This is a genomic window from Nocardia sp. NPDC057663, assembly GCF_042799895.1.
Classification (GTDB): domain Bacteria; phylum Actinomycetota; class Actinomycetes; order Mycobacteriales; family Mycobacteriaceae; genus Nocardia.
The window spans coordinates 1-57453 of sequence record NZ_JBHVHX010000012.1; the positions used below are offsets into that span (position 1 = coordinate 1).

At 67.7% G+C, this 57453-nt stretch carries 48 protein-coding genes, 1 tRNA gene, 1 pseudogene and 1 riboswitch; of the genes and pseudogenes, 25 read left to right on the plus strand and 25 right to left on the minus strand.

From position 1 onward, the window contains the following. Window positions 1-76 precede the first annotated feature (76 nt). A complete protein-coding gene (locus tag ACFVAV_RS23130) occupies window positions 77-919 on the minus strand; it encodes a DUF1266 domain-containing protein (RefSeq protein WP_379037207.1) in 843 nt (280 codons plus the stop codon). 97 nt (window positions 920-1016) lie between these two features. On the opposite strand from ACFVAV_RS23130, the gene ACFVAV_RS23135 reads away from it, so the two are divergent. After that, the gene (locus ACFVAV_RS23135) at window positions 1017-1289 is read left to right on the plus strand and encodes a DUF2277 domain-containing protein (protein ID WP_379037209.1); all 273 of its coding nucleotides are present in this window, start codon (window positions 1017-1019) and stop codon (window positions 1287-1289) included. Here ACFVAV_RS23135 and ACFVAV_RS23140 read toward each other — a convergent pair. Next, a complete protein-coding gene (locus tag ACFVAV_RS23140; RefSeq protein WP_379037210.1) occupies window positions 1274-2497 on the minus strand; it encodes a PucR family transcriptional regulator in 1224 nt (407 codons plus the stop codon). The genes ACFVAV_RS23135 and ACFVAV_RS23140 overlap by 16 nt on opposite strands. A gap of 106 nt (window positions 2498-2603) precedes the next feature. Here ACFVAV_RS23140 and ACFVAV_RS23145 point away from each other — a divergent pair, with 106 nt between their 5' ends. The 3 genes from ACFVAV_RS23145 (at window position 2604) to ACFVAV_RS23155 (ending at window position 6271) form a co-directional block, all read left to right on the plus strand. Then, window positions 2604-4166 (plus strand): aldehyde dehydrogenase family protein, encoded by a 1563-nt coding sequence (locus ACFVAV_RS23145; protein ID WP_379037211.1) that lies wholly within the window; start codon window positions 2604-2606, stop codon window positions 4164-4166. Then, window positions 4163-4981, plus strand: a complete 819-nt coding sequence (locus ACFVAV_RS23150; RefSeq protein ID WP_379037212.1) for an SDR family oxidoreductase — start codon at window positions 4163-4165, stop codon at window positions 4979-4981. The genes ACFVAV_RS23145 and ACFVAV_RS23150 overlap by 4 nt, the downstream gene beginning before the upstream one ends. A 393-nt stretch (window positions 4982-5374) precedes the next feature. After that, window positions 5375-6271 (plus strand): LysR family transcriptional regulator, encoded by an 897-nt coding sequence (locus ACFVAV_RS23155; RefSeq protein ID WP_379037214.1) that lies wholly within the window; start codon window positions 5375-5377, stop codon window positions 6269-6271. Here ACFVAV_RS23155 and ACFVAV_RS23160 read toward each other — a convergent pair. After that, window positions 6268-7617: an amidase gene (locus tag ACFVAV_RS23160; protein WP_379037215.1), complete on the minus strand. Its 1350-nt coding sequence runs from the start codon at window positions 7615-7617 to the stop codon at window positions 6268-6270. The two genes, ACFVAV_RS23155 and ACFVAV_RS23160, sit on opposite strands and share 4 nt — an antisense overlap. A 221-nt stretch (window positions 7618-7838) precedes the next feature. Here ACFVAV_RS23160 and ACFVAV_RS23165 point away from each other — a divergent pair, with 221 nt between their 5' ends. Together ACFVAV_RS23165 and ACFVAV_RS23170 are read left to right on the plus strand one after the other, a co-directional pair. Then, the gene (locus tag ACFVAV_RS23165) at window positions 7839-10253 is read left to right on the plus strand and encodes a serine/threonine-protein kinase (RefSeq protein ID WP_379037217.1); all 2415 of its coding nucleotides are present in this window, start codon (window positions 7839-7841) and stop codon (window positions 10251-10253) included. 4 nt (window positions 10254-10257) lie between these two features. Next, window positions 10258-12189: a serine/threonine-protein kinase gene (locus ACFVAV_RS23170; protein ID WP_379037218.1), complete on the plus strand. Its 1932-nt coding sequence runs from the start codon at window positions 10258-10260 to the stop codon at window positions 12187-12189. Here ACFVAV_RS23170 and hpt read toward each other — a convergent pair. The 4 genes from hpt to ACFVAV_RS23190 form a co-directional block, all read right to left on the minus strand. Next, entirely contained in the window at window positions 12180-12731 is a 552-nt protein-coding gene (hpt, locus tag ACFVAV_RS23175; RefSeq protein WP_110041409.1) for a hypoxanthine phosphoribosyltransferase, read from the minus strand. The two genes, ACFVAV_RS23170 and hpt, sit on opposite strands and share 10 nt — an antisense overlap. Before the next feature lie 23 nt (window positions 12732-12754). Further along, window positions 12755-13762 carry a tRNA lysidine(34) synthetase TilS gene (gene tilS / locus ACFVAV_RS23180; protein ID WP_379037374.1) on the minus strand — a complete coding sequence of 336 codons (1008 nt, stop codon included), beginning with the start codon at window positions 13760-13762 and terminating at the stop codon, window positions 12755-12757. Between the two features lie 159 nt (window positions 13763-13921). Further along, window positions 13922-14983: a zinc-dependent metalloprotease gene (locus ACFVAV_RS23185; RefSeq protein ID WP_379037220.1), complete on the minus strand. Its 1062-nt coding sequence runs from the start codon at window positions 14981-14983 to the stop codon at window positions 13922-13924. Between the two features lie 12 nt (window positions 14984-14995). Further along, on the minus strand, window positions 14996-16363 hold the full coding sequence (locus tag ACFVAV_RS23190; protein ID WP_379037375.1) for a D-alanyl-D-alanine carboxypeptidase/D-alanyl-D-alanine-endopeptidase: 1368 nt from the start codon (window positions 16361-16363) through the stop codon (window positions 14996-14998). 342 nt (window positions 16364-16705) lie between these two features. Here ACFVAV_RS23190 and ACFVAV_RS23195 point away from each other — a divergent pair, with 342 nt between their 5' ends. Continuing rightward, entirely contained in the window at window positions 16706-17194 is a 489-nt protein-coding gene (locus ACFVAV_RS23195; RefSeq protein WP_379037222.1) for an inorganic diphosphatase, read from the plus strand. Window positions 17195-17275: 81 nt separating this feature from the next. Here ACFVAV_RS23195 and ACFVAV_RS23200 read toward each other — a convergent pair whose 3' ends face one another. From ACFVAV_RS23200 to ACFVAV_RS23215, 4 genes are all read right to left on the minus strand, one after another. Continuing rightward, window positions 17276-17503: a hypothetical protein gene (locus ACFVAV_RS23200; RefSeq protein WP_379037223.1), complete on the minus strand. Its 228-nt coding sequence runs from the start codon at window positions 17501-17503 to the stop codon at window positions 17276-17278. 199 nt (window positions 17504-17702) lie between these two features. After that, window positions 17703-19391 carry an MDR family MFS transporter gene (locus ACFVAV_RS23205; protein ID WP_379037224.1) on the minus strand — a complete coding sequence of 563 codons (1689 nt, stop codon included), beginning with the start codon at window positions 19389-19391 and terminating at the stop codon, window positions 17703-17705. Beyond that, a complete protein-coding gene (locus tag ACFVAV_RS23210; protein ID WP_379037225.1) occupies window positions 19388-19885 on the minus strand; it encodes a MarR family winged helix-turn-helix transcriptional regulator in 498 nt (165 codons plus the stop codon). The genes ACFVAV_RS23205 and ACFVAV_RS23210 overlap by 4 nt, the downstream gene beginning before the upstream one ends. 91 nt (window positions 19886-19976) lie before the next feature. Further along, window positions 19977-20798 carry a crotonase/enoyl-CoA hydratase family protein gene (locus ACFVAV_RS23215; protein ID WP_379037226.1) on the minus strand — a complete coding sequence of 274 codons (822 nt, stop codon included), beginning with the start codon at window positions 20796-20798 and terminating at the stop codon, window positions 19977-19979. A gap of 107 nt (window positions 20799-20905) precedes the next feature. On the opposite strand from ACFVAV_RS23215, the gene ACFVAV_RS23220 reads away from it, so the two are divergent. Both ACFVAV_RS23220 and ACFVAV_RS23225 read left to right on the plus strand, forming a co-directional pair. Continuing rightward, window positions 20906-21382: a YbaK/EbsC family protein gene (locus tag ACFVAV_RS23220; protein WP_379037227.1), complete on the plus strand. Its 477-nt coding sequence runs from the start codon at window positions 20906-20908 to the stop codon at window positions 21380-21382. A gap of 162 nt (window positions 21383-21544) precedes the next feature. Beyond that, window positions 21545-22012 carry a flavin reductase family protein gene (locus ACFVAV_RS23225; protein WP_379037376.1) on the plus strand — a complete coding sequence of 156 codons (468 nt, stop codon included), beginning with the start codon at window positions 21545-21547 and terminating at the stop codon, window positions 22010-22012. A 43-nt stretch (window positions 22013-22055) separates the two neighbouring features. Here the strand turns inward: ACFVAV_RS23225 and ACFVAV_RS23230 are convergent, their stop codons facing one another. Further along, complete coding sequence (locus ACFVAV_RS23230) at window positions 22056-23372, minus strand: aminotransferase class V-fold PLP-dependent enzyme (RefSeq protein WP_379037228.1); 1317 nt, start codon at window positions 23370-23372, stop codon at window positions 22056-22058. A 48-nt stretch (window positions 23373-23420) separates the two neighbouring features. Then, window positions 23421-23535, minus strand: a riboswitch (SAM riboswitch). A gap of 229 nt (window positions 23536-23764) precedes the next feature. Between ACFVAV_RS23230 and ACFVAV_RS23235 the strand changes: the two genes are divergently transcribed. The 3 genes from ACFVAV_RS23235 to ACFVAV_RS23245 all read left to right on the plus strand — a co-directional run bounded on the left by ACFVAV_RS23235 (window position 23765) and on the right by ACFVAV_RS23245 (window position 29619). Continuing rightward, window positions 23765-24199 (plus strand): MarR family winged helix-turn-helix transcriptional regulator, encoded by a 435-nt coding sequence (locus ACFVAV_RS23235; protein WP_379037229.1) that lies wholly within the window; start codon window positions 23765-23767, stop codon window positions 24197-24199. A gap of 156 nt (window positions 24200-24355) precedes the next feature. After that, window positions 24356-28285 carry a Pls/PosA family non-ribosomal peptide synthetase gene (locus ACFVAV_RS23240; RefSeq protein ID WP_379037230.1) on the plus strand — a complete coding sequence of 1310 codons (3930 nt, stop codon included), beginning with the start codon at window positions 24356-24358 and terminating at the stop codon, window positions 28283-28285. Then, window positions 28285-29619 (plus strand): M1 family metallopeptidase, encoded by a 1335-nt coding sequence (locus tag ACFVAV_RS23245; protein WP_379037231.1) that lies wholly within the window; start codon window positions 28285-28287, stop codon window positions 29617-29619. The genes ACFVAV_RS23240 and ACFVAV_RS23245 overlap by 1 nt, the downstream gene beginning before the upstream one ends. Window positions 29620-29623: 4 nt before the next feature. On the opposite strand, the gene ACFVAV_RS23250 is transcribed toward ACFVAV_RS23245, so the two are convergent. Together ACFVAV_RS23250 and ACFVAV_RS23255 are read right to left on the minus strand one after the other, a co-directional pair. Beyond that, window positions 29624-29809, minus strand: a complete 186-nt coding sequence (locus ACFVAV_RS23250; RefSeq protein ID WP_379037232.1) for a hypothetical protein — start codon at window positions 29807-29809, stop codon at window positions 29624-29626. A 38-nt stretch (window positions 29810-29847) separates the two neighbouring features. Further along, window positions 29848-30309, minus strand: coding sequence for a DUF2752 domain-containing protein (locus ACFVAV_RS23255; RefSeq protein WP_379037233.1), 462 nt, complete (start codon window positions 30307-30309; stop codon window positions 29848-29850). Window positions 30310-30517: 208 nt separating this feature from the next. Here ACFVAV_RS23255 and ACFVAV_RS23260 point away from each other — a divergent pair, with 208 nt between their 5' ends. After that, entirely contained in the window at window positions 30518-31570 is a 1053-nt protein-coding gene (locus ACFVAV_RS23260; protein ID WP_379037234.1) for an alpha/beta fold hydrolase, read from the plus strand. 98 nt (window positions 31571-31668) lie between these two features. Here the strand turns inward: ACFVAV_RS23260 and ACFVAV_RS23265 are convergent, their stop codons facing one another. From ACFVAV_RS23265 to ACFVAV_RS23290, 6 genes are all read right to left on the minus strand, one after another. Next, window positions 31669-33033 carry an alpha/beta hydrolase family protein gene (locus tag ACFVAV_RS23265; protein WP_379037236.1) on the minus strand — a complete coding sequence of 455 codons (1365 nt, stop codon included), beginning with the start codon at window positions 33031-33033 and terminating at the stop codon, window positions 31669-31671. A gap of 3 nt (window positions 33034-33036) precedes the next feature. Beyond that, the gene (locus ACFVAV_RS23270) at window positions 33037-33621 is read right to left on the minus strand and encodes an ArsR/SmtB family transcription factor (protein ID WP_379037238.1); all 585 of its coding nucleotides are present in this window, start codon (window positions 33619-33621) and stop codon (window positions 33037-33039) included. 239 nt (window positions 33622-33860) lie between these two features. Continuing rightward, window positions 33861-33936, minus strand: a tRNA-Thr gene (locus tag ACFVAV_RS23275). Window positions 33937-33993: 57 nt separating this feature from the next. Beyond that, on the minus strand, window positions 33994-35193 hold the full coding sequence (locus tag ACFVAV_RS23280) for a DNA polymerase III subunit delta' (RefSeq protein WP_379037239.1): 1200 nt from the start codon (window positions 35191-35193) through the stop codon (window positions 33994-33996). Window positions 35194-35303: 110 nt separating this feature from the next. Beyond that, complete coding sequence (gene topA, locus ACFVAV_RS23285; protein WP_379037377.1) at window positions 35304-38180, minus strand: type I DNA topoisomerase; 2877 nt, start codon at window positions 38178-38180, stop codon at window positions 35304-35306. Between the two features lie 310 nt (window positions 38181-38490). Next, window positions 38491-38697: a cold-shock protein gene (locus ACFVAV_RS23290; protein ID WP_019044597.1), complete on the minus strand. Its 207-nt coding sequence runs from the start codon at window positions 38695-38697 to the stop codon at window positions 38491-38493. A gap of 433 nt (window positions 38698-39130) precedes the next feature. On the opposite strand from ACFVAV_RS23290, the gene ACFVAV_RS23295 reads away from it, so the two are divergent. Then, on the plus strand, window positions 39131-41521 hold the full coding sequence (locus tag ACFVAV_RS23295) for a DEAD/DEAH box helicase (RefSeq protein WP_379037378.1): 2391 nt from the start codon (window positions 39131-39133) through the stop codon (window positions 41519-41521). Window positions 41522-41819: 298 nt separating this feature from the next. On the opposite strand, the gene ACFVAV_RS23300 is transcribed toward ACFVAV_RS23295, so the two are convergent. The 3 genes and pseudogenes from ACFVAV_RS23300 to ACFVAV_RS23310 all read right to left on the minus strand — a co-directional run. Beyond that, complete coding sequence (locus tag ACFVAV_RS23300) at window positions 41820-42197, minus strand: Rv3654c family TadE-like protein (RefSeq protein ID WP_379037240.1); 378 nt, start codon at window positions 42195-42197, stop codon at window positions 41820-41822. Beyond that, window positions 42194-42508 (minus strand): TadE family type IV pilus minor pilin, encoded by a 315-nt coding sequence (locus ACFVAV_RS23305; protein WP_379037242.1) that lies wholly within the window; start codon window positions 42506-42508, stop codon window positions 42194-42196. The genes ACFVAV_RS23300 and ACFVAV_RS23305 overlap by 4 nt, the downstream gene beginning before the upstream one ends. Window positions 42509-42549: 41 nt before the next feature. Beyond that, a pseudogene (locus tag ACFVAV_RS23310) lies at window positions 42550-42684 on the minus strand (DUF4244 domain-containing protein); the annotation flags it as partial. Window positions 42685-42896: 212 nt separating this feature from the next. Between ACFVAV_RS23310 and ACFVAV_RS23315 the strand changes: the two are divergent. Then, window positions 42897-44573, plus strand: coding sequence for a recombinase family protein (locus ACFVAV_RS23315; protein ID WP_379037243.1), 1677 nt, complete (start codon window positions 42897-42899; stop codon window positions 44571-44573). 13 nt (window positions 44574-44586) lie between these two features. Here ACFVAV_RS23315 and ACFVAV_RS23320 read toward each other — a convergent pair whose 3' ends face one another. Next, complete coding sequence (locus ACFVAV_RS23320) at window positions 44587-45072, minus strand: hypothetical protein (RefSeq protein ID WP_379037245.1); 486 nt, start codon at window positions 45070-45072, stop codon at window positions 44587-44589. Between the two features lie 171 nt (window positions 45073-45243). Here ACFVAV_RS23320 and ACFVAV_RS23325 point away from each other — a divergent pair, with 171 nt between their 5' ends. From ACFVAV_RS23325 to ACFVAV_RS23345, 5 genes are all read left to right on the plus strand, one after another. Beyond that, window positions 45244-45399 carry a hypothetical protein gene (locus ACFVAV_RS23325; protein WP_379037246.1) on the plus strand — a complete coding sequence of 52 codons (156 nt, stop codon included), beginning with the start codon at window positions 45244-45246 and terminating at the stop codon, window positions 45397-45399. Then, the gene (locus ACFVAV_RS23330) at window positions 45396-45686 is read left to right on the plus strand and encodes a hypothetical protein (protein ID WP_379037247.1); all 291 of its coding nucleotides are present in this window, start codon (window positions 45396-45398) and stop codon (window positions 45684-45686) included. Before ACFVAV_RS23325 ends, ACFVAV_RS23330 begins: the two co-directional genes overlap by 4 nt. Window positions 45687-45798: 112 nt before the next feature. Next, on the plus strand, window positions 45799-46017 hold the full coding sequence (locus ACFVAV_RS23335) for a hypothetical protein (protein ID WP_379037248.1): 219 nt from the start codon (window positions 45799-45801) through the stop codon (window positions 46015-46017). Between the two features lie 74 nt (window positions 46018-46091). Then, window positions 46092-46262, plus strand: coding sequence for a hypothetical protein (locus ACFVAV_RS23340; protein ID WP_379037250.1), 171 nt, complete (start codon window positions 46092-46094; stop codon window positions 46260-46262). Beyond that, a complete protein-coding gene (locus ACFVAV_RS23345) occupies window positions 46243-47262 on the plus strand; it encodes a hypothetical protein (protein ID WP_379037251.1) in 1020 nt (339 codons plus the stop codon). Before ACFVAV_RS23340 ends, ACFVAV_RS23345 begins: the two co-directional genes overlap by 20 nt. Here the strand turns inward: ACFVAV_RS23345 and ACFVAV_RS23350 are convergent, their stop codons facing one another. After that, window positions 47263-48375 carry a helix-turn-helix domain-containing protein gene (locus tag ACFVAV_RS23350; protein ID WP_379037252.1) on the minus strand — a complete coding sequence of 371 codons (1113 nt, stop codon included), beginning with the start codon at window positions 48373-48375 and terminating at the stop codon, window positions 47263-47265. A gap of 1915 nt (window positions 48376-50290) precedes the next feature. On the opposite strand from ACFVAV_RS23350, the gene ACFVAV_RS23355 reads away from it, so the two are divergent. From ACFVAV_RS23355 to ACFVAV_RS23375, 5 genes are all read left to right on the plus strand, one after another. Then, the gene (locus tag ACFVAV_RS23355) at window positions 50291-50416 is read left to right on the plus strand and encodes a hypothetical protein (protein WP_379037254.1); all 126 of its coding nucleotides are present in this window, start codon (window positions 50291-50293) and stop codon (window positions 50414-50416) included. Between the two features lie 258 nt (window positions 50417-50674). Further along, window positions 50675-51601 (plus strand): hypothetical protein, encoded by a 927-nt coding sequence (locus tag ACFVAV_RS23360; protein ID WP_379037255.1) that lies wholly within the window; start codon window positions 50675-50677, stop codon window positions 51599-51601. Window positions 51602-51825: 224 nt separating this feature from the next. Continuing rightward, complete coding sequence (locus tag ACFVAV_RS23365) at window positions 51826-51975, plus strand: hypothetical protein (protein WP_379037256.1); 150 nt, start codon at window positions 51826-51828, stop codon at window positions 51973-51975. After that, entirely contained in the window at window positions 51976-56760 is a 4785-nt protein-coding gene (locus ACFVAV_RS23370) for a tape measure protein (protein ID WP_379037257.1), read from the plus strand. Between the two features lie 51 nt (window positions 56761-56811). Then, window positions 56812-57045, plus strand: coding sequence for a hypothetical protein (locus tag ACFVAV_RS23375; protein WP_379037259.1), 234 nt, complete (start codon window positions 56812-56814; stop codon window positions 57043-57045). Window positions 57046-57453 lie beyond the last annotated feature (408 nt).

Genomic DNA, 57453 nt, shown 5'->3' on the forward strand with positions numbered 1-57453 from the left:
GCGACGAAGGAGCAAGCAACGGTGCCTGACCGGCGGGACACAAGGGGCCGCGAACTCGAGCGCGCCAGCGCTCCAACTACTCGGCTTCGGTCTTCTGCTCGGGCTCGTTCAGCTCGATCCGGCGCCACGGGCTGGTCGGGCGGGTCCATAGCCGTAGCAGTTCCATCCGGCGGTCGACGCCGCCGTTCTTCAGTTCGGCGAGGTCCTCGGTGGCCTGCCAGTAGGTCCAGCCGGCGAGGTAGGCGTCGCCGAACTGGCGCCAGTTGCGGTAGCGGCGCTGCGCGGGAGCCAGCGCCCGCATCGCGTACTCCCACGCCACGTCGGCGTCGATGTAGCCGGCGGTGAACGCCATCCTGGCGACCGCGACGACGCGGGCCAGGTCCCAGGCGTGGATGTCGTTGGGCAGCGGTCGGGCCAGGTGGTCGGTGAAACCGATCTTGATGGCCTGGGCCCAGATGTCGTAGTCGCGGACCAGCGCCTCGGGGTTGTCCATGCCGCGGAAGGAACCGACCTGGCGGAGGAAGGCGCGGTGCCGGTCGGCGCGTTCACCGAAGCGGTCGCGTTCGCTGGCATTGATCGAGGCCATCACCAGCGGATGCACCAGGGCGTAAAGGGGGGCGTGCATGCCTTCGAGGAGCTGTTCCATCGATGCGCGCGCCTCGGTGCCGTCGGTGATGCCCCACGCGCCGGTGAGGGTGTCGATGGCGAGTTCGCGGCGATCACCGAGCGGGTGCTCGCGCTCGGGGCCGAGCAACATCGCGTCGTGGAAGGCGTCCCAGCGGGTGGAGTAGAAGGCGCCGAGCGCGAGCGCGCGAAGTTCATCGTCGCTCACACCGGCGCCGGACCAGTGGTCTTCCTCGCGCTCGTCCAGTTCCGGGTAGGGAAAGGTGGTCAGCGCTGGTACTCCCCTGGCAGGCATGCGGCCGAGTCTAGTGCGGCGGGTGCCTTCCGGGGCCGAGGAGCGAATCTGCTTTCTTGGCCTGCAGTGATCTGCCACACAGGTCTATTGTTCTGACATGTGTAGAAATATCACCGTCTTGCGTGGTCTGGAGCCTGCCGCCACCGAGCAGGAGATCTACGCTGCCGCCTTGCAATATGTGCGCAAAGTCGGCGGCATCTCCGGGCTGAGCAGCACCACCAAGCCCGCGGTCGACAAGGCCGTCGCCGCTATCGCCGCGGCGACGACGACGCTGCTCGCCGAGCTTCCCGACCGACGGGTTCCGCCGCCCACCGAACCCCCGCTGCGCCGGATCGCGGCCAGGGACGGCGCGGTTCAGGAAATGCCGTAGGCGGCGACGCAATCCAGCGCTATCTCCAGCGCCAGTGCTCGCTCGGACACCGGATGTCCGAGGATTTCCTCCACGCGGTGGATCCGGTACCGCACCGTGTTCTTGTGCACGCCCAGTATGCGCGCCGCTTCCTCCGGGCTGCGCTGCGCACGCAGATAGGCGTGCAGGGTCGCGCGTAGCCGGGTCGCGACGGGGTCGATGCCCGTCAGCCCACGCAGCTCGCGCGCGATCAGCCCGCGCATCGCGGCCGTGTCGACACCGGCCAGGTAAGCGATCTCGACCTCGCGATAGCTGGTGACGGCCCGGCTGCCGCGCTCGGCGACCCGCCGCGCGGCCACCGCCTCCCGGTGACTGGCCACGAACCCGTCGACGTGCGTGCCCGGCAGCCCGAACGCCACCCGCACCGGCGCCGCCACCTCGCAGCGCGCGATCCGCTCGACGATCTCGGCGTCGTCGTCGATGGCCGCCCAGGCCCACAGCCCGCTCGCGCTGGCGGCGACGGTGAGCAGACCGGTCGCCCCGAGCGTCGCCGCGATCCTGGCCGCGGCGCGGTCGAGCGGGCTGCCCGGTTCCTCGCCGCCCGCGTCACCGGTCCACAGCAGAAACGCCAGATGACGTTGCGAGAGCCGGTAACCGAGGCCGATCGAGGCCTGGTCCACGTCGACCGCTGTGCCCGCCAGCAGCGCGCGCACCAGTTCGGTACGGGTGTTGAGCGCGTCGCGCAGGACCCGTTCGCGTTCGGCCATGAAGGTGCCGGTGAGGGCTTCGACCGACAGTCCCATCCAGGTCGTCGACCGCTCGAACATCCGTAGCAGGACCGCCCGCTCGAGCTCCGGCGGCATCCGGCCTTCGCCGACGGTCTCGGTCATCACCGCGAGTGCCTCGGCCAGGCCCGTCCGGTAGGCGCGCAGCAGCACCCGCACGTCGAGGCCGCGGCGGGCGATGGTTCTGGCCAGGACGTGCGCTTCCTCGGGGAGCGCAAGATCGTCGGTGTCGGTGGCGAGTCCGCCGAGCACCACCCTGGCGTGCGCGCGGGTGCTGGCGGCCAGGTCTCGGCGCAGGTCGGGCTCGTCGAGTTCCGGTGAACCGGCGAGCACGGCCGCGTCGAGGCGCGCGACGACACGTTCCATCGTCTGCGTGCGCAGCAGTTCGAGCACGAACTCGGCGATCCAGCCGCGCACCTGCTCGCCGATTTGTTCTCCAGACACCAGAAAATCCGATTTCGTTGACGGGAACGGCCAAGAATCCGTGCCCTCATTGTGCCAGGCTGATAGTTGGTGAACTGAATCACACAACGCAGTGGGGAGCACGACAGTGACCGAACTCGACCAGACCGCCGCGGCCGAAGCCCAGGTGATCGCGGTGCACAATCCAGCGACCGGCGAACAGACCGGCTCGGTGCCGATCGTGGCGCCGGACGAGGTGGCGGCCGCGGTCCGGGAACTGCGCCTCTTCCAGCCCGAATGGGAGGCGATCGGCCCCGAGGGCCGCAAGAAGTGGCTGCTGACGATGCAGGACTGGCTGATCGACAACACCGAGCACCTGGCCGCGGTCCTGCAGTCGGAGACCGCCAAGCCGCGCGTCGACGCGCTCATCGACCCGGCCTTCGCCGTCGACCTCCTCGGCTACTACGCGCGCCGGGCGGGCAAGTTCCTCGCCGACGAGCATCCCTCCCCGCACAGCCCGCTCGCGCGGGTGAAGTCGCTGACCGTCGCCTACCGCCCGTACCCCGTGGTCGGCGTGATCACGCCGTGGAACTTCCCGCTCGCGATGCCCGCGATCGATGTGTTCCCCGCGCTGGCCGCCGGCGCGGCGGTGATTCTCAAGCCGTCGGAGGTGACGCCGCTGTCGGCGGTCGAGCTGGCCCGCGGCTGGGCCGAGATCGGCGCGCCGCCGGTGTTCAAGGTGGTCACCGGTGCGGGGGCGACCGGCGCCGCCGTCGTCGAGAACGCCGACTACATCCAGTTCACCGGCTCCACCGCGACCGGCCGCAAGATCGCCGCCGCCTGCGCGGAGCGGATGGTGCCCTACAGCCTCGAGCTCGGCGGCAAGGACCCGGCGATCGTGCTGGCCGACGCCGACATCGACCGCGCCGCGCACGGCATCGCCTTCGGCGGCATGTTCAATGCCGGGCAGGTCTGCATCTCGGTCGAACGGGTCTACGTCGAAGCGCCGGTCTACGACGAGTTCGTCACCAAGCTGACCGCTGCCGTCGCCGCCCTGCGCCAGGGCGAGGACGGTCGGGAATCGAAGAACGATGTGGGCGCGCTGGCCAACGAGAACCAGGTGCGAATCGTGCAGCGCCACGTCGACGAGGCGATCGCGGCGGGCGCGCGGGCGACCACCGGCGGCAAGCGCACCGGCGTCGGCACCTTCTTCGAGCCGACCGTGCTCGTCGACGTCGACCATTCGATGTCGTGCGTCGCCGAGGAGACCTTCGGGCCGACGCTGCCGGTGATGAAGGTGGCCGACGAGGCCGAGGCGATCCGGCTGGCCAACGATTCGATCTACGGCCTGTCGGCGTCGGTGTGGACCGGGGACAAGGCGCGCGGCGAACGCGTGGCCAGGCAGCTGGACGCGGGCGCGGTCAACATCAATGACGTGTTCGCCAACCTGTTCAACCCGGCGATGCCGATGGGCGGCTGGGGCCTGTCCGGTGTCGGCGCGCGCTGGGGCGGGGCGTCGGGCCTGCGGAAGTACTGCCGCGTGCAGGCGATGACCAAGCCGAAGATTCCGACCATGAGCAAAGAGCTGTTCTGGTACCCGTACGACATGAACAAGCTCGTCGTCGCGGTGGCCGCGATGCGGGCCGCCGGTGCGCGCGGCATCCGCCGCATCGACCTCCCGTCGGTGTGGCGGCTCAAGGGCGGCAAATGAGCACGGCGGTCCGCGACCTCGTCGTCGTGATCACCGGCGGCGCCCGCGGCATCGGACTCGCGACGGCCCTGCGGCTGCAGGAGCACGGCGCACGGGTGGCGATCGGCGACATCGACGAGGCAGCGGTGAAAGCGGCAGGCGATTTCGCGCTGTCGGGCGCGCTCGACGTCACCGACCCGGTCTCGTTCGAGGCCTTCCTCGACGAGGTCGAACGCACCGTCGGCCCGATCGATGTGCTGATCAACAACGCGGGCATCATGCCGACCGGCCTGGTGGTCGACGAGCCCGACCGGGTGACCCGCCGGATTCTCGAGATCAACGTCTACGGCGTGATTCTCGGTTCCAAGCTCGGTCTGGCCCGGATGCTGCCGCGCGGGCGCGGGCACGTCATCAACATCGCCTCACTGGCCGGCGAGACGCACATCCCCGGGCTGGCGACCTACAACGCCAGCAAGCACGCGGTGCTCGGCTTCACCGACACCCTGCGTGAGGAGTATCGCGGGTCGGGCGTGCGGTTCTCGGCGGTGTTGCCGACGCTGACGAAGACCGAGCTCGGCGCCGGGGTGAAGACCAACTGGTTGGTGCAGCCGGCCGAACCGGAGCAGATCGCCGCGGCGATCGAGGGGTTGATCGGATCGCCGCGCTCGAAGGTGCGGGTGTCGGCGTTCGCGGGCTATCTGTCCCGGTTCGTGAACCTGCTGCCCGAGGCCGTCGGTGACGGTCTCGGCCGGGCGCTGGGGTCGCGCACGGCCTTCCTCGGTGATGTCGACAGTTCGGCGCGGCGCGCCTACGAGCAACGCGCTCGCGAGAGCTGAACATCCGGAATCCGGCTGCGCGCGCATGGCTCGCCGCGGCCGGATTCCACACACCGAAACCTATTTGTGACGAAACTCACTGTGGCGCAGGGTTTCCGGCACGACCGTGGTCAACGGTCTGTTTCATTGCTCGTCCGCGTCGCCGGGACGCGCGCCACACCGCGCCTGATCGTGTGAAACCGGACGCATTTCCGCTGGTCAACCGCCCAGCAGCCACCTGTCCGCCGCTCAGCGCCCGGTGATCGCACACAAAGTGACGCCTCAATGGTGCAGCACACCATGTCAGGCCATATGCTGTGCATTACCAACCTGGTGACTGTTTTGATCCACCTCCGCGAACTTCCTTGCCCGTTTTGGCTGGATTTTCCCGACCGATTCTGATAGCAAGGTGCTATGGACCCGCATTTGCGCGATCTGCGGTATTTCGTCGCCGTCGCTGAGGAACTGCATTTCACCAACGCCGCCCAGCGGCTGCATATCGCTCAGCCGACGTTGTCACGCCAGATCCGCCAGCTCGAACGCCAGCTCGACGTGGTCCTGTTCGACCGCAACCAGCGCAGTGTCGCCCTCACCGTCGCCGGTAAGGAACTGCTCGAAGGCGCACGCAAGATCCTGGAGCTGTGGGAGGTGACCAACGTCTCCCTGCAGGAAGCCGGCGAAGTGCTGCGCGTCGGTATCCAGTCCGCGCTCGGCCGCGGCCTGCTCAACGACCTGGAGAGCGCCAGCGGCCACCGCCTCGCCCTGCACGCCGCCTCCTGGAACGACCCGTCCAGTGGCCTGGCAGGCCGTCAGGCCGACCTGGCCCTGGTGTGGCTGCCACTGCCCGACCCCAACCGCTACCGCTGGCAGGTGCTGCGTACCGAGCCGCGCTGGGTGCTGCTGCCCGAGACCCACCCGCTGGCCGAGCAGGAGACGATCGAATTCGCCGATCTGCTCGACGAGCCGTTCATCGCCCTGCCGACCGAAGCGGGCGCGGTCCGCGACTTCTGGCTCGGCAACGACGCCCGCGGCGGCCGGGCCGCCAAGATCGGCGCCGAAGCCGCCACCCCCGAAGACAAGCTCGAGGCCGTGAGCCTGGGCCTCGGCGTGTGCTTGCTCGCCGAGAACAACGTGCCGATGTACCGCTGGCCCGGCCTGACCGCGCGCCCGGTCGCCGGTCTCACCCCGTGTGAGCTGGCGGTGGCCTGGCGCGCCGACGACACCCGGCCGACCATCCTGGAATTCGCCGGTCGCGCCGTCGACGGCGGTTTCTCCGAGCCGCAGCAGGTGCAGACCCCGATCGCGGTCTAGTTCGTCAGCTCCAGTTGGGCGGCGAGGCCGAGCAAGGTGGCCTCGCTGCCCGGTGGACCGGCCAGCTGCGCCGCGAGGGGGGTGTGCGCCTCGGGATGGGTGCCCATCGGCACCGACGCGGCGGGCCAGCCGACCAGATTCCAGACACCGGTGAACGGCGCGTAGTGCGCCGAGACGAGCACATTCGCGGTCCAGCCGCGCCCGCTCCACTGTTTGGCCTTGGGCGGCGGTGCCGCGAGCGTGGGCGTGATCACCACGTCGAAGTTCTCGAAGAAGTCGACCAGTCCGGCCTCGATCCGGTCGACCTGGTTCGGCCGCACCAAGCGCAGCCGCCGGATCAGCCTGCCCACCGCGAGGTGCCGCTTGGTGCGGCGTTGCAGCAGGTCGGGGTGCGGTAGCACCGCGGCGTCGGCGAGGCCGGCGCTGGGCCAGCGCAGCGCCATCGCCAGCGCCGTGTCGCCGTAGGGCAGTTCGACCGGCTCCACCAGGTGCCCGGCCGCCGCCGCACGCGCACCCGCCGTGCGCGCTGCCGCCGTCCAGTGCCGATCCACCCGGACGAGTCGCGACGGCGGAGCCACGGCAAGTCCGATGCGTAGTCGCTGCGGTGCGCGTAGCTCGGCCAGATCGGAACGTCCCGCCAGCACCGACAACGCCAGCGCCGCGTCCGACACCGTCGTCGCGAGCACGCCGTTCTCGGCCATGCCTGCCCAGGAATCGACGCCGATGCCCGCGGGCACCACCTGGCGGCCCGGCTTGATCCCGAAGACGCCGCAGGCCGCGGCGGGCACCCGGATCGAGCCGAGCCCGTCGTTGCCGTGCGCGATCGGCACCAGCCCCGCGGCGACCGCGGCGGCCGCGCCACCCGAGGAGCCACCGCAGGTCCGGCCGACATCGCGCGGGTTGCGCGTGACGGTCCCGTCCTCGTCGGTCGTGGCCCACAGGCCGAGTTCGGGCATCGCCGTCACCCCGACGACGATCGCGCCCGCCGCGCGCAGCCTGGCCACCACCGGATGATCCTCGGGCTCCGGCTCGGTCGAACTGGCCGCCGACCCCGCCCGGATCGGCACACCGGCGACCGCGATGTTCTGCTTCACCGCCACCGGCACGCCGGCCAGCGGCAGCTCGTCCAGATCGTCGCGGGCGGCCAGCTCCAGCGCCTCGGCGCGGGCCTGTTCGGCGCGCACGACAGTGAACGCATTGATCTTGCGATTCTCCGAGGAAATCCTGGTCAGCGCCTCGTTCACCACGTCGAGGGGCGCGATTGTGCCCGCGCGTACCCGGGCGGCCAGCGCCGCCGCCGGGCCGCCGATGGGGTATTCGTCGGCGGGTGGGTGCGAAGCGTTCATCGCCACCTCAGCGTCCGTCACGCCGTCGTCGTCGACGGACTCCCATGCTACCGCTGTGAGGTCATCGTGCATGTGCGGATTCGCCCCCGTCGCATGGTCTCGAAATTCGGGTGATCTGCTCTCGAGGCGCAAGTTATCATTCGGGTACGGCTCGGGGGCCGATGGTGTCGGGTGTGGCGGAAGGAATTTCGCTCCGGCCCGCGCGAACCTTAGGTCGGTTGATGATCGATAAGACCGGAAGCGGTGAACTGCCCGACGCGAGCGCCGGACAGTGGACAAACGTGCGCGGCGACATGGTCGACGCGTTCACCCAGGCATGGGGTTCCACGGCCGGGCAGCCGCCCGATATCGCCGAATTCCTGCCCGATGCGCGCACCCTGCGCAGGCAGGCGCTGCATGAGCTGATCCGCATCGATCTGCGCAATCGCTGGCTGCGGCACACCGGCGCCGATGTCACCCGCAAGCGCCTCGCCCACTACTGCGCCGAGTTCCCCGAGCTCGATCCGGCGACGCTGCCGCCCGGGCTGGTGTTCGAGGAGTTCGTGATCCGCAGGCACAGCGGTGAACGCGTCGACCCCCGCGACTGCCTGCGCGAATACCCGGATCAGGCGCCGAGCCTGCGCGCGCTGCTCAACGCCGACGAGCTCGAGCAGAGCACCCATCGCGCCGACGACCCCGATCCGACGGTGAACCAACCACCCGACCCGACTCGTACTACCCAGGTGACCAAGCCCGGGCTCGACCTCACCGCGACAGCGGCGGCGACAGCGACCTCGGCGGCGACCGCCGCCGCGTCGTCGCCGGGCGCGTTCGAGCCACTGGACCGGATCGAAATCGGTCAGCGCATCGGCGATTTCGAGCTGCTGACCGGGCTCGGTACCGGCGCGTTCGCGCGGGTCTTCCTGGCCAGGCAGACCTCGATGCAGCGTTTGGTCGCGGTGAAGATCTCGGCTGACCGCGGCACCGAACCGCAGACCCTGGCCCAGCTCGACCACGACTACATCGTGCGGGTCTTCGATCAGCAATTGCTCGACACCGACACCGACACCGCGCCGTCGGGCGCCCGCCGCCTGCGCCTGCTCTACATGCAGTTCCTGCCCGGCGGCACCCTGCTCGGACTCCTGCGCTGGGTGCGCGCGACCCCGCCCGACGAGCGCAGCGGCCAACTGCTGCTCGACGCGGTGGACGCGGCCATGGAGGAGAAGGGCGAGATCCGCCCGACCGATTCGAGCGTGCGCGCCGAACTGGCCGCGCTGACCTGGCCGGAGACCGTCGCGTGGCTGGGCAGGCGGCTCGCCGAGGCGCTCGACTACGCGGCCGCACACGGCGTACTGCATCGCGATGTGAAACCGGCGAACGTCCTGCTGACCGCGGAGGGCGTGCCCAAGCTGGCCGACTTCAACATCAGCTTCAGCCGCACCGTCGCCGGGACCAGTCCGGTGGCGTATTTCGGTGGCTCGCTGTCGTACATGTCCCCCGAGCAGCTCGAGGCCTGCCATCCCGGTCTCGGCCGCACCGCCGCCGACCTCGACACCCGCGCCGACATCTATTCGCTCGGCGTCGTCCTGTGGGAGCTGCTGACCGGCGCGAAGCCGTTCGACGACAGCACCGCCGAGGCCGCAGGCAGCGGCGACGAGACCACCCTCGAGGCGATGCTGGAACGGCGCACCTCCGGCGTCGACCCCGCCGCGCTCGACCGGGTGCCCGCGAACTGCCCGTCCGCGCTGCGCCGGGTCCTGCTGACCTGCCTCGAACCCGACCGGGCGCGCCGCTGGCCCGACGGCGCGGTGCTGGCCAAGCAGTTCGACCTGTGCCTGGACGAGCGTGCCCGCGACCTGACCGACCCGCCGCCGAAGAGCTGGCGGCTGCAGCTGCGCCGGTTCCCGTTGCTGGCGATGTGGCTGGCCATCGGTATCCCGAACGCCCTCGCCTCCTGGTACAACATCGTGCACAACGAGACGCTGATCGTGAGCAGGCTCAGCGAAACCGCGCAGCAATCGTTCGTGGTGATCACCACCGGGGTGAACCTGGTGTTCTTCCCGATCGGCGCGGCGACGCTCATCTATCTGGCGAGGTTCGTGCTCTCGGTCCCCCGCGGCATGCGCCACGGCAAGCGCTACGATCCGGCGACGCTGCGCCGCACCAGACACGACACCCTGCGAGTCGGCGACCGAGCGGTGATCGTCACGAGCTCGCTCTGGGCCTTGTCGAGCATTACCTTCCCGATCTCCCTGCACCTGGCCGCCGGCGACGTCCCCGCCCGCGCCGTCATCCACTTCTTCGCATCGCTGCTGGTCTGCGGCGCGATCGCGGCCGCCTACCCGTTCTTCCTCGTCACCTTCTACATGGTCCGCTGCATCTATCCGATCTTCCTGCGCCACGGCGAGATCAGTGCCGACGACAGCGCCTGGCTGCGCGGCCTGAGCCGCCGCAGCACCTGGTACCTGGCGGTCGCCGCGTCGGTGCCCCTGCTCGCGGTGGCGGGCGTGACCTTCCTGCCCCCCGTCGACATCCCCGAGGTGATCCTCGCCGTCCGGGTCCTCTGTGTCGGCGGCATCGTCGCCTTCGTCGGCTCCTACCTGCTGTTCCGCGCCCTCGAAGCCGACCTGGCCGCGCTGGATCGGGTCGTCAGCTGACCCGATGAACCCCGCGGCCGCCCGCAGCCGTACCACCGATGTGAGCTCCACACGCACCACCGAGGTGACCAGGCCGGCACCCGGCCGTACCGCCGCCGCGCACCCGACCGATCGCCGTGGGCTCGACCGGATCGAGGTCGGCACGCGAATCGGTGATTTCGAGCTGCTCACCGAGCTCGGCTCTGGCGCGTTCGCCCGCGTTTTCCTGGCCCGGCAGCGGTCGATGCAGCGCCTGGTCGCGGTCAAGATCTCCGCCGACAGCGGCAGCGAGCCACAGACCCTGGCCCAGCTCGACCACGACTACATCGTGCGCGTCTTCGACCAGCAGGTGCTCGATACGCCCGCCGACGGCTCGCCCCGGTTGCGGATGCTGTACATGCAGTTCCTGCCCGGCGGGACGCTGCTCGATGTGCTGCGCTGGGTCCGCGCGACGCCGCCTGAGGAGCGCACCAGCAGCCTGCTCCTCGATGCCGTCGACGCGGCCATGAAGGAGAAGGGCGAGATCCGCCCGACCGACTCGGCGATGCGCGCCGAGATCGCCGGCCTGAGCTGGCCGGAAACCGTCGCGTGGCTGGGCGCCAGGCTGGCTGCCGCGCTGCATCACGCGGCGGGCCACGGCGTGCTGCATCGTGATGTGAAGCCGGCCAATGTCCTGCTCACCGCCGAGGGCGTGCCCAAGCTCGCCGACTTCAACATCAGCTTCAGCCGTTCGGCGGGCACCAATCCGGTGTCGTACTTCGGCGGCTCGCTGGCGTACATGTCCCCGGAACAGCTCGAAGCCTGCCATCCGGGCCGCGATCGCAGCGCCGCCGATCTCGACACCCGCGCCGACATCTACTCGCTCGGCGTCATGCTGTGGGAGCTGCTGACCGGCGCGAAACCGTTCGACGACACCACCGTGCCCGACGACGACCTGCACCCTGAGCTCGCACTGGACGCGGCCCTGGACCGCCGCAACGCGGGCGTGGATGTCGGCCAGGTGCCCGCCGACTGCCCGGCCGCCTTGCAACGGGTACTGCTGACGTGCCTGGCCGCCGACCGCGCCGACCGGTGGGCCGACGGCGCGATGCTGGCCGCGCAATTGGACCTGTGCCTGGACGAGCACGCCCGCGACCTCACCGACCCACCACCGCGCAGTTGGCGAATCCGATTGCAGCCGTACGCGTTTACGGTGCTGGCGCTGTCGATCGCGATTCCGAACGTGCTGGCCGCCTACTACCAGCGTCAGCTCAACACGGCACTGATCCACAGCAGACTCGACCCCGGCACCTTCGCCACCCAGCGCGCCGTCGCCGACATCACCAACCTGATCTTCTTCTCTTCGGGCGGGGCGACGCTGATCTACCTGGGTCGAAGACTGCTGACCATTCCACACCGGCTACGCACCGGTCAGCGCTGCGATCCAGAGACCCTCGACCGAGCCCGCCAGGACTGTCTGCGACTCGGCCACCGAGCCGTCGCGGTGGTGTTCGTGCTGTGGATGGCGGCCGGGGTGATCTACGCGATCACCATCGGGGTGGCGGACCACGGTCTGCCCGCGCGCACGGCACTGCACCTGCTGCTGGTGTCGGCGATCTGCGCCGCCATCGCCATGACGTACCCGTTCTTCCTGATCACCCTGTACCTGGTGCGCTGCGTCTACCCGATGTTCCTGCACCACGGCCAGGACTTCCGCAGCGACGGTAAGTCGCTGACCCGGCTGGCCACCCGGTGCCGCCGCTACCTGGTGGTCGCGGCGTCCATCCCGCTGCTCGTGGTCGCCAGCGCGACGTTTCTGCCGGTCGCGGACCTGCTGACGACGCTCACCCCGCTCCGCACGATCTGCGTGGGCGGGCTGATCGGTTTCGTCTTCTCCTACATCGTGTTCCGGATCATCGAATCCGATATCCGGGCACTACTGCGCGTGACCGGAACGCGAGCACCGGGTCAGGAGTAGACCTTCGGGTCGAGGGTGCCGATGTAGGGCAGGTCGCGGTAGCGCTCGGCGTAGTCGAGGCCGTAACCGACGACGAATTCGTTCGGGATGTCGAAACCGACGTGCGCGACCTCGACGGGGGTGCGCAGCGCGTCGGGCTTGCGCAGCAGCGTCACCACTTCCAGCGAGGCAGGGTTGCGGGTGGCCAGGTTGCGCAGCAGCCAGGACAGGGTCAGACCGGAGTCGATGATGTCCTCGACGATCAGCACATTGCGGCCGGCGATGTCCTTGTCCAGGTCCTTCATGATGCGCACGACGCCCGAGGACGAGGTGGACGAGCCGTAGGAGGACACGGCCATGAACTCGAGCTGGGTCGGGATCGGTAGCGCCCTGGCGAAGTCGGTCATGAAGAAGATCGCGCCCTTGAGGACACCGATCAGCAGGAGGTCGCCTTCGGGCGCATCGGGCGGGTACCGCTTGGCGACGAGCTCGGCCAGCTCTTCGATCTTGGCCTTGATCTGGTCTTCGGTGATCAGCACCGATGCGATGTCGTCTCCGTACACGGAAGTGGGTGTCCCTTCGGTGGTCATGTGGCATCGTTTCGCGGCTGCACGCGTACCGTCAGCGTGCCATGCTCGCGCGCCACGACCAACCTGTGGTCCCTCCCGCCGCCCGCCACCGCGACTCCACCCTGCCCGCGCCAGTTGCTCACCAGGTCGTCGATCGCTTGTAAATGGGCGTTCAGCAAGCCGCTCACGCCCTGCTCGGCGAGCCAGGCCCTGATCGTTCTGCGCCGCAGCGCCGGGGCCGCAGTGGCCAGGATCTCGATCGACAGTGCCGGTCGATCACTGTCGCCGGCGCCACCGTCGCCCGCGCTCGCCGCACGCAGCAAGTCGGCGGTGAGCACGTCGAGCACCTCGCCGTCGGCCCGCAGTTGATCCGCCGTCCGCGCCAGCGCCTGAGCCACGCCGCCCCCGAGCACGTCCTCGAGCAGCGGCAGCACTTCGGTGCGCACCCGCACCCGGGTGTACGCGGGATCGAGATTGTGCGGGTCCGCCCATGGTTCGATACCGAGATCGGCACACATCCGCACCGTCTCCGCCCGCCGGACACCGAGCAACGGCCGCCCCCACGGCGGATTCCACGCCGACATCCCGTGAATAGACCGCCCACCCGACCCCCGAGCCAGCCCGAGCAACACGGTCTCGGCCTGATCATCGAGAGTGTGCCCGAGCAACACCGGCCTGCCCGCACGCGCAGATTCCAGCGCCGCATACCTGGCCACCCGCGCCGCCGCCTCGATCCCGCCGTCCCGCCCGACCTCAACCGGCAGCACCTGAGCTTCCACACAGCCCAATCCGAGCGCCTGCTCAGCCGCCCGCGCGGCCACCTCCCCCGACCCGTCCTGCAACCGGTGATCCACCACGACCGCCGTCACGTCCCCCGCCTCGACGACAGCAGCAGCAACCAAGGCCAGCGAATCAGCTCCCCCCGACAACCCCACCACAACCGGCATCCGCCCACCCCGCGCCGCAACCCACTCCCGCACACCCCGCCGCACAGCCAGCACAGCCGACGTCTCCGGCAGCCGCATTCTCATATCTGCAGGCTACTCAGCACCCCAGAACAACTGACCACCGCGAGCACATGGGTAACTCACCGGGCACGGACAAACTCACCCACCCCGATCACCGCCGGCCGCCAATGCCACCTGAGCGGCAGGCAGGTCTGGCCTGAATACGCGGAGAGGCGGTCAGAGCACTCGGTTGATCCAGCGTTCCGGGTCGTCTACTTCGTCGAGTCTCGGCAGGGTTTCCGCGTCGGTCCACACCGCGTTGAACTCCGTCACCCCGACCCGCTCGACGACCGCATCGACGAACTTCTTCCCCCGCACATACTGCGCGACCTTCGCGTCCACCCCGAGCAGTGCGCGCAGCAACCGCTGGATCGGATTGGTCGGCTTCTTCCTGCGCTGGTCGAAGGCAGCGCGGATGTCGGCGACGGTCGGCACCACCGTGGGTCCGACGGCGTCCATCACGTGATCGGCGTGTCCTTCCAGCAGGGTGCCGAGCATGAGCAGCCGGTCGAGGGCCTCGCGCTGCGGTGGGGCCTGGGCGGCGCGCAGCAGGCCGACGACCCCGCGGCTGTTGGGGTCGTCGGCGGTGTCGCCGTTGCGCCGGGACCGCACCTCGGCGATCAGCCTGCTGAGCATCTCGCTCATCGGCTCCTCGCCGACCACGCTGAGGAGGTCGACATTGGTGCGCATGTAGTCGGCCAGCCACGGCGCCGAGGAGAACTGCACCCGGTGGGTCACCTCGTGCAGGCAGACCCACAGCCGGAAGTCGGACGGGTCGACGCCGAGCGCCCGCTCGACGCTGAGGATATTGGGCGCGACCAGCAGCAGGGTGCCGTCTTCGCCGGTGAACGGGTCGTATTGGCCGAGGATCGCGGTGGACAGGAACGCCAGCATGGTCCCGGCCTGCAGCCCGGCGGGCTTCCCGACGAATCTGCCGACCGGGGTGGTGATGTCGGTGCCGGTGAGCACGGCCATCGAGTCGGCGGCGGCGGAGATCCAGCCGGGCCGGTCGACGATCCTGGCCTCGGGCACCGGCCGGTCGTCGAGCAGTCCGCTGACCTCACGCACCGGCCCCTCGGCCCGCACCGAGGCGGCGGCGAGCTCGGCGACGACCTGTTCGGCGGTCTGCCGGGAGGTGCGCGGCCCGGCGGGCGCCAGCACAGCGCCGGTGCGCGCGGCGAGCCGCCAGTCCACGGCGCCACTGAATCCGGAGGTCGTCCCGGTCTTGTCGTCGGTCATCGCCACCCGCTCTCAGGAGCATCCGCAGTTGCGCAGGGTGCCCGCCACCGCGTCGAGCGCGGGCCTGCTGACCTCCGGCAGTCGGTCGTTGGACATCAGCGCGAAGGTCAGCACCCGGCCGTCACGGTCGAGCACATACCCGACCAACGCGCTGGCGACGCTCAGAGTTCCGGTCTTGGCGCGCACCCAGCCCGCGCCCGCCCGGTTCTGGGTGACGAAGCGCGGCGCCAGCGTCCCTGTGCCGCCCGCGACCGGCAGGTCGTCCAGCAGCGGTGCGAGAGCCGCTGCGCGCGGGTCGCTTTCGGGCCTGGCCTGGGTGCCCGCCGGCACCACCGTAGATTCGCCGGTCGGCTTGGCCGCGGTCGCGATGATCGAGTCGAGCAGCCGCGGCGGCACCCGGTCGTCGACCGAGAGCCCGCTGTTGTCGGCCAGATGCAGCCCGGCGACGTCGAATCCCGCGCTGGTCAGCGCCGCGGTCGTGGCCGCGACCGCACCGGCGAAGGAGGCTTCGTGCCCGGTCGCCACCGCCAGTTCCCGCCCGATCGTCTCGGCGAGCACATTGTCGGAGTGGATCATCATGTCGTGCAGGCGAACTCGCAGCGGCGCCGATTCCACCCTGGCGAGCTCGGCGCCGCTCTGCGCGGCCGGACCGACCCGCACGGCGGCGGGGTCGACGCCGAGTTCGGCGGCCAGCGCCCGCCCGGCTTCCAGCGCGGGAGTGGAGGTGCGCGGCGAGTAGTCGGCCGACGGATCGAACCGGCCGCCGTCGAGCATGATCGGTTCGATCGGGGTGATCGAGCCCTCCGGGATGTCGATCGGGTCCCAGCCCGAGGCCATGGTCGGCCCGGTGTAGGCCGAGGTATCGACGACGATCGCGTTCACCTGCCTGCCGGCGGCCTTGACCTGCGCGGCCAGATCCGCGATCCGGGCGCCATCGGTGTAGTAGCCGCCGTCGGCCCTGGTGGTCAGCGTCGGATCGCCGCCCGCGACGAGCACCAGCTCTCCCGGCGCACCCGCGACGACCTTGGTCGGCACCCGCTGATCGTCGGGCAGCGTGAGCAGCGCGGCTGCGACCAGCATGACCTTGGCCGTCGAGGACGGAATCATCGCCTTGGCGGGATCCTGGCTCCACAGCACGGCCCCGCTGGTCGGATCGGTGACCTGCCCGGCGAAAGCACCAAGATCGGGGCTGCCGACCACGGGCGCCAGCGCCGCGGCGATCCCGGCCACCGTCGGCGCGGGCGCGTCCGACCTGGTCGGCGTCACCCGCGCGGCGGGCGCCTCGCCCCGCGGCGGCTCGGCGACGGTCAGCCCCCCGTGCCGGAACTCCGGTGTCCACGGTTTCGCGATCACCGCGAACCCACCCGCGATCACCAGCATCGCGACAACCACCGCGGACAGCCAGATCCACAGCGACGATCGCCCACCCCGCGATCCCGTCTTGTCGGCGCTTCGATCGATCACGACCGTCGGTGCTTCGTTGCCATAGGGCGGATGACCCGTTCCGCGCTGATCCATCAGGCCACCCGGCCGACCGGAATCTCGAACCCTGACATCAACGCCTCACCGATCCTCGACTGTCTCGCCCGACACGCCTCGACTGCGCGCTGAGCCGCCTGCCGCACCGGTGTTCCAGCACACCACACTATCCTCGTTGCGCAACGGTTCCCCAGAACGATCTGGCGAGTCGGCAGACTGCACTCGAACGAACAAGGAGATGGCGTGGAGTTCGACGTCACCATCGAGATCCCCAAGGGTTCTCGGAACAAGTACGAGGTCGATCACGAGAGCGGCCGGGTCAAGCTCGACCGGTACCTATACACCTCCATGGGCTACCCGGCCGACTACGGCTTCATCGAGAACACCCTCGGCGAGGACGGCGATCCGCTGGACGCGCTGGTGCTGCTGCCCGAGTCGGTGTTCCCCGGCGTCATCGTCGAGGCCCGCCCGGTCGGCGTGTACCGCATGACCGACGAGGCAGGCGGCGACGACAAGGTGCTGTGTGTGCCCGCGGGCGACCCCCGCTGGGATCACATCCAGGACCTGGCCGACGTCTCGGAGTTCGAGCTGTCCGCGATCAAGCACTTCTTCGAGCGCTACAAGGACCTCGAGCCGGGCAAGTTCGTCCAGGGTTCGGAGTGGCTGGACCGCGCCGAGGCCGAGAAGATCATCGAGGAGTCCTTCGCCCGCCTGAAGGAATCCGGCCACTGAGCTGACGGTGCACGAAAAACGGGAAGTCCGAATCAGGTTCGGGCTTCCCGTTCTCGTTGCCCGGCAAGGGCTGGGCGTGAATCAGTACCAGATGTAGAGATCCCAGCCGTCCCAGTTCTCGGTGCACTCCCAGTAGTAGCCGCCGGTGTAGGACGACTCGCCGTCGGCGCGACAGGCGGTCAGGGTGGCGTAGGTGCCGTAATACGTGCCGACCGGACCGGCGGCGGCGTTGCCCGCAGCGACCGTCGACACCCCGGCGACGGTCGCGACGGCCAGCAGTCCGGCGGCGATGGTGGATTTGATGCGCATGTCGTGTGCTCCTCTGTGCTCGTGTTCGACGTTGTGAACGCTATGGGCGCATCGATGTCGAAACAGCCACCCCTAGGGGGACTTTCGCCCCCACCATGGGCACTTCACCTTCCCCACCCTGGAATTCGGCACAGAGCCGACAGTGGCGGCAGCGCGACGTCACGTCGCACTGCCGCCACTGTCGATGCGGCGCACCCGATCACACCGGGGGCACGGCGGCCCCTTCGGCGGCTTTCGCGTCCCCCGCCGCCTGGATTCCGCCCTGCATCCGCAGCGGGACCTCCTTCCAGAACAGCACCAGGATCAGCGCGAGCAGCGCCACCGCGGTGCCCACCAGGAACACCGTCGACATCGAGTCGGCGAAACCGACCTGGAACGGCTTGGCCAGTGCCGGATCCAGCTGCTGGATGATCGAGCTGTCCTGCAGCACCTCGCCTGCGGCCGACGTGTCGTGCGCCAGCAGGCCTTTGGCCAGTGCCGCGTCGGCCGGGTTCGCGCTCTGCGCGCCCGCGACCACGGCCTGCTGATAGGCGGGGTCGGCGGCCGACTGCTGCAGCTGCTCGGTGATGTTCGGCGTGAGCAGCGAGAACAGGATCGACAGGAAGACCGCGGCGCCGAGGGTGCCGCCGATCTGCCGGAAGAAGGTCGCCGACGCGGTGGACACGCCCATGTCCTTGGGCGGCAGCGCGTTCTGTAGCGCCAGCGTCAGCGGCTGCATCAGGTTGCCGAGGCCGAAGCCGGTCAGCGCCATGAAGATCATCGCCAGCCACAGCGGACTGTCGGCGTCGAGCAGGTGCAGCAGGAACAGCCCGAGGGTCAGCGTGCTCGCGCCGATCACCGGGAACACCCGGTAGTGACCGGTTTTCGAGATCAACCGGCCCGACACGATCGAACCGATCATCAGCCCGAGCACCATCGGCAGCATCTGCAGGCCCGCCTCGGTGGGGCCCGCGCCCCGCACGACCTGCAGGTACTGCGGCAGCAGCAGCATGCCGCCGAACATCGCGGCGCCGACGACGAACGAGATCACCACGCCCAGCGCGAAAGTCCCGTTCGAGAAGATGCGCAGCGGGATCAGCGCGGCATCGCCCATGAACTTCTCGACCACGACGAATCCCGCGAGGCCGAGCGCTCCGATGACGTAGCAGAGCACCGATCCGGTACTGCTCCAACCCCATTCACGCCCCTGCTCGGCGACGATCAGCAGCGGCACCAACCCGACCGCGAGGACGACCGCACCGGCGTAGTCGATGCGATGGGTGGCGTGCGGCTTGCGCGGCAGGTGCAGCACCCTGGTCACCACGACCAGCGCGAGCAGGCCGAGCGGCACGTTCACCAGGAACACCCAGCGCCACCCGGTGATGCCGAGAATGGTGTCCTGCCCGGCGAGCAGGCCGCCCAGCACCGGTCCGAGCACGCTCGAAATACCGAACACGGCAAGGAAATAGCCCTGGTAGCGGGCGCGTTCCCGCGGGCCGATGATGTCGCCCATGATGGCCAGCGCCAGCGACATCAAGCCGCCCGCGCCCAGGCCCTGGAACGCGCGGAAGGCCGCCAGCTGGTACATCGAGGTCGCCAGCGTGCACAGCAGCGAGCCGATGATGAACAGCCCGATCGCGGTGAGGAAGAACGGCTTGCGGCCGAACATGTCCGAGAGCTTGCCGTAGAGCGGGGTGCTGATCGTGGCGGTGATGAGGTAGGCCGTCGTCGCCCAGGCCTGCAGCGAATAGCCGTGCAGGTCGTCGGCGATGGTGCGGATGGAGGTCGACACGATCGTCTGATCGAGCGAGGCCAGCAGCATGCCGAGCATGAGGCCGGACAGGATGGTCAGGATCTGGCGGTGGGTGAAACCGGCGGGTGATTCCACCGGGGCCGCGGTTGTCGTCACGAATCGTTCTCCATCGCGGTAGAGCTCAGTGCGGGCGGGCGGGTCAGCAGGGTCGGGCGGGCCGCGTCGTAGTCCTCGACGAACCGCGCCAGCAGCGCGGCGAACGTCGCGCGGTCGGCGCCCGACCAGTTCTCGGTGACGATGGCGACGGACTCCCGGCGGCGGGTCCGGATCCGTTCGGCGGTCTCGCGGCCGTAGTCGGTCACCTGGAGGACGGTGGCGCGGCCGTCGTCGGGATCGGCGGCGCGCACCACCAGTCCCCGCTCCACCAGCTGCGCGACCTGCCTGCTCACCGTCGACGCGTCCGAGTGCACCGCCTCGGCGAGGGCCCCCGAACGCATCGGCCCGTCGCAGACCAGCCGGAACAGCACGACGAAGCCCGCCGGGTCGATGCCGGAACGGTCCTTGATCTGGGCCAATGCCCGGTCGCGCAGGCGGTGCAGCCGGACGAGCTGGAGCGCGATCGAGTCGATCGCGGGCTCGTTCTCACTCACTGTGGTTTCACCTTTACTTGCATCAATCAATTAGTTGTGTGATGCAAGTATGTAGAGAGAACGGTCGCCGGGGCAACCGTTTGAACTGTCTTTACTCGCCCTTGAACTCGGGCGCGCGCTTCTGGAACACCGCCGTGATCGCCTCGGTGAGGTCCTTCGACGGCAGGAACGCCGCGTTCCACGTCGACACGTAGCGCAGGCCCTCGGCCACCGCGGGGGCGGTCCGCTGCTCGAGCACGTCCTTGATGCCCTGCACCACCAGCGGCGGGTTGTCGGCGATCTCGCGGGCCATCGCGTGCGCGGCGGCGACCACGGCCTCCTGATCGGCGAACACCTCGTTGACCAGGCCCATCCGCTCGGCGCGGGCCGCGTCGATGTCCTTGGCGGTGAAGGCCAGCTCGCGCAGGTTGCCCTCGCCGATGATGCCGGGCAGACGCTGCAGCGAACCGATGTCGGCGACGATCGCCACCTTCGCCTCACGCAGGCTGAACTGGGCGTCTTCGCTGGCCAGGCGGATATCGGCGGCGGCGATCAGATCCAGGCCACCACCGATGCACCAGCCGGACACGGCCGCGATCACCGGCTTGGTGCACTCGGCGACCGCGGTCACCGAGGCCTGCATGCCGCGCACCACCTTGAGGAACTCGGTGCGCGGCGCAGCCTTCGCGTCGTCGGCCAGCACGGGCGCGAGCATGCCGCCCATCGCCGCGAGGTCGAGCCCGAACGAGAAGTGCTTGCCCGCGCCGGTGAGCACCACCGCCCGGACCTGCGGGTCGGCGTCGAGCTCGCGGAAGATCTCCGGCAGCTCGCGCCAGAAATCGGGTCCCATCGCATTGCCCTTACCCGGCCCGGTCAGCGTGACCTGGGCAACGTGGTCGGCGATCTCGACGGTAAAAGCCTGCCAATCAGTCATGTGGCGAGTCTATTGGCGCGCGGCCAGGGACGTGCGCGGCCCCTGGGGTCAACCCCAAAATGGCGCTCCCCCGGCATATTTCCCGCAATCGACCTACTCTGGATCTCATGCGCAGGTCGTCTCTTCCGGCGGTCGCATGCCGCGTCGCCGATACCCTCATCGCCCGCGGGCATCACGGCGTCATCGTTTCCCCCGAGACGCCCGCCCCCACCGCGGCCGATGCCGCTCGCGCCATGGGCGCCCACCCCACCGCGATCACCACCTCCCAGGTCTTCCTCCTCGACAACGACCCCGTCCTGATCCTGGTCGCGGGCCATCACCAGGTCGACCTGACCCGCACCGGCAAACGCCTGGAAGGCACCCTGATCCCGGCCCCCACCGCCCTGGTCGAGCGGATCACCGGTCAGCCGATCGACGGCACCGCGCCCGTCGGCCACCCGACCAACCTCCCCACCTGGGTCGACACCGCCCTCGCCGCGCACCCCGAGGTCTGGGCCGCGGGCGGCCACCCGAACACGGTGTTCCGCACCAACTTCCGCGAACTGGTCCGCATCACCGCAGGCCTGCCGATCGAGGTCGACTGAGGTCCACCGGGCGTGATGTGCGTCGAGCGGGCCGACCGGACCCTGGGCGGGGCTCCGGTGCGGGCGTAGTTTGGGGCGGTGAGTGAAGTGCGACGTACTCCGGCCGAACTGGTGGTCCCCGACGATCTGAGCGGGATCACCGCCGAGCAGTACCGGGCATCGATGCGGCACTACCCGGCAGGGGTCACCGTGGTGACGATCGGCGCCGAGCACGGCCCGGTCGGCTTCACCGCGACGTCGTTCGCCTCCCTCTCCCTGGAACCGCCCCTGGTGTCGTTCAACATCGCCCACACCTCGTCGAGCATCGACGCCCTGCGCGCCGCCGACTCGGTGGTCATCCACTTCCTCGGCGAGCACCAGCACCACCTCGCCCACCGCTTCTCCCGCACCGCCGCCGACCGCTTCACCGACCGCTCCCTGTGGACCACCCTCGACACCGGCGAACCAGTCCTGCACGGCACCCCCATCTGGCTCCGCACCACCCTCCACCAACTCATCGACATCGGCGACCACACCCTCGCCGTCGGCCTGGTAACCCGAGTCCACGACGAGACCAACGAAACCCCTACCGCCGCCCCCCTCCTGTACTACAACGGCAAATACCACCGCCCCACCGCCCTCGACACCTGATCGGGCGGGACGGCGGGGCCGCAATACTCGACTCGGGAGGGATTCAGCCGATCAGGCAGGGGGCGGCGCCTGCTGGGGAATCGGCGGTGAGGGGGCGGGTTTCGGGGGTGGGGTTCCAGAGGCCTTCGGTGGTGGCGTAGTTCCAGGTGGGGCCGGCGGTGACGAGGGTGGCGACGGCGGTGATCAGGCGGTCGACGTCGGCGGCGGTGGTGCCGAGGCCGATGCTGGCGCGGAGGGCGGCGTCGAGGCCGAGGCGGGCGAGGAGGGGGTGGGCGCAGAAGCGGCCGTCGCGGATGCCGATGGCGTGTTCGGCGGAGAGGTAGGCGGCCACCTGGCCGGGGGCGTAGCCGGCGACGGTGAAGGCGACGATGCCGACACAGTCGGGACTGTCGGACCAGATGCGGACCAGGTCGACGCCGGGGATCGCGCACAAACCGTCGCGCAGACGGTCGGCCAGGAAGCGTTCGTGGGCAACGAGTTCGGCGGGGTCGATGGCGGCCAGCGCGTCACAGGCGGCGGCGATGGCGGCCGCGCCCAGCACATTCGGCGAGCCCGCCTCGTGCCGCTGCGGCGCCGCGGCCCACTCGACCTGCCCCACATCGACATTGCGCACCGCACCACCACCGGCCAGGTACGGTTCGCCCGCGTCGAGCCAGTCCCGCTTGCCGACCAGCACACCGGCGCCGAACGGCGCGTACAGCTTGTGCCCGGAGAAGGCGAGATAGTCGATTCCGGTCTCGCGCAGGGAGATCCGGCGATGCGGGGCCAGCTGCGCGGCGTCCACGAGGATGCGCGCGCCACACAGGTGGGCGATGGTCGCCAGCCGCTCCAGCGGCAGCACCTCACCGGTGACATTGGACGCCCCGGTCACCGCGAGCAACGCGGCCGGCTTGCTGCACAGTTCGGCGACGACCCGCCGGATCGTCTCCTCGACGGTGTCGGCGGCCTGCACGACGCGACGGCCGTGCGCGGTCCACGGCAGGAAGTTCGCGTGATGCTCGATATCGAGCACGACGGTCTCGCCGGGCACGCAGCCTGCCAGCAGGTTCAGCGAGTCGGTGGTGTTGCGGGTGAACACGACGACCTGGTCGTCGCACGCGTCGAGGAACCGGGCGACCGCGCCGCGCGAGGCCTCGTAGCACTCGGTGGAGATCCGCGAGGCGTAGCCGGCGCCGCGGTGCACGCTGGCGTAGTACGGCAGCAGCCGCGAGATCCGGTCGGTGACCTGCCGCAACGCGGGCGCGCTCGCCGCGTAGTCGAAGTTGGCGTAGGTGCTGGTCCCGCCCTGCACGAGCGGAACCTGCAGGTCGGCGCCGGACACGGCGGCGAGGGCACAGGTGGGGTCGATAACTGCGGTCATGACGAAATCCCGTCGGCTCAGGGACTCGTTCCCGAAAAGGGTGCTGCGAGTCCGCGCTTGCCGCGCCCACTGCGGACGGCGGCCTGGTCGTCACCCGGAGCACCCCACCGCGGAGGAGGGTTGCCGACCAGCTAGCCGGGGCTTGTCGCTGGTACTCGTGACCTGTGGACGAGAGTGACAGACGATCACGCGAGCTGTCAAGAACCCCCGAACCGAACGGGATCACCACGCGACAGGTAATCCCCACGCCCGCAACACCATCTGCCATCTCCGTGCCGCCCCGCAGTTGCCGGTGAGTTGCCTCCCGCGCAACCGACGGCCGATCATCTGCCCACTCCATGGTGGAGACCCCAAATGATTGAGTTCCCCCACCATTTGTTAGAGTGGCTGCCATGTCCACGAACACGAACTCCGTCCGCGGCCTGCCGCGCTACCCGGTGTACGCGCTCGGACGGCTCACCAAGGCACTGCACGCCGAGATCGACGTGCCGCTGCGCGATCACTGGGTGCTCACCTTCATCGAGGAGAACGCCGACCTGACACAGAAGAAGGTCGGCGATGCGCTCGGTATCGACCGCAGCGAAGTCGTCCGGCTGGTCGACGCGCTCGAACGCGCAGGCCTGGTCGAACGCACCCGCGACGGCAAGGATCGCCGCAAGTACCGGCTGCGGATCACCGATGCCGGGCGCAAGCAGTGCAAACGCACCGACCGCCTGATCGCCGACGCCACCGCGCGGGTGCTCGAGCGGCTCGACGCCGACGAACAGCGCGCGCTGCACCGGCTGGTGCTCACCGCGCTCGGCGAAATCCCGGAATCGCCGTCGTGATCGGCGCCGACGGCACGCCGCGCGCTGCCGTTGCGCCACACCTTCTCCGAGTACCGTTGGCACCTGGTGACCATCCCGTTTGCCCTCCGGTAACCCGACCGTGAAACAACAGACGACACCGATGGGGGTCAACCGATGAGAGGTGGACTGAGCGCCATGCTCGAGCCACGCACTGAGGACCCGGCGAGCCGGTTGCGTGACCCACTGCTGCGCGCCGACCTGGCCGCGCCGCCGCGCACCCTGGTGGACATCCTGACCAGCACCGCCCTGGCCCACCCCGACGCACCCGCCATCGACGACGGCACGGTCGTGCTCAGCTACCTGGAACTGATCGCCGCGATCGAGTCCAGGATGACCGAGCTCACCGCGGCGGGCGTGCGGCCAGGCGACCGGGTCGGCGTACGGATGCCCTCGGGCAGCGCGGCGCTGTACGTGACGATCCTGGCCGTCCTCTACTGCGGCGCCGCCTACGTGCCCGTCGACGCCGACGATCCGGAGGAACGGGCCAGGCTGGTGTTCGGCGAGGCCAGGGTGAGCGCGCTGGCCACCGCCGAGGGCATCGAGTCGGCCACCGCCGCCGCGGGCCGCGCACCGGCCTCGGACTGGAACACCCTGCCGACCCCCGCCGACGACGCCTGGATCATCTTCACCTCCGGCTCCACCGGCACGCCCAAGGGCGTCGCGGTCACCCACCGCAATGCCGCCGCCTTCGTCGACGCCGAGGCCGGGCTGTTTCTGCAGCGCGCGCCGATCGGCCCCGGCGACCGCGTACTGGCCGGTCTATCGGTGGCCTTCGACGCCTCCTGCGAGGAGATGTGGCTGGCCTGGCGGCACGGCGCCTGCCTGGTCCCCGCCCCGCGCGACCTGGTCCGCACCGGCGCCGACCTCGGCCCGTGGCTCATGCGCCGGGAGATCAGCATCGTCTCCACCGTGCCGACACTCGCCGCGACCTGGCCCGCCATGGCGCTGGACTCGGTGCGGCTGCTCATCTTCGGCGGCGAAGCCGTCCCGCCGGAACTGGCCGAGCGCCTGGCAGGCGGCGCCGACCGCGAGGTATGGAACACCTACGGCCCCACCGAAGCCACCGTCGTCGCCTGCGCCGCGCTGCTCGACGGGAACATGCCGATCCGCATCGGCCTGCCGCTGGACGGCTGGGACCTCACCGTCGTCGACGCGCAGGGCAACCCGGTGCCCGAGGGCGAGACCGGCGAACTCGTCATCGGCGGCGTCGGCCTGGCCCGCTACCTGGATCCGGCCAAGGACGCCGAGAAGTACGCCCCGCTGCCCTCGCTCGGCTGGGAACGCGCCTACCGCAGCGGCGATCTGGTCCGCAACGACCGCGCCGGCCTGATCTTCCTAGGCCGCGCCGACGACCAGATCAAGATCGGTGGCAGGCGCATCGAGCTCGGCGAGATCGACAACGCCCTGCAGCACCTGCCCGGTGTCAGCGGCGCGGCCGCCGCGATCCGGACGACCAAGGCGGGCAACAAGATCCTGGTCGGCTACCTCACCGGCGCCGGCCCCGATTTCGACATCAAGCAGGCCAGAAAGATCCTGGCCGAACAACTTCCGGCCCCGCTGGTACCGCGACTCGCGATCGTCCCCGATCTGCCGACCCGCACCTCCGGCAAGGTCGACCGCAATGCCCTGCCCTGGCCGCTGCCGAGCAGCGACGAGTCCACGGAATCCGGCGGCCTCGGTGGCACTGCGGCCTGGGTGGCCGGGCTGTGGGACGCCATCCTCGGCGCCGAAGCCACCGACCTCGACGCCGACTTCTTCGATCTGGGCGGCGGTTCACTGGCGGCGGCCCAGCTGGTCGGCGCGCTGCGCGAGCAGTATCCGCACGTCACCGTGGCCGACCTCTACGACCATCCGCGCCTCGGCTCGCTCGTCGACCTGCTCGACGACAGCGCGCCGGTCGCCGCCGTCGACGAGCGCGTCGTCACGCCGACGCCGCTGCGCGCGCAGATCACCCAGGTGCTGGCCACGATTCCGCTGACCACCCTCACCGGCTTGCAGTGGGTCACCTGGCTGGCGGTGGTGTCGGCGATCGCGGGCTGGTCCGGCTCGCTGCCGTGGCTGCCACGGCTGTCCTGGTGGTGGATCGTGCTGGCGTTCGTGCTGTTCATCTCGCCGCTCGGCCGGATGACGCTGTGCGTGGCGGGCGCGCGGATCCTGCTGGTGGGGCTGCGGCCTGGCACGTACCCGCGCGGCTCGGGGGTCCACCTGCGACTGTGGGCGGCCGTGCGGCTGTCCGAGGCCAGTGGGGCCGAAAGCCTGTCCGGCGCACCGCTGATGGTGCCGTTCGCCCGTGCGCTCGGCGCGCGGATCGGCAAGGGCGTCGACCTGCACACCCTGCCGCCGGTCACCGGCATGCTCGATCTCGGCGACGGCGCCAGTGTCGAACCCGAGGTGGATCTGTCCGGCTACTGGGTCGACGGCGATGTCGTGCATATCGGCGGCATCACCATCGGCGACGGCGCGGTGATCGGCGCCCGCTCGATCCTGCTGCCCGGCACCAAGATCGGCAAGAAGGCCGAGATCGCCCCCGGCTCGGCGGTATCGGGCAAGGTCAAGGCCGAACAGGAGTGGGCGGGCTCGCCCGCGACGAAGACCGGCAAGGCACCGCGCCGCTGGCCCGATCACGCACCGGAACGCGCCAGGCACTGGCTGCTGGTGTTCGGCCTGTCGTCGATGGCGCTGGCCGCCATGCCCGTCCTCGGTCTCGCCGTCGGTGGCACCTTCATCGCCTGGTGGGTCCGCGAGGAGACCACCATCGGCGCCGCCGCGCTGCGCGGCTTCGCGATCCTGCCGGTCGCGACCCTGCTCAGTCTCGGTGTGTACGCCGCGGCGACCGTGATCGCCGTCCGCCTGCTCGGTATCGGCCTGCGCGAGGGCTACCACCCGGTGCGCAGCCGGACCGGCTGGCAGGTGTGGGCGACCGAACGCCTGCTCGACTCGGCGCGCACCTTCCTGTTCCCGCTCTACGCCAGCCTGCTCACCCCGCTGTGGCTGCGCCTGCTCGGCGCCCGGATCGGCAAGAACGTCGAGGCCTCGACCGTGCTGCTGCTGCCCAAGTTCACCGTGGTCGCCGACGGCGCCTTCCTGGCCGACGACACCATGATCGCCAGCTACGAACTCGGCGGCGGCTGGCTGCGGATCGGCGAGGCGAAGGTCGGCAAGCGCGCCTTCCTCGGCAACTCCGGCATGACCGCGGTCGGGCGCCGGGTGCCCAAGAACGGCCTGGTCGCGGTGCTCTCGGCCGCGCCGAGCAAGGCCAAGGCGGGTTCGTCCTGGCTGGGCAGCCCGCCGGTGCGCCTGCGCCGCGCGACCGAATCCAGCGACACCTCACGCACTTTCGATCCGCCGCTGCGGCTGAAACTGGCCCGCGCCGTCGTCGAGACCTGCCGGTTGATCCCGGTGATGGTGACCTTCGCCATCGGCCTCGGTGTGCTGTTCGTCCTGGCGCTGATCGCCCAGCATTCCGACTACCTCGTCGCGGCACTGCTGTCCGGCCTGGTCCTGATGGCGGCGGGCGCGGTGGCGGGGGCTCTCGCGGTGGCCGCGAAGTGGTTGCTGGTCGGGCGGATTCGCGCCGTCGAGCACCCGCTGTGGAGTGCGTTCGTGTGGCGCAACGAGGTCTCCGACGCCTTCGTCGAGACCGTCGCCGCACCCTGGTTCGCCCGCGCCGCGACGGGTACACCCGTAATGAATCTGTGGCTTCGCGGACTCGGTGCCAAGATCGGCCGCGGGGTATGGTGCGAGTCCTATTGGCTACCGGAGGCAGACCTCGTGACACTCGGTGACGGCGCGACCGTGGAACGTGGCTGTGTGGTGCAGACCCATCTGTTCCACGACCGCATCATGTCCATGGACACTGTCACGCTGGACGCGGGCGCCACCCTCGGACCGCACTGTGTCGCCCTGCCGGCCGCCCACATCGGCGCGGGCGCCACCATCGGACCGGCGTCGCTGGTGATGCGCGGCGACGTGGTTCCGCCGTCGACTCGCTGGTGGGGCAATCCCATCTCGCCGTGGACCGGCACCGCCCCGATGCCGGAGTCGAGGCAGCGCGGAGCCGCCTGATGCGGAGCAAGTTCTACGAGGAACCGATCGATACCTACCTGCCGCAGAACGGTAATCGCGGCTACCGCGTGTCCAGGTACGAGCTGGAGCTGAGCTACCGGCCCGCCAGCAACCGGCTGGCCGGGCGCGCGGTGATCATCGCGGTCACCACCATGGTGCGGGGCTGGTTCACGCTCGACCTGTCGCAGGCGCTGACCGTGTCGAAGGTGTTCGTCAACGGGGCAAAGGCCGCGAAGTTCAGTCATCAGCAGGGCAAGCTCGCGGTCACCCCGCAGCAGAAGATTCCCGCGGGCGGCGTCCTGGAGGTCACCGTCCACTACGCGGGCACCCCCAAACCGGTGCGCGGGCCGTGGGGCGAGGTCGGCTGGGAGGAGCTCACCGAGGGTGCGCTCGTCGCCAGTCAGCCCAACGGCGCGGCGTCCTGGTTCCCGTGCGACGACCACCCGAGTTCCAAAGCGTCCTACCGGATCTCGATCACGACCGACAGCCCGTTCTACGCCGTCGCCAACGGCACCCTGATGCGCAAGCAGGCCAAGGCCAGCCAGACCACCTGGGTGTACGAGGCGCCGGAGCCGATGGCCAGCTACCTGGCGACGATCCAGATCGGCAACTACCGCAAGTACCGGATCGGCGAGCACGGCGAGCCGGTGCCGATGCAGGCCGTCGTGCCGCCGCGGCTGCGCCTCAGCTTCGACCACGACTTCGCCCGCCAGCCCGAGATGATGGCGCTGTTCACCGAGAAGTTCGGCCCGTACCCGTTCGAGAACTACACCGTGGTCGTCACCGACGACGAGCTCGACATCCCGATCGAGGCACAGGGCATCTCGGTGTTCGGCGCCAATCACTGTGACGGCAAACGCGGTTCGGAACGGCTCGTCGCGCACGAACTGGCCCACCAGTGGTTCGGCAACAGCCTGACCCTGAAGCAGTGGCGCGATATCTGGCTGCACGAGGGCTTCGCCTGCTACGCCGAATGGATCTGGTCGGAGGCCTCCGGTGGCCCGACCGCCGACCAGCTGGCCAGGGCCGCGCGGGCCAACCTGGCCCGCCAGCCACAGAACATCATCGTCGGCGACCCCGGTCCCAAGGACATGTTCGACGACCGGGTCTACAAGCGCGGCGCGCTCACCCTGCACGCCCTGCGCCTGGAACTGCGCGACCACCTGTTCTTCGAACTGATCCGGGAATGGACCGCGCGCTATCGCCATTCCTCGGTCACCACCGAGGAATTCGTGGATCTGGCAGGCCATTACTGCGTGACACAGCTGCGCCCGTTGTTCGCGGTCTGGCTCGGCACCAAGCCGCTGCCGCAGCTACCGCCGCTGGGCGGGTAGGGCTTCAGAACACCAGGTAGCGCTGCGCGAGTTCTTCGACGAGGGGATCGTCGGACGGCACCATCTCGAGCGCCTCGAGGTCATCGGCCACCGAGATGCTGCGGGCGTCGTCGCGCTCGGGGTCGGGGCCGTCCTCGGCGAGCTGGCGCAACAACTTCTGTCGGACTCGATCCTTCAGTGAATCGCGCATGCCTCCAGATTGCCCCCTGATCGGCGCGGATACCAGTATCAGACGGGCGTGAGCCAGGTTCCCCACGGCGTGTTGCGCAAAACGGTGAAGACAGCCAGCAGCCCGAAGAACGACCACACGAGCACCGGGTTCAGCCCGGGCAGTCGCCAGCGTTGTCCACGCCGGGCGCGCAGCAGCCAGTCGACGACGAACACCGCGAACGCGAGGACCAGCGGCACGACGAGCACATTGCTGTGCAGCGAATCGAGGATCCGGCCGTCGGTGAGATTGTGCATCGCCCGCATCCCGCCGCAGCCGGGGCAGTACACCCCGAGCAGCGCGTACACCGGGCACAGGCCGTAGGAACCCTCGACGTGCGGGTCACGGAAGTGCAGCAGCGCCAGGGTGCCGACACCGAGTCCGGCGGCGATCAACGGCGGTGCCATCCGCTGCCAGACCGGACGCGCCGGTTCCCGGTGCGGTGCGCCGGAGAATTCGGCCATGACGGGCGTGCTGTCCACGCTCCTACGGTAGCCGGGGCCGGTCGACGCCGCCAGCACGCTCGGATCGCGGTGGACAGCTGTAATTTTCCGGCGATTTCGTGCGATTTCACAGTGTCTGCGTGGCCTGTAACCCAGTTCACAACAAATGGGACACTGTGACCCGCTAACACTAGCTAGCACCCGAGCTCGCACTGTACGGTGGCCTACGACACAAAGGAGTGCCGACATGCTTGCGAAGTCGATGATGACGGTAGGCGCACTGACCGCACAGTTCCGTGCCGGGCTGCGTACCCGTAGTTTCGCGACAGCGAAACTCAACGCCCCCACCGTCGAGCACCGGGTCGTCCCGGTGACCACCACCGACGGCGCCGACCTCCGGGTCCACGTCTACGGTCCCGACACCGCCCCCACCCTGGTTCTCATCCACGGCTGGGCGTGCAGCATCGAATACTGGAACCCGCAGATCAGCGCCTTCGCCGGCGAGTACCGCGTGGTCAGCTACGACCAGCGCGGCCACGGCGAGTCGACCCTCGGCACCGTCGCCCCGAGCGAGCACACCCTGGCCGACGACCTCGCCACCGTCCTGGACGCGACGCTGCGTCCGGGCGAGAAGGCGGTGCTGGCCGGACACAGCATGGGTGGCCTGACCATCCAGGCCTGGGCCAAGCACCACCCCGAGCAGGTGACCGAGCGTGCGGCCGCGGTGCTGCTGGCCAACACCGCCAACCGCGGCATCCGCGAGGAAACCGATCTGCTGCCGCTGTTGAACAAGCAGCTCACCCTCGCCGAATACCCGGTCACCGTCCTCGGCGCGCCGATCCGGATGCCGCAGCCGGTCAGCGAGTCGCTGCTGTTCGCGCCGCTGCCGATCCCCGGCGGCTGGCTCACCGAGCAGGTGTTCCGCAACCGCATCATGACCCCGGAGGCCTCGGACGACGAGGTCGAGTTCGCGGTCGGCATCATCCGCTCCTGCCGTCCGCTCGCACGCGGCAGGCACGCGGCCGCGATGGCCGACATGGATCTGTCGGAGGGCACCGCCAACCTGACCGTGCCGACGACCGTGATCGCCGGCGCCCAGGACCGGCTGCTCCCGCAGCGCATGTCCCGCCCGATCGTCGACATCCTGCGCCGCACCGGCCACCTGGCCGATGTCCACGTGCTGCCGCACGGCCATCTCGGCAATATCGAGGACAGCGTCGCCTTCGACGCCATCCTGCACCAGATCCTGCGTTCCGCCACCAACTCTCGGGCCACCCGCCGCAACGTCGCCGCCCGCTGACCCGAGTCGGTTCTCCTGAGCCCGGTCAACGGCGATCGGCTCAGGAGAAACTCGAGATCAGGCCTCCGACCACCCAGGTCGGGGGCCTTTCTCGTTCCTCAGGGCAGCAGCAGACCCCAGTAGAACGCCCACAGCGTGAATCCGATGCCGCCGCAGACCACCAGCGCCCAGCGAATCCGCGCGCCCGTGCCCGCGCCGTCGAGCATGCGTCCGCGACGGGCGATGACGAAGCCGAGCGCGACCACCGCACACACCGCGACCAGCTGCAGCGCGACCCAGGACAGGGTGCGCCCGAACAACAACGGGCCGAACGAGGTCGCCCGTGTCGATGCGACGAAGAACACCTGCGCGACTGTGCCGACGATGCCGATCCCCGCCGCCGCCGTCAGGATTCGTGCGGACCGGGCGTCGGGCAGCCGCCAGGCCCTGGCCAGGCCGGTCAGCGCGTATCCGGCGAGCGCGAGCAGGGTTCCCGCCAGCAGTGCCAGCTGTGCGGCGGTGGACTCCCACCACGCCAACGGGGTCAGGGGCGACACCGAATGCCCTTGCACCGCAGGTTCATCTGCCTGTCCGACCGCGGACCCCGGCAGCCCGTTCACCCAGTTGCCCATCAACTGGGCGTAGCCGGGAGCCAGCTGCTCGCCTTTGTCGAATCCGTCGGTCGTCGTGAAGCCGCCGTGCTGGGCGTTCGGCAGGGTACGCAGGGTGTAGTTCGTTTTGCCCGCGCGGTCGAAGGCCTCCTGGAAGCCGCGCAGGCTGTCGCCGGGCGGGGTCAGCCGGTCCTTGTCACCCCAGATCGCGAGGACCGGCTGCTCGATCCGTGCCAGCACCGGCAGCGGGTCGTAGCCGGCCTGCGCGAACTGACCGGCACCCGCGATCTGCCGGATTCCATTGCGCGCCAGCACGTCGATCATCGATCCGCGGATGCCCGCCGCCGCGAATCTGGTTTCGTTGGCCCAGGTCTGCTGTGCTGCGGGCGCACCGGAGTTGGCGCCGATGGTGATCAGGAAGGCGACATCGGCCGACCGCGAAGTGGCGAGGGGCGCGATCCAGCCGCCTTCCGAGAGTCCCCAGAGACCGACCTGCGCGGGGTTCACCTCGGGTCGATTCCGTAGTGCGGCAACACCTGCCAGCGCATCGTCGGCGAGCAGGGAGAAGTCGCGATGGGCGGGGGTGTAGTCCTCGGTGCGCTTCTCGTAGTGCAGCGCGACGATGCCCTGCCGCGCCAGCGCTTCCGCGACCTGGGCATAGTGGGGGCTGCGCCTCGTCCCCGAGCCGTGGACGAGCACGACGCCAGGCCTGCCGGTCGCGCCGGCGGGTGCGTGGACCGTGCCGGTTGTCGTCGTCCCGTCGGAGCGTGTGAAGGTGATGTCGGTGGTGGTGAGGTCGTTCGCCCGGGCGAGCGGAGCACCGCTCAGCAACGCAGCGAACATGGTGGCGAGCAAGGTAATTCGAAGAAGCATGATCTACTCGCTGTCGTTCATCCCCGGCGCCGGGAAGGCGATGAATCGGGTGAGCACTCGGCGCGCCCCCGGCCTGTGCTCGGCGTGCGTGGCTTGGAAGCGTTTGAGCAGCGCGAGATAGTCCTCGCAGAAGGCGTCGAGTTCCTCGCGGGTCGCATAGATCGCACCGCGCGAGAACGGCATGGCGTCGGCCCACTCCCCGAGCTCTGCGCGTTCGGCCCGGTATCGCTGAAACATCTCGACGTCGTCGGTGATGTGCTGCGCGACAAGCCCTTCCAGCAGCTCCCGCATCTCCGGCGACTGATCCTTGTCCATCCGGTACCGCAGATCCTTCGGCGGCGACCGCCACCACCGCTCCTTCCCCTTGGCCAGCTCGGGCGCCTCCTCGATGAAGCCGTGCTCGGCGAGCTGGCGCAGGTGATAGCTGGTCGCGCCGGTGTTCTGGCCCAGCTGGGCACCGAGCGCAGTCGCCGTCGCCGGGCCCTTCTCGGCGAGCGCGCGCAGGATGCGCTGCCGGAGCGGATGCGCGAGCGCGCGGAGAGCAGCGGGATCGGTGATCTCCCTGGGTGGTACCTCGTCGTCGGCCATGTTTGCACAGTAGTCTTTGCACAACTTTCTATGCAAAGACTATTTTGCACCTTGGCGACTTAGCGGTGCTGTCGGCACGCAGTCCGCTCCCCCGACGCGATCCGCCCCCCATCCTCCTGAACACCCTCGCAGGCACCCCCATCAACCTCTCCCACGAACGCAACACCGTCTGCCCCTCCTCGGCGGCCCCGCACATAGCAAAAGGCCCTCCCCGGAATCCCGGAAAGGGCCTGTGACCTTGGAGCCGCCTGGGGGAATCGAACCCCCGACCTTTTCATTACGAGTGAAGCGCTCTACCGACTGAGCTAAGGCGGCGTGCCGTTAGGCGACGCGAGTCTATCGCGGCAATGGCCAGAACGCGAAAACGGGTGGTCAGGTGGAGCGGGCGACGATCAGGGTGGCGACCATGGCGGCGACGGCGAAGCGGGGTTTCACGTTGAGGTCCAGCGCTTCCCGGCATTCCAGGACCGCGTCGATGCTGCGGAGCAGACCCTCGGGGCGGACGCTGGAGGCGAGTTCGGTGATCTCGTCGGCCATGTCGGGGTGGGTGAGGGTGATGGTCGCGCCGCGGCCCGCGAAGCGCATCGCGAGGGCGTCGCGGTACATCCCGGCGACGTCGATGAGGGCGCGGTCGAGTGCGTCGCGGCCGGTGCGGGTGGCGCGGGACTTCTGGCGGCGTTCGAGGTCCTTGAGCACGCCCGCCGAGCCACGGGTGGCCGAGGCCGCGCCCTTGCCGGTACCGCCTGCGCCGAGGGCGGTGGCGAGTTCGTCGCGTTCGCGGTCATCGCGTTCGGCGCTCATCAGCTTGGCTTCGTCGTCGGCGGATTTCACCAGCTCGTCGGCGGCGGCGTAGGCGGCGCCCGGCCGTTCCGTCGCGCCGACCAGGGCGAGTGCCCGCTGACGTCGCTTGCGCGCGTCCTCGTCGGTGGCCAGGCGGCGTGCCCGGCCGACATGACCGCCGCTCACCGCGGCCGCCCAGTCGGCGGTTTTCGGGTCGAGCTGGTCGCGCTCGCGCAGCACCTGCGCGATGGCGGGCACGGTGGGTGTCACCAGGTGTACATGCCTGCATCGGGAGCGCAGGGTGACGGAGATGTCCTCCGGGTCGACCGTCGGCGCGCACAGGAGGAACACGGTGCGGTCCGGCGGCTCCTCGACCACCTTGAGCAGGGCGTTGGCCGCGCCCTCGGTGAGCCGGTCGGCGTCCTCGACCACCACGATCTGCCAGCGCCCGGTACTCGGCCGCCGGGAGGCGATCTGCACGATCGCGCGCATCTCCTTGGTGCTGATGCTCAGCCCCTCGGGGATGATCCGGCGCACGTCGCCGTGTGTACCGGCCATCGTGGTGGTGCAGGCGTGGCACCGACCGCAGCCGACGATGTCGGGGTCGGTGCATTGCAGGGCCGCGGCGAAGCACAGCGCGGCCACCGACCGCCCGGAACCGGGAGGACCGGTGAACAGCCACGAATGCGTCATCGCCCCGGTGACGACGCCCGCACGGGCCGCCGTCGCGGCAGCCGTCAGCTCGGCCTCGACCACGTCCTGGCCGACCAGTCGATCGAAGACACCTGCCACGGGAGACACCCTAGTCGCGCACTACGACAGATCGACGGACGGGCGCAGGACGACACCGTCGCGCCCGTCTACCGGGCCGGCGCAACGTCGACCCGCGGTCGTGCCGCGAATCAGCTCTCTTCCGTACCAGCGGTTTTCGCTGCCGCCTTCTTGGCCGGAGCCTTCTTCGCCGCCGTCTTCTTCGCCGCGGTCTTCTTGGCAGCCGTCGTCTTCGTCGCCGCCGACTTGGCCGCCGTCTTCTTCGCGGGCGCCTTCTTGGCCGCCTTCTTCGCGGGCGTCTTCTTCGCCGCCTTCTTCACCGGGCCACGTGCCCGGCGATCGGCCAGCAGCTCGGAGGCGCGCTCGTCGGTGATCGACTCGACCTCGTCGCCCTTACGCAGGCTCGCGTTGGTCTCACCGTCGGTGACGTAGGGACCGAACCGGCCGTCCTTGATCACCATCGGCTTGTTCGTGGCCGAGTCGTTGCCCAGCTCGCGCAGCGGCGCCGCGCTGGCCGCCTGCCGACCGCGCCGCTTCGGCTCGGCGTAGAGCTTGAGCGCCTCGTCGAGGGTGACGGTGAACAGCTGATCCTCGGTCGCCAGCGACCGCGAATCGGTGCCCTTCTTCAGGTACGGGCCGTAGCGGCCGTTCTGCGCGGTGATCTCCTCGCCCGAGGCGGGATCGTTGCCGACCACGCGCGGCAGAGACAGCAGCTTGAGCGCGTCGTCGAGGGTGATCGTCGCCAGATCCATCGACTTGAACAGCGAGCCGGTGCGCGGCTTGACCTCGGCCGCCTTCTTGGTCGTCTTCTTCGCCGGCGGCGCGGCCGGGTCGGGCGCGGGCGGCTCGGGCAGGATCTCGGTGACGTACGGGCCGAAACGTCCTTCCTTGGCGACGATTTCGTGCCCCGACACCGGATCGACGCCGAGCGCACGACCCTCCTGCGGCGTCGAGAACAGCTTCTCGGCCACCTCGGGCGTCAGCTCGTCCGGCGGCAGATCGTCGGGCAGGTTCGCCCGCTGCGACACCGGATCACCGTCCGGGTCATCGGGATTGACGATCATCCGCTCCAGGTACGGACCGAACCGGCCGACGCGGACCACGACATCGCGGCCCTCCTCGTCGACGAACATCTTGATCGAGTTCACTTCGCGGGCATCGATGTCGTCGAGCTGCTCGCCGACCATCTTCTTGAGGCCACCCGAGCGCGCCACCGAGCCCTCGGCGCCGTGATCGCCACCGAAGTAGAAGCTGGACAGCCAGTTTCCGCGCTGCTCGCGTCCGCCGGCGATCGCGTCGAGGTCGTCCTCCATCGCCGCGGTGAAGTCGAAGTCGACCAGTCGGCCGAAGTACGCCTCGAGCAGACCGACCACCGCGAACGCCACCCACGACGGCACCAGCGCACTACCGCGCTTGTAGACGTACCCACGATCGAGAATGGTCTTGATGATCGACGAGTACGTCGACGGACGGCCGATACCGAGCTCTTCGAGCGTCTTGATCAACGAGGCTTCGGTATAGCGCGCAGGCGGATTCGTGCTGTGCCCGTCCGGAGTCAGCTCGACGGCGGTGACGCCCTGGCCCTCCTCCAGTGCGGGCAAACGGGATTCGGCGTCGTCGGACTGACCGCCCGCCTCCTCGTCGACACTCTCGACATAGGCCTTGAGGAAACCGGGGAAGGTGATCGTGCGGCCAGAGGAGGAAAACACGCACTCCTCGCCGGTCCGGGCGGTGCCGGTGATGCGCAGGGTCAGCGTGGTGCCGCGCGCGTCGGCCATCTGGGAGGCGACGGTGCGCTGCCAGATCAGCTCGTAGAGCCGGAACTCGTCCTGGTCGACCTTGGACGCCAGCTGCCCCGGGGTCATGAACGTGTCACCCGACGGGCGGATCGCCTCGTGCGCTTCCTGCGCGTTCTTGACCTTGCGGGTGTACTGGCGCGGCGTCGGCGAGACGTACTCCGCGCCGTAGAGCTGCGTGGCCTGCGACCGCGCGGCGGCGATGGCCGACTCCGACAGCGTGGTCGAGTCGGTTCGCATGTAGGTGATGTAGCCGTTCTCGTACAGCCGCTGGGCCACCCGCATCGTGCGCTCGGAGCTGAAGCGCAGCTTGCGGGCCGCTTCCTGCTGCAGCGTCGAGGTCATGAACGGCGGGTACGGCTTGCGCGAGTACGGCTTGGCCTCGGCGGAGGAGACGACCAGGTCGGCGCCGTCGAGCGCCTCGGCCAGCCTGCGCGCATAGGCCTCGTCGAGCACGACGACACCGGAGGCCGACTTGAGCTGACCGTCGGAGCCGAAGTCACGGCCGGACGCGACCCGGTCGCCCTGGACCTGGACCAGGCGCGCGCCGAAGGTGCGCGGGTTGGTCGAATCGGAGTTCTCGTCGACACCGGCGTCGAGCTTGGCGGCGATGTCCCAGTACTCGGCGGAACGGAACGCCATGCGCTCGCGCTCACGCTGCACGATGACGCGGGTGGCGACGGACTGCACGCGGCCCGCCGACAGTCGCGGCATGACCTTCTTCCACAGCACCGGGCTGACTTCGTAGCCGTAGAGGCGGTCCAGGATGCGGCGGGTTTCCTGGGCATCGACCAGATCGTTGTCGAGTTCGCGCGTGTCGGCGGCGGCGGCGAGGATGGCGGGCTCGGTGATCTCGTGGAAGACCATCCGGCGGACCGGGACCTTCGGCTTGAGCGTCTCGAGCAGATGCCAGGCGATCGCCTCGCCCTCGCGGTCGGGGTCGGTGGCGAGATAGAGCTCGTCGGCGTCGGCCAGCAGGCTCTTGAGTTCGGAGACCTTGGCCTTCTTGTCCGGGCTGACCACATAGATCGGTTCGAAGTCGTGATCGACGTCGACACCGAGACGCGCCCAGGACTGTCCCTTGTACTTGGCGGGCACGTCGGCGGCACCACGCGGCAAGTCGCGGATATGACCCACCGAGGCCTCGACCGTGTAGTTACGGCCCAGGTACGGCGCGATCTTGCGGGCCTTCGTCGGGGACTCGACGATCACGAGACGACGCAGGGGACGCCCCTGGTCGGCTGAACTGCGGTCTCGTGTTGCCACCGGCGAACACCTTCCTTCTAGATCCGCGCGTCGGGAGGTCCGCTCGGTGCGCGGCTGGGGCAGACGGCGCGACGTTCGGACATCGCCACCAGTGACGTTTATACCCTGCGCACTTGGGTAGCTGCGTCCATGGCAGCCGGCGACGCGGGTTCGCAACCCTCTCGAGCAGCGAAGTTCCGGGCGACTTTACCCGGAAATGGCTCGTCCCCCACCTCCGCACAGGAGATGGGGGACGGGCGTTGATTCGATTCGCAGCTCAGGAGAGCGCGCGAACGCCGGTGGCCTGCGGGCCCTTGGTGCCCTGGCCGACCTCGAACTCGACCTTCTGGTTCTCCTCGAGGGTACGGAAGCCCGTGCCCTGGATCTCAGAGTAGTGGACGAAGACGTCAGCGGAGCCGTCCTCGGGCGCGATGAAGCCGAACCCCTTCTCCGCGTTGAACCACTTCACAGTTCCCTGTGCCATTCTGTTCCTTCTCTTTCTTACCGGAACGGCGGACAACTGGGTTCGTCCACCGGGTCCGTTCCGACCGCTGTACTGTTGGTCCCCCTGCAAGGAAAGCCTGAGCACGGCGTTCGCAACATCGATCCTGCTGATGGTTGGACTTTCGATCCGTCCCTCGAACACAGAAGCTTGCGACCAGGACCCAGTGAACCATGTCTCCGAGCAATTCAACAGTCGAGTTACCGACAATTTGCAAAATTCTTGATCTTGCGAATGTGCAGGTGAGGGACCGATTGGGTGAATCCGTACTTTCAGTCTGTTTGCTTAGCGATAACCGGGTGAGCTTCCAGCAAACATGCTGTGACCCAGGTCGCTATTGGGTTACGAAATCGCAGGTAGTGCTTGCCGCACACACACGTTTCACACTTCCGGCGTGGCGCGAGAGGGCTATGGGATGAATCCGACAGGGCGGACCGAGGTCCGGTCGCCGGTAACGAGCGAGAGCTATGGGCGATCGTTGCTGAATCGTGTCCTGGCAGAGGCGGCTGCCGGCGGCGACCCGTTGACCCATGTCGCGGAGCTGCCCGCCCAGCGAGCGCGCACCACCGATTGGCCGGCGTGGGTGCCATCGGAGCTGGTCACAGCTCTGAGTGCGACCGGGATCGAGCGGCCGTGGGAGCACCAGACCCGGACAGCGGGCCTCGCGGTCGACGGAAAGCACGTCGTCGTGAGCACTGGGACCGCGTCCGGCAAATCCCTCGGCTACCAATTGCCGGTGCTCGCCGCCCTGCACGAGGACCAGCGCGCGACCGCGCTGTACCTGTCCCCCACCAAGGCGCTCGGCGCCGATCAGCTGCGCGCCGTCAGCGGGCTGATCCACGACAATCCGCTGCGTGAGGCCCATCCGGCCGCCTATGACGGCGACACTCCCGCCGAGGTCAGGCAGTGGGTGCGGGCAAATGCGCGCTGGATTTTCACCAATCCCGACATGCTGCACGTCGGGATGCTGCGGTCGCATCAGCGCTGGGCGCGGGTGCTGCGCAACCTTCGCTATGTGGTGGTCGACGAATGCCACTCCTACCGGGGCGTGTTCGGTTCGCACGTCGCCCTCGTGCTGCGCAGGCTGCGCCGACTCGCCGCGTTCTACGGCGCCGACCCGGTGTTCATCCTGTGCTCGGCCACCAGCGCCGACCCCGCCGCCTCGGCGAGCAGGCTGATCGGCGCACCGGTCACCGCCGTCACCGCCGACGCTTCACCCCGCGGCGCCAGGACGGTCGCGCTGTGGGAGCCGCCGCTGAGTGCGGCGCTGACCGGGGAGAACGGCGCGCCCGTCCGGCGGACCGCGACCGGGGAGGCGGCCAAGATCATGGCCGGCCTGGTGGCCGAGGGCGCGCGGACGCTGACCTTCGTCCGCTCCCGGCGCGGGGCCGAACTGATCGCGCTCGATGCCCGCCGCGTGCTTGCCGAAAGAGCACCTGAGCTGCAGGAACGGGTTGCCGCCTACCGCGCGGGTTACCTGGCCGAGGACCGGCGCGAGCTCGAACAGTCGCTGTCGGAGGGCACGCTGCTCGGCGCGGCCAGCACCAATGCCCTCGAACTGGGCGTCGACATCGCCGGTCTCGATGCGGTGGTCATCGCCGGTTTCCCGGGCACGGTCGCCTCGTTCTGGCAGCAGGCCGGACGCGCGGGCAGACGGCTGCAGGGCGCGCTCGTCGTGCTGGTGGCCACCGACGATCCGCTCGACACCTACCTGGTGCACCACCCCGCCGCACTGCTCGACCGGCCGATCGAGGCCACCATCACCGACCCGTACAACCCCTATGTACTGGGACCGCAGCTGCTCTGCGCCGCCATGGAACTGCCGCTCACCGACGACGAGGTGACCGAGCTCCGGGCCGGCGACGTGCTCGCCGACCTGGCCGGACACGGGCTGATCCGGCGCAGGCCGGGCACCCGCGGTGCACCCGCACGCTGGCACGTCACCGCACACACCCATCCACACGACGCCGTCGACGTGCGTGGCGGGCTCGGCACGCCGGTCGCCATCGTCGACGCCGAATCCGGACGGCTGCTCGGCACAGCCGACGCGGGCCGGGCGCCCGCCACCCTGCACGAAGGGGCCGTGCACCTGCATCAGGGCGAGACCTATCTGGTCGACGAACTCGACCTCGACGGCGGCGTCGCCTTCGTCAACGAGGTGGACCCCGGCTTCACCACCAGCGCCCGCCAGGTCACCTCGATCACCATCGAAGCGGTGACCGAGGAACACGTCTTCGGGGCCGTCACCACCGCATCCGCGCAGGTCGCGGTCACCAATCAGGTCATCGGCTACCTGCGCACCCTGGTCACCGGCGAGGTACTCGACCAGGTCGAACTGGATTTGCCCGCGCAGACCCTGCACACCAAGGCCGTCCTCTACACCGTCACGCCCCAGCTGCTCGCCGCCGCGGGAATCTCCGAGGACGAGCTCCCCGGCGCTCTGCATGCCGCCGAACACGCCGCAATCGGCATGCTGCCCCTGGTCGCCGGATGCGACCGCTGGGACATCGGCGGCGTCTCCATCGCCGAGCATCCCGACACCGGCGCACCGACCGTGTTCGTCTACGACGGCCAGCCAGGGGGCGCGGGCTTCGCCGAGCGTGGATTCGCCCAGCTCGCGGAATGGCTGGCCGCCACGCTCAGCGTCATCCGCAGCTGTGGCTGCCAGGACGGCTGCCCCTCGTGCGTGCAGTCACCCAAGTGTGGAAACGGAAACAACCCGCTGGACAAGGACGCCGCGGCCCGGCTTCTCGTCGCCGTTCTGGGCGAGTTGCGTGCCCACCCAGGCCCGGCGCCTGTTTCGTGATGCCGCCGCGGTGGTGATGTGACCGGCGCTATACCTCACTACGAGAATGCTGGTCGCTCGACCACATTTGCGTTGACCAGCGCCGACGGGTCCGCGCCCGACCACCCCGGGAATAAAAAGGACGACTCTTCTGTTAACTGACCCATTGCCGACACGAGCGCGGGTTGGCCAGATCATTGTTTTCATTTAGTTCTCTCCGTTTAAAAACAATGCCCAGGCGAATTCGGAGAACGAGCTCCGGTTAATTTCGTATTAGTTCGGCGCGGAACAACCACCGACCAGTGATAACACTTCTGTGTCACCCGATCTCATCCACCGGACCTGCGCGGGCAGCAGCGGAGACCGTGCGCACACCGAACACTCCGAATGGCGCATTCGCCTCCACCACGACCACGACATCCCACTGCTCCACCGCGCACCGTTCCATGCGCACACCCATCCGCCGGCCGAGCTCCCCCGCCTCGGCACACGCCGCCTCGGCCCCTTCGGCCAACACACTCGCGGCCCCCAGCGCGCCGAGGTCGGCCGCGGCCTGCGCCCGATGCCGGGCGACCACCACCACACCCACCTGACCGATCACCATGGTCAGTGCGATCAGCCCGGCCAACGCCAAGCACGCGAACGCCGTCGCACCGCCGGCGTCCCGGGCGAGCCGCCGCGCCACCGAGCCGGTCATCGACCGACCCCAGGCTCGGCGATCGCGACCGCCTCGGCGCGCAGCCTGAGTCCGGGAAGCAGCGGTGTGCCCGCGGCGACCGCGGCCACCACCCGATCGCCCTCACTACGGACATCGACCACTGCGCCGGGCGGTGCGACGGTCCTCGCTGCGGCGACAGCGTGAGCCATGTCGCCCCGAGCGGCCAACCGGGCCGCCTCGCGAGCCGCGTCGACACAGCGCACTTGGGTCGACGCGGCCAGCAGAGCACCGATGCACAACACCACCGCACACACCAGTGCGGCGAGGGCGATGGCGGCCTCGACCGTCACCGCACCTTCGTCGTCAGCGAGAATACCTGTGCTGCAACGCTTTACACACTCGTGTTGAGTGCCTTGTCGATGATCTGGGTCAACGCGTTGACGATGCTGTCCCCCGTCACAACCCCGTAGAGCACCGCACCGAACGCCGCGGCCGCGATAGTGCCGATCGCGTACTCGACTGTTGAGGTTTAACACCATGAGAGGATGCCCGGATGGACACGCTGTACTGCGGAAAGTGCTTCGCAAAGGTTGAGGTAGGCGAAGACGGCCGATTGGTCCAGCACTTCAAGGTAACCGCCAACGGTCACCGCAAGTGCCCCGGCAAGACGGGGACCACGAGCAAGCCCCGTTCTATCTCTGTCGTCTCCGGCGGTGCGCCGACGCTGGGGAACCAGCGATGACGACGACGGCGCGTAAGCGCGCACTGATCGTGATCCGGCTCTCGCGCGTCACCGACGCCACTACGTCGCCGGAACGCCAGCTGGGCGAGTGCCGGGCACTGTGCGCGCAACGAGACTACGAAGTCGTCGGCGTCGCGGAGGACCTGGACGTGTCCGCCGGGCAGACGGCCCCATTCGACCGGCCGCAGCTTGGCGAGTGGCTCAAGCCGGAGCGGGCGCACGAGTACGACGTAATCGTGTTCTACCGGGCTGACAGGCTTGTCCGCCGGGTGTTCGACCTTGCCGACATGATCCGGTGGTCGCGGGCGAACCGCGTCACCCTGGTGTCGGCCACAGAGTCGCACTTTGACCTGTCGACCGACTTCGGCGACATCATCGCTCTGTTGGTCGCCAAGGTGGCAGAGATGGAGCTCAAGGCCATCTCCGAGCGCAACCAAGGCACGTTTGACTACAACCTCCGCGAAGGCAAGTGGCGCGGCGGAGTCCCGCCGTGGGGTTACCTCCCCGGCAAGGACGACAAGGACGAGTGGCGGTTGTTCCAGGACCCGACACAAGCCGACGTGATCCGCGAAGTAGCCGAACGGGTTCTAGAGGGCGAGCCGCTGCGTGTGATCGCGCGGGACCTCACCGACCGCCCGGTGTTGACTCCGAAGGACCGGTTCGCGGAGCACCAGGGCCGCGAAGTGCAGAACTACGAGTGGCACTCCGGCGCGCTCAAGCGCGCTTTGTTGAGTCCGACGCTTCTAGGCCACGTCGTCACGCGCGAGGTCGAGACCGACGAAGACGGGCACGTGGTTCTCACCGGCAAGGGCAAGAAACAGTTCGGCCCGGAACTCGTCCTTCGGAACGACGACGGCTCACCGCTGGTGCGGTCGGAGCCGGTGTTGTCCCGGGACGTGTTCGACCGTGTCGGCGCGGAGCTGAGAGCCCGCGAGAACCGGAAGGAACCGACAGCGCGGTCTACCTCGCTGGGTCTCCAAGTGGTCTTCTGCGGCGTGTGCGGGGAACCCGCGTACCGCCTCAAAGGCGGCGAGGGCCGGGCAGCGCGCTACCGGTGCGCGTCGGCCCAGAAGCGGGCGCAGTGCTCTAACCGATCGCTGCCGCTGGAGTACGCGGACGACGCAATCAGCGGCTTCGTCCTGGGAGTGCTCGGAGACTCCGAACGCCTTGCACGCCATTGGGATTCAGGGTCGGACCACACCGCAGAACTGGCCGACATCAACGCGACTCTTGTCGATCTCGTGGGGCAACTGGGTACCGGCGTGTACCGCGCCGGTACGCCACAGCGGGCCGCGTTGGACGCGAGTATTGCGGCGCGCGCCAAACGGCAAGAGGAACTGAGCCGGGAGGCTGTGAAGCCTGCCGGTTGGACCTGGAAGCCGACAGGCGAGAAGTTCTCCGACTGGTGGGAGCGACAGGACACGGAAGCGCGCAACATCTGGCTTCGAACGATGAAAGTTCGGGTGGGGTTCAACACGTCAACCAACGATCGCGGCCGGGTGCAGATCGACGGCCTGAGCGTCGACCTGGGCGACATTCAGACACTGACGCAACAGGTTTCGCCCGGAGGTACAGCGACGAGTCTTGCCGACGCCTTCGAGGCGATGCGCCAAGCGGGTGTTGAGGGTGCCGAGATCGGGCCAGACGGAATCCGGCTAGCCGAACCCGCGTGAGCCGGGGCCGGGCTCAGCTTTCGAGCAGGGCCCGGCCCTTGTCGGTGAGGACACCCCCGGCGGTGCCGGGACGGCCGGTCATGATCCCCCGGCTTTCGTCCTTCGCTTGCCAGAGGTGGCCGCGCACAGTGGCCGCCGACTTTCCGAGTAGGTCACCTAGATACTTCGTCGGGTGCTTCTGGCCGCTCTCCACAGCGTGGATGTACTCAGCGGCCACCAGCGCTAGGTACTTGTCTGTGATGCCTTCGGCGAGCGCGGCGCGGAGCCGCTTCGGGTTGGGCTTGTGGGCCGCTCCGGCACCCTGCCGGATCGACTCCACCGCGTCGCGGAAATTGATGTCACGCAACAGCGTGGAGGAGATACCGCCGACCGGCGACGCGGTCGGGTCGACAGGCTCCACAGTGAGCCGCTGGGGCCCGCCCTGGGTACTGCCGTCCGGCCACTCCATGGTCACGCGGTAGCCCTTGATTTCCACGGTGACCGTGTTCTCAACTCCCATGGCCGGAGAGCTTATCCGGCGTTAACACCGAACCCCAACGTCTATACCAAACAGGATTGTCAACACGTTGTGACAATCGCCACGACCAACCAGTTAACCAAACTAGTTGGCTTGGTCTACAGTCGTCGTTGTCGGCACCAGGGCCGACGCCGGACGAGAGGTAGCAACACCATGGCGAAGAAGACGAAAACGTACTCGGTTGAGGTCTTCGGCCTCACCAAGCGGCAGGCCGAGACCCTTATCCGCGAAGCTCTCGCGGGCAAGTACGCATACACCGTGAACGAGGCGGAGACCTCCGCTGCCGACAACGAAGGCGACGACCAGTGACCGCGCCGACTGTCTTCCCGGCCGACGCCCTGAGCCGCGTCGGGGAACGGTTCCTGGCCGTGTGTGAGGTCGAGGACTCCGGCGAGTTGTCGATCATGACCCGTGGCGACCACGGGCACGCGTCGGCACACCGCCGGATCGCCCGGGAGTACTTCGGGGTTCCGGTCGTCCAGGTCATGACGACCGGTTACGTTTCAGAATCTGGCGAAGCGCTCGCGCTGACAACGTGGCTGCCGAAGCCGGGCCGCGTGCCCGTGCCGCGAACGGTCTTTGTCAACGTAGCTTGACCATGAAGTAAGGGCCGCCGGGGATGTAAGAGGCATCCCCGGTGGCCTTCCAGAGGCTATCAAGGATTGGACATAGCAAGTGCGTATCTCACACGAGGGTTGGCTATCCGCTGTGGTCGAAGAGTTCGGCGACGGCCGCAAGGTTCTGATTGTGCTGCGGTCGTCCTGGCTCACCGAAGAGTCACCGTTGTACGCGGAGGTGGCCGCGTACCTCGCGGCGCACCCTCACACCCTGGAGTTCGAAGAACACCGCGCCGATGCCGACATCGAAGGCGGCACAGCGGTTCTGACTCAGTACGAGATTCACCCGGAGCCGCACAGCGGCCCCTAGAAGCCACGTAGGCGAATGAAAACCCGATCGGGGTACCTCTGGGTACCCCTTCGGCATTTCTGCGATAGGAAGCGATGAAACTAGAGAAGCGGTTCGACCGCGAACGCGGCGGCATCAACTACCGCCTTACCGGCCCGAACACGAGCCGGTTCCTACTGTTCCGCGAAGACGAACTTCGCGAGCTCGCCGACATCATCAATCAGACCTTGGAGGGTCCCAACCGAAGTGCTGCACCAACTACCTGAACGTACGCGCCAACTGCTGAACGGCAGCATGACGCGAGATACGACATTCAAAGCCATTGGCTCCGTTGCCTTCACGTGCTACCGGCGAGAGTTCCAGTTCGAACAGTTCTCCGAACTCGTCTGGAGTTCGGAGCTGGGCCGGACGTTCGTCACAGAGCAGAGCCTCAAGACACGAGCGCAGTTCAACAAACAGCTTCGGCGTGCGTGGGACTACACCGAAGACAACTTCGACCATGGCTACGAGCACGAAGCCGCCGAGTACGACGAGACAGTCAGAGAGCGTCTAGCCGACCTACTGACACGAGTGCAGGCCGCACCCTGGCCGGGCCGGGGCGGCAACTCTGAGCGAGCTACAGCCGTCGCGCTGGTGACGCTCGGACACGAAACGAACCGCTACACAGTGGACGCCAGCGTTCGGGAGCTAGCGACCCGGGCAATGATCGGGCGTACCGCTGTCGGCAACGCGCTTGGTCGCCTTGCCACCCATAGACTGTTCACCAGGACCCGTCCAGAGGTCCGGGGAGACTCCGACACTTTCCACCTGGAACTCGACTGGGTTCCGTTGTTACCAATAAGCGGACACACAAAGTTGTATGGGTCCCAAGAGATCACTTTGTGTGTCCCGGTATTGGTACTAACAGAGCATCCGGCGTTCAGCGCCGGAGCGCTCGGCAAGTCGGCCGGGCGCATCTGGGAGTTCTTGTTGTCTCGGGTCAACCTCGAAGTTGGCCCGACCGTGGGGGAAATCCAGGCCGGTACCGGACTGAGCGCGAACTCAGTCCGGGCCCACCTCAAGAAGATGGTTGCCAACGGCCTTGCCGACAAGCAAGGCCAGAGGAACGCCACCTACGCGGTGAGCCCGCGTGCCGACCTTGACCGGGTGGCCGCCGAGTACGGCCAAGCCGACTACGAGGAACGAACCCGTGCACGCTTCGAGCGTGAGCGGCAGGGTTACGCCGCGCTCCGGCGGCAGCAGGAACAGCCTGCCGACGTGGCTTAGTCAGCCGGTGATTTCGGACATGAGCATGCGCAGCGTCAGAGAGTGTTTCTCCGGCGGCAGCGCGTCTAGTGCTGCCTGGGCATAGGCGATACCGGCGTCACGGTCTCCAGCCCGTACGAGCATCAATCCGCGGTGCATCTCTAGGTGTGTCTGGAACCTGGGGAGCGTGGCGGGCAGCTCCCGCCGGGCTTCGTCCTGAGCGTCTACGGCTTCGGTCTCGTCACCGAGACGGGCCCGGAGCAGCGACCGGAAAACGCCTAAGCGCCAATGCGGCACCGCGTAGTCCGAGGCTTCGCCGTCTTCGGACCCGGCTTGGTCGAACACGCGTCGGCCCTCGAGGTCGAGCGCCCGTGCCGTGTCGGCGTCGCCCACGATGGCGGCGGCGTGTGCCTTGCCGTACAGAGCGTTCAACCGGCCCAGCGAAGGCCGGTCGGAAATCGCTAGAGCCTGGTTCGCGAACATGTCCGCTATGGGCAGCGACGCGCCTTCGTACCCGAGGGCGATAGCGGCCCGGCCGCGTACCCACACGCGGGTGTCTACGTCGCCGGAGCGGTCGGCCGCTTCGGCTGCCATCCGGTACCACTGGACGGCTTTGGAGCCGTCCGAACCGGGATGCGTCTTTGCCCACAGAGTCATCAACCGCGAAGCGTGCGCCCACATGGTCGGCTGGTTGCACTGTTGTTGGATCACTGCGAGGTCTACCGCCAACCGGCGTTGGATCTCAACGGCTCCCTGAGTCATGTAGTCCGAGCCGTAGCCGACCAAGGTGTGTGCCCAGTGCTCTACGGACGGGCCAGCGCCTTGAAGGCGGGCCGTAAACCCTTGTGCCAGTAGATCGGACGCAATCCCGGGCGCGACCGCTGTAGCGGCGAAACTGGCTAGGAACTTGCGTCTATCCACGTCGTTCTCCATCACTGCGAGCGGAACGTCTAACACGGCGGCTAGGTGCCGCAACCAGAACGGGGAGGGCTGGTACTTACAGGACTCCCAACGCCGCGAGATGTATTCCCGCGAGATGGGAACTCCGGCGCGCTCGGTGAGCGCGTCGGCTAGCTGAGACTGCGACCAGCCACGCGCGGCCCTGAGATCGCGAATGAGCTTCCCAACCGTCATAGCTTCATCATGCCCGCGTGAACGCTGCTGCGGCAGGCTGCCACTAGGAATGCCACTGGGGGCAAACATCACTGAGCGGAACCCTGGACACCAACGGTCACGGCAGTTGAACCCGATTCGCTGCCGTGACCGGAACTCAAGTCACGAGGAGGGGAACCGTGCTCCCACAACGGACACCGAGGGCGATTGATCCGCCCGCCGAACCGATCACGGTTGCGCCGCCTGAGATCGTCAGACGGCTACTGATCGCGCTGGCTCAGTGGGAGCCGAAGCGGCAGGCATCATGACCAACCCGACGAGAGAGCGGTTAGACGCGCTCGCGGCGCGTGCTGCGCAACGGTCCATGACTGTCCAGCCTGCACCCGAGGGGTTCCAACTCGCGAACCCGTGGCGGGTGGTCTGCTGCGGCAGCCTCGATCAGATTTCCGATTGGTTGACCTCTGCCGAAGAACGGGACTCGTAGAGATGGGAACAGCCATGGATGACGACGCCTTAGCGGGGGAGCTTCGCCCTTCCCTGATGAGTGAAACCCAGCGTGCAATAGACGCGGTGATGCGTAAGCACCGCGCGGAGCACGGTCGAGACGAGGTACGAGCCGAGCAGATTGGAGACCGTTTGCACGGATGACTACGAAGCCCCCGGATTCAGCCGTCAGCTACCGGGGGCTTCTTGCTGCCTGCCGTCGCTCGGAGAGGGTGTCTCACCTACCTTGCGGTTGCATGCCTGATCAAGCTAGGTACGGGGTCGCCGCCGGCCTGAGTCCCGTATCACCTAAATCCACGATCCGGCAATGACCTACGATCGTTGGCGGAACCAGAAACCTAGTCTGGTCTGCCAATCGAATACCCCGGAGAGGCCCGGCCCCACGAAGGCCGGGCCTTTGCCGTTTCTGGGTGACGTCCGTCACGGCGAATTCTGTTCACCTGGGAAAACGTCGAAACCGGTAGAACCAGTAGAAGGTATATACAAGTGTAGGGAGGGAGCGCTCCGGAATTAGTTTCCGTGAGCTTCGTCACTCTCATTTTAGTCCACCTGGGCTTTTGCAAAATCTTGTCACGGCTGTCACGCCTATATACACGTGAGCGGTTGAGACGCACGCCCTTAGTGGGTGAGCGTGCGGCTCCCGACGCCGACCGGCTAATCGCTACCCCGGTCGGCTCAGTCTCCCTTGCAGGAGAAAGAACGTTGTCTCTACGTCGAACACTGCAAGGTTTCCTGAGCTTATGCGATGAGGGTTGTTGTTCCCCTTGCACAGCGGAGTTCGGGACGGGCACCGGGTATGTACGGTGCCTTTCAAACTTTCTAGACGCCCACACTGGGGCGTCTTTTATTTGCGCACCTGCAATGACGCTATTGCATAGAGAGGAACGGCACATGTCTATGTGCAGCAAAGGGCACGTAATCAACAGTGCCGCTGATAGGTATTCGAACCGTACGTGCAAGCGCTGTGCGCGTGCGTCGTCGGCACGATACCGCGCCAACTGCATTGCGGCGTACCGCCTAGTGCGGGCCGCCGAAGCAATCGACAACTAAGAAAGCTACGGAATTGGTTAGGTGGTGAATAGTGGCTAGCTGGCTCAGTGAATACGGCCGGTTGAAGAACCCGACCGATGCGCAGAAACGCGAAGCGTTCGATGCGTGGTACGACAATCCGGCCAAGGTGGAATACCGGCGAGTCCGAGAAGCCGGAGGCGGAGAGGTTCTATCTCGCGAAGAATCCTTCGAGCTGTTCTCGCGTAGGTGGCGATAAAGCCGCCTGAATGGCTCTGTGAGCGACGTACAGGCGTCGCCGGTCACTCGGGTAGGGCTCGGGTATTCCGGCCCTTAGACGGGCAAGGTTTTTGATTAGTCCGGGTAGGTCCGGCCGGAGTCTGGATACTCCGGCCACCTCCGGCAGTAGTAGGCAAAGGTAGTCATGTACGAAGACGAAGACACCGGCACTGTGTATAGCGAAGCCGCCGACAATGCGCGGCTAGCTCGACTGGTGCAAACCGGCTGGATTGATACCAGCGCGGAAATCGAAAGAATGTCCGGCTACTAATCGGACAAGGGCCCGCGGTTTCTTATATCCGCCGGGCCCCACCCCACCGGGTTACCCCTCCCCCATGGCAGGCACGTCATATTCTCTGTCATAGCGTCCACACACGCACGCGGTAGGGGGAGTGGGGGTAGGGGAATGCCGCCGAGGCGGAGAAAAGCGGCCTACGGGCTCGCTAGAGGGCATTAATAGCCCTTCGAATTCACTCACTCATTTCAGGTGTAGCGACACCTGCAACAAAGGACTTGAAACTAGATGACAATGACGAATATTCCGGCCTGGGCAAGCGGGCAACTCCGTTCGTACGCACGTGACCCTGAGATTTGGGCCGCGCTCGAATCGCGGCCGGGATTCAGTGATGCTGTCGCTGTGGCGGACGAAGCGAGCGCAATGCTCGACAGTCTGACGCAAAAGCGGGCAGAGCTTACAGACGGGCTTACTCCGGAAACGATCCTGGGCACTGGGAAGATTCCGCCGTCGTGGCTTGACTCGATCGCAGCTAAAGCGGTCGAGCGCGAAGCGGTCAAGCTTCAAATTGATGCGGTCACTTCTCTACGCAGTGTCGCGCATGACAAGGTTCAGAATCTTGTGACCGAGTCCGGCGAGGAAATCCTAGCCGTGCTCGGTGAGCGAATGACCGCCGTTGTCGACAAACTACAGGCCGCCGTCAAGGAACTTGGTGCGGCGAATGATCCGCTCGAAGCTATCCGGCTAGGTGCCGGTGAGGCGTGGCTCAAGGTCGAGGAGGCACGCAAAGAATACGGGCGGCTCCGTGCCGCACAAACAACCGTGCACACCTCCAGCGGTAGCCGCTGGGCTGAAACTTGGCAGCGGGCGAAGAAGGGCAAGGCCGGTGGCCGCGATATCCCGTACTCGTCGTACGCGATTATCAAGAATCTTGACGAAGTGTTCCCGAACTTCGGTTACTCGCACGAGGACGGGTTTTCTCCGTGGACGGTTGATATTGACTTTTTCCTTGTGGAGATTGTGAAGCGCGGCGGCGCACTCTGGGTGCCGACAGAGCGTGAGCTTTCCGCCCACCTTGCGGAGCGTCGAGACTTCTTCGAGCGTGAGTTTCACGCCGCGAAGACTCTGTGGACTCGGAGCCCCGGCGAATACGAACAGCGCATGAACGCCGGTGAGTTTCACCCGGCGGTGACGCTACGGGTTCGGGATGAGTGCCGGTAGTCCTGGCGCGTGTTCGTGCCCGGTGTACGCCGTGTTCGGGTCGCTGCCTGTCGGCGGCGGCCCGCGTCACCGTGACATTATCCGGCGGCCCTCCATGTGGGAGACACACCGGTTTCTGTGTTACCCGGCCGGTGTCACTACCGGCCGAAGCCCTAAAACTCAACCGCTACCGGCGGACACCTCGCGGTGCCATCGGTGCGGCTTACTCAGAGAGACACAAACCAATGACTGACGAGAACGTCAACGAAGAAACTCAGCCGACCGCACGCCAGCGCGGCGAAGCGTACGCGGCGAAGAAATTCGGCGACCGGCACAAAGTCGAAATCAAAGACGACTACACCCGGCAGTATCTACAACGCCGAGGATGGCTATAAGTGTCCGGTAATGGTGTTGAACTCGCTACCGCGTATGTAAGCCTGGTAGTCGAGTCTTCGAAAATCCCCGGTGAGGTCAATAAGACACTTACCGGCCTACAGCCACAAGCGCAGCGAGCAGGCGAAGGAATCGGAGCCAAGCTCGCGGGCGGTGTCGGGACAACGTTTAAGACCGCTGCCGCCGGTATTGGCTTGATCGCGGGTGCCGCTATCGGTACCGCGATCAGCAAGGGTTTTACCCGCATGGTCGCCATCGACGATGCGAAAGGAAAGCTAGCCGGTCTGGGCCACGAAGCCCAGGGCGTTGCGTCGATTATGGCGAGTGCGAACGCGGCCGTGCGGGGTACCGCGTTCGGTATGGGCGAAGCCGCTACGGCGGCGGCCTCTGCGGTAGCCGCCGGAATTCAGCAAGGTGAGGCGCTGACCAACTACCTAAAAGTAGTTGGTGACACTGCCACGATCGCGGGCACCGACCTTGCAACAATGGGCAGCATTTTTAACAAGGTGCAGACCAGTGGCAAGGCGTATACAGACGATCTGAATATGCTTGCCGATCGCGGCATTCCTATTTTTCAGTGGTTGCAGCAGGAATACGGCAAGTCTGCCGAAGAACTCTCTAAAATGGTCAAAGACGGCAAAGTGGACTCTGCCACTTTCCGCCGTGTGATCGAGGAAAATATTGGCGGTGCCGCGCTGGAGTCGGGTAAGACTCTGCGCGGATCGTGGAAGAACATGCAGGCGGCCCTAGGCCGTATCGGTGAGGCGGCTATGTCGCCGTTCCTGGATATGGCGAAGTCGAGCCTTGCCGGGATTACGGCATGGGCCGACCAGGTAAAGCCGCATGTTGAGAAAGCGGCCAAATACGTTGCCAACGGCCTCACCGAGATGGGTGCGGCGTTCCAGTCGCACGGCAAGAGTATCGAGGGCCCGGCGTCGAACTGGGAAAAGTTCGGCGTCAAAGCTAGGTACGCTACTGACGGCCTCAAAGGTATTTTCTCCCTGCTGAAAGACGGCCGGTACCTGGGCAAGAATATGACTTTCGGATTCGAAGAGGATTCGAAAGTCGTTGACTACATCCTTAGGTTCCGTAGCGCTGTCGGAAAGCTAGTGGATGCCGTCAAGTCGAAGGACTTGGACGGGATCAAGGGCATGTTCGAGGCTCTACGCGGCGGCAAGATCGACGGTTCCGGATACACCGAAGTCGAGGGCATCGGCCAGACCCTGACTCAAACGTTCCGCAAGCTTGCCGACGCCACCAACACGGTTGGCCGGTCGCTGGCGTCGATGCTCGGAGACGCGGGCGTCGTCGGTGCCGAAGTCCTGGAGTTCTTCGGCCGACAACTTGCCATGGTTGCCGACAACACGTGGTTGGTCACTGCCGGTTTGTACGCGTACGTCGGCGCGATGGTCGCGACCAAAGCCGTACACGTCGGTTTCGAGGCTATGGCGGCCTTCCGCTCGATGCTGGCACCCGCCACGATCAGCGCACAGCTAGCTCTCTCCCGCGCTCTGGTGGCGCACAACGCTGCCATCCGTGAGTACCTAGCGTCCATCGGTCGCGAGGTAGCGGTTACGCCTGGTGTGATCTCCGGTCGTCTCGCGCGTGCGCGTGCGTGGGCTACCGAGACCTACGCCGCCAACCAGGCTTCGTCGGCACTGACGCGGTTCTCTGCTCTCGCCACACAAGCCGCGGTGAGCACTACCGGCCTGAACGCCGCCTTGATGCGCGGTGCCGCTTCGGCTCTCGCGTTCGGTGGTCGTGTGCAGGCTGTTGCGACTACGGCTATGGCCGGGCTTCGTAACTCGGTGGGTGGGCTTATGTCCATGCTCGGTGGTCCCTGGGGCATTGCTCTAGCCGCTGCCGGTGTCGGCTTGATGGGCCATTTTTCCGCCGCCGACCAAGCGAAGCGGGTGCACCAAGCACTAGCCGACGCTGTGGTGAAGGGCGCGAAGGCTCAGACGTCGTTCAAGGACGCTGTAGCGGCCTCTAACGGTGCTTTGGATGCTTCGGGCATCTCTGCTGCCTCCAAGTTGGTGCAGGCGAACCTAGCGTCGATCACAGAGACGGCCAAAGAAGGCCAACACTGGTGGATCAGCTTGCAGAAGCACGTGTTCACGTGGAACGCCTCCGAGGTGAACGCGCAACACGCGGCGGTGCAACGTTCGATCGACCAGAACGACACTCTTCGAAATGCGCTGTCGGCACAACGCCTGGAGATGGACGACCTAGGCAAGATCGTTGCCGAAGGCGGCGCGAAGTACTCCACGTTGATCGGTGCCCTTGAGGCGACCGGCGACGCCGGGGCCGACGTGGTGGCCGCGATCAAGCGGACCCGTGCCGAGATTCAGACCGCGACCGACGCGGCGAAGAACTCGACTCCGGGCTTTGGTTCGTTGTCGGATGCGGTGAGGAAGCTTGCCGACGAGTCGGCCACGGCCGACGACCGCATGAACTCGCTGAAACAAGCGCTTGACGCGATCAGCGGGAAGCCGGTCGAACTCGAAGACGCGATGCAGTCTTACAACAAGGCGATTCGCGATGTCACCGACTCGACTAAAGCCGCTTGGGACGCTTCGGACGGCTTCGGCGAGTCTCTGGTGGACAAGGTCACTGGTGGTATCGACACCACCACAGAGAACGGCGACAAGCTCCGGACGAAGCTTCTAGAGCTTCGAGACGAGACGTTGAGGGTTGGCGCTGCCGGTGGCGACCTGGGCCCGGTGTTCGCGAGGAACGAAACGGTTCTGGCCGACCTCGCGCGGGCGACCGGGTTGTCTGTCGAGCAGATGAAAGCGCTTGCTGAATCGGCCGGATATGTGCCGTCCAAGATTGAGCTTCTGATTGCGTTGAAGGGCGCGACGGAGGCAAAGCAAGACCTGACGACGATCCGAACCATGTTGGGCCGCAACGAACTAACGATTGACACGAAGCTGCTTGGCTCCGATCAAGTGATCCGTGACATTCAGGCGGCCGGTGGCAAGGTCGAGGAAGTCGCCGGGAAACCGGGTGTGTTCCGCGTCGATGCTCCGAACGTGGCGTCGGTGATCTCGAAGGTTGACGATCTTCTAGCCAAGATCAACGCGCTTCCCGCGAACAAGACAGTCAAGGTGACGTACGCGGAGGCTACGGCCTCCGGCGAGTGGCGCGCTCCGATGAAGCTGCCGCAACAGCGCGCGGCCGGTGGTCCGATCTTTGGCCCTGGTGGTCCGACTTCGGACAGCGTCCCTGCGTTGCTGTCGGCTGGTGAACACGTCTGGACAGCGGAGGAAGTGGCAGCGGCCGGAGGACACGGCGCGATGCTGGGTCTACGGGCCCGCGCCAAAGCGGGCGGCTTGGCCTTCGCTGCCGGTGGCACCCCCGACTACGTGACCAAAGCCGTAAGCGCGGCGCGGTCGGTTGAGGGCAACCTCTATGACTGGGGCGGCGTCGGGCCGACCCGGTTCGACTGCTCCGGCTTCGTCGGCTGGTTGCAGCAAATCTTGATGGGAGTCGAAGCCCCCACCAAGCGCCTGTACACCACGATGTCGTTGCTTGACGGAGCTACGTCCGGGCTTGAGTCCGGCCTAGGCCCGGCCGGTACTTGGTTCAAGGTCGGTGTGTCGCAAGACCACATGGCCGGAACTCTGGCCGGTCTCGCTGTCGAGTCCGGCGGAGCGTTCGGTACCTCTGGTGTCGGCGGTAACCGGGCGAAGGCGACAGACGGACAGTTCCCGTGGAAGTTCCACCTACCGAACGAGTTGATCAAGGGCTATGGCTCTCTGACGACCGGCGGCAAGTTGGTGGAGTGGACAGACCAGGACGAGCGCGACCTAGAGCGCGCCCGGATCGCTGTCACGGAGGCCAGGGAACGCCGGGATGAGGTCTACGGCAACGCGGACTCCACAGACTCCGAACGCCGTCGAGCTGACTTGGACGTGGACGACGCCGAAGCGAAGGCGGTCGACAAGCAAGCCCAGAAGGACAAGCAAGGGACCACCGAAGGCGGGGAGCGGGTCGCTCCGCAAGCCCCCGCGCTCACGGAGGCGTACAACGTCGAGAAGGCCGCCCGTATCGACGCGCTCCAAGCGGTCGAGGAAGCCAACGCCGCACGGAACGAGGTCTACGACGATCCGAGCAGCACGGACCTGGACAAGGCCAAGGCTGACCAGGACCTAGCGAAGGCTCAGGAGGAAGCGAACGCCGTGTCGAACTCCGAGAGTTCGGCGGCCACCACGGTGCGTGGAATCTTCACCAACGCCGCTTCGTCGGCGGCTGGTGTCCTGTTCGACGCCGCGAAGGAAATCTTCCTACCCGACGCCGTGGCCGACTCTCACTGGTGGGACGTTGCCGACGAAGTCGTCTCGCTGGCGAACAGCGACACAGACGACGACGGCACAAGCAATGTTGCCGAAATCCTAAGTGCGGTAGGAAGTTTCAACCTCACAGATGTGATGAAGCAGCAGGGCTACAACGGTGACACCCCCAAGTGGGCGTTGAACGCCAAGGTGTTCGACTCCGGCGGCTGGTTGATGCCGGGTGAGGTCGGCGTGAACTTGTCGAGCAAGCCTGAACCGATCTTCAACAGCCCGTCTCAGCTTGCACAGTTCACCGCTGGTGCGAGCTTGGATCCTCCGGCGGGTGCGTATGCCCCGGCGTCGATCGAGCGGCTAGAGCGTGCAGCGGGTGAGCTCGCGGCAGCTGCCCGTCAGCCGCACGTGACCTTCCAAACCGAGAACATCAACGGTGCTATGCGCGCGTACACCTTCGAGCAGAACAAACAGACGGCGAAGAGTCGTCGCCGGTAAGGCTGTCAATGGCCCGGCCGGTAGGGCCGGGCCGGGGCTAGCCTGATCACCGTGGTTGATCTGAGCAAGGCGGAGCCCGCCGACCGGGGTATCGCTTGGGTGGTGAAAGACCCGCTGTTCCAGTTGTTCATGGTGGGGCAGACGTACGGGCGCGAGACCGCGTTTCGCTTGTTGCGCAACGACTTAGACGCCTTCGTCATCGCTTGCGTTCCGTTGCCGCCCGTGACTGCTCGCTGCCGCAACGGCCGTACGTGGGAAGTCGTTCGGGCCCACCCGGGCCACTGACGGGCCAACCGGTTCGGCATGGGTGTTTGCTTGACTGCTGTCCGGCCTGTACGTTGGCCGGTACAGAACGACCCCGGCAGGCACTCGCAATGCCGACCGGGGTCTAGGCGAGGAACCTGGGCTTAGCAGACTCCGCACCGTACGCACAGCGTATCGCGAGGTATCGACAGACCCGCCGCTGTGCGTGCGCCCGTGCTTACGGGTGGGCCCGCTCACCCCGGGTGCCGTCGCCCGTTGTGGGGCAGATGCAATCTTTCCGATGACACGAAGCTGACCGGTGAAGGCAGGCCCGGACGGTCTCAGCGTGGTTGCTGGCATGGATAGCGGGATTCCCCCGTGCGTTCCTAGCTTCGTGCAGTATCCCGGCCCTGACGCGCCTGATAATCCCTGGCGCGTGTTCATACCAAC

Bases quoted from the DNA above. Each gene is read 5' to 3' on its own strand.
- ACFVAV_RS23365 (WP_379037256.1), top strand. From the start codon at position 51,826: ATGACTGACGAGAACGTCAACGAAGAAACTCAGCCGACCGCACGCCAG.
- ACFVAV_RS23300 (WP_379037240.1), bottom strand. From the start codon at position 42,197: ATGACCGGCTCGGTGGCGCGGCGGCTCGCCCGGGACGCCGGCGGTGCG.
- ACFVAV_RS23350 (WP_379037252.1), bottom strand. From the start codon at position 48,375: ATGACGGTTGGGAAGCTCATTCGCGATCTCAGGGCCGCGCGTGGCTGG.
- ACFVAV_RS23340 (WP_379037250.1), top strand. From the start codon at position 46,092: ATGAAACTAGAGAAGCGGTTCGACCGCGAACGCGGCGGCATCAACTAC.
- ACFVAV_RS23230 (WP_379037228.1), bottom strand. From the start codon at position 23,372: ATGACCGCAGTTATCGACCCCACCTGTGCCCTCGCCGCCGTGTCCGGC.
- ACFVAV_RS23320 (WP_379037245.1), bottom strand. From the start codon at position 45,072: ATGGGAGTTGAGAACACGGTCACCGTGGAAATCAAGGGCTACCGCGTG.
- ACFVAV_RS23135 (WP_379037209.1), top strand. From the start codon at position 1,017: ATGTGTAGAAATATCACCGTCTTGCGTGGTCTGGAGCCTGCCGCCACC.
- ACFVAV_RS23220 (WP_379037227.1), top strand. From the start codon at position 20,906: ATGCGCAGGTCGTCTCTTCCGGCGGTCGCATGCCGCGTCGCCGATACC.
- ACFVAV_RS23250 (WP_379037232.1), bottom strand. From the start codon at position 29,809: ATGCGCGATTCACTGAAGGATCGAGTCCGACAGAAGTTGTTGCGCCAG.
- ACFVAV_RS23355 (WP_379037254.1), top strand. From the start codon at position 50,291: ATGTACGAAGACGAAGACACCGGCACTGTGTATAGCGAAGCCGCCGAC.
- ACFVAV_RS23185 (WP_379037220.1), bottom strand. From the start codon at position 14,983: ATGACCGACGACAAGACCGGGACGACCTCCGGATTCAGTGGCGCCGTG.
- ACFVAV_RS23270 (WP_379037238.1), bottom strand. From the start codon at position 33,621: ATGGCCGACGACGAGGTACCACCCAGGGAGATCACCGATCCCGCTGCT.
- ACFVAV_RS23155 (WP_379037214.1), top strand. From the start codon at position 5,375: ATGGACCCGCATTTGCGCGATCTGCGGTATTTCGTCGCCGTCGCTGAG.
- ACFVAV_RS23235 (WP_379037229.1), top strand. From the start codon at position 23,765: ATGTCCACGAACACGAACTCCGTCCGCGGCCTGCCGCGCTACCCGGTG.
- ACFVAV_RS23360 (WP_379037255.1), top strand. From the start codon at position 50,675: ATGACGAATATTCCGGCCTGGGCAAGCGGGCAACTCCGTTCGTACGCA.
- ACFVAV_RS23315 (WP_379037243.1), top strand. From the start codon at position 42,897: ATGACGACGACGGCGCGTAAGCGCGCACTGATCGTGATCCGGCTCTCG.
- ACFVAV_RS23130 (WP_379037207.1), bottom strand. From the start codon at position 919: ATGCCTGCCAGGGGAGTACCAGCGCTGACCACCTTTCCCTACCCGGAA.
- ACFVAV_RS23325 (WP_379037246.1), top strand. From the start codon at position 45,244: ATGGCGAAGAAGACGAAAACGTACTCGGTTGAGGTCTTCGGCCTCACC.
- ACFVAV_RS23295 (WP_379037378.1), top strand. From the start codon at position 39,131: ATGAATCCGACAGGGCGGACCGAGGTCCGGTCGCCGGTAACGAGCGAG.
- ACFVAV_RS23215 (WP_379037226.1), bottom strand. From the start codon at position 20,798: ATGACTGATTGGCAGGCTTTTACCGTCGAGATCGCCGACCACGTTGCC.
- ACFVAV_RS23245 (WP_379037231.1), top strand. From the start codon at position 28,285: ATGCGGAGCAAGTTCTACGAGGAACCGATCGATACCTACCTGCCGCAG.
- ACFVAV_RS23290 (WP_019044597.1), bottom strand. From the start codon at position 38,697: ATGGCACAGGGAACTGTGAAGTGGTTCAACGCGGAGAAGGGGTTCGGC.
- ACFVAV_RS23160 (WP_379037215.1), bottom strand. From the start codon at position 7,617: ATGAACGCTTCGCACCCACCCGCCGACGAATACCCCATCGGCGGCCCG.
- ACFVAV_RS23240 (WP_379037230.1), top strand. From the start codon at position 24,356: ATGCTCGAGCCACGCACTGAGGACCCGGCGAGCCGGTTGCGTGACCCA.
- ACFVAV_RS23225 (WP_379037376.1), top strand. From the start codon at position 21,545: ATGCGGCACTACCCGGCAGGGGTCACCGTGGTGACGATCGGCGCCGAG.
- ACFVAV_RS23260 (WP_379037234.1), top strand. From the start codon at position 30,518: ATGCTTGCGAAGTCGATGATGACGGTAGGCGCACTGACCGCACAGTTC.
- ACFVAV_RS23170 (WP_379037218.1), top strand. From the start codon at position 10,258: ATGAACCCCGCGGCCGCCCGCAGCCGTACCACCGATGTGAGCTCCACA.
- ACFVAV_RS23265 (WP_379037236.1), bottom strand. From the start codon at position 33,033: ATGCTTCTTCGAATTACCTTGCTCGCCACCATGTTCGCTGCGTTGCTG.
- ACFVAV_RS23150 (WP_379037212.1), top strand. From the start codon at position 4,163: ATGAGCACGGCGGTCCGCGACCTCGTCGTCGTGATCACCGGCGGCGCC.
- ACFVAV_RS23200 (WP_379037223.1), bottom strand. From the start codon at position 17,503: ATGCGCATCAAATCCACCATCGCCGCCGGACTGCTGGCCGTCGCGACC.
- ACFVAV_RS23190 (WP_379037375.1), bottom strand. From the start codon at position 16,363: ATGCTGGTGATCGCGGGTGGGTTCGCGGTGATCGCGAAACCGTGGACA.
- tilS (WP_379037374.1), bottom strand. From the start codon at position 13,762: ATGCGGCTGCCGGAGACGTCGGCTGTGCTGGCTGTGCGGCGGGGTGTG.
- ACFVAV_RS23165 (WP_379037217.1), top strand. From the start codon at position 7,839: ATGATCGATAAGACCGGAAGCGGTGAACTGCCCGACGCGAGCGCCGGA.